This window comes from Streptomyces sp. NPDC006235 (genome assembly GCF_040613735.1).
In the GTDB taxonomy this organism is placed as follows: domain Bacteria; phylum Actinomycetota; class Actinomycetes; order Streptomycetales; family Streptomycetaceae; genus Streptomyces.
Genome location: NZ_JBEXSR010000051.1, coordinates 1 through 57,671, shown reverse-complemented (window position 1 = coordinate 57,671; position 57,671 = coordinate 1). Strand labels below are relative to the sequence as shown.

Annotated in this window: 46 protein-coding genes and 8 pseudogenes (1 of these 54 running past the window's edge); 29 read left to right on the top strand and 25 right to left on the bottom strand. The window is 69.3% G+C overall.

All coding sequences use genetic code 11. The features are described 5' to 3' along the window. The 6 genes and pseudogenes from ABZ192_RS38005 to ABZ192_RS37980 form a co-directional block, all read left to right on the top strand. On the top strand, positions 1-780 hold the 3' portion of the coding sequence (locus tag ABZ192_RS38005; RefSeq protein WP_356929021.1) for an FAD-dependent oxidoreductase. Its footprint begins 396 nt before the window's first position; the window shows 780 of its 1,176 coding nt (coding positions 397-1,176); its start codon lies beyond the left edge, outside the window; its stop codon occupies positions 778-780. After that, positions 777-1,787, top strand: coding sequence for an amidohydrolase family protein (locus tag ABZ192_RS38000; RefSeq protein ID WP_356929020.1), 1,011 nt, complete (start codon positions 777-779; stop codon positions 1,785-1,787). The genes ABZ192_RS38005 and ABZ192_RS38000 overlap by 4 nt, the downstream gene beginning before the upstream one ends. Before the next feature lie 10 nt (positions 1,788-1,797). Next, positions 1,798-2,736: a VOC family protein gene (locus tag ABZ192_RS37995; RefSeq protein WP_356929019.1), complete on the top strand. Its 939-nt coding sequence runs from the start codon at positions 1,798-1,800 to the stop codon at positions 2,734-2,736. Between the two features lie 115 nt (positions 2,737-2,851). Next, the gene (locus ABZ192_RS37990; RefSeq protein WP_356929018.1) at positions 2,852-3,823 is read left to right on the top strand and encodes a fumarylacetoacetate hydrolase family protein; all 972 of its coding nucleotides are present in this window, start codon (positions 2,852-2,854) and stop codon (positions 3,821-3,823) included. Beyond that, positions 3,820-4,682, top strand: a pseudogene (locus ABZ192_RS37985) (SDR family oxidoreductase). Before ABZ192_RS37990 ends, ABZ192_RS37985 begins: the two are co-directional and overlap by 4 nt. A 129-nt stretch (positions 4,683-4,811) precedes the next feature. Beyond that, positions 4,812-5,042 carry a glycoside hydrolase family 95-like protein gene (locus ABZ192_RS37980; RefSeq protein WP_356929026.1) on the top strand — a complete coding sequence of 77 codons (231 nt, stop codon included), beginning with the start codon at positions 4,812-4,814 and terminating at the stop codon, positions 5,040-5,042. A gap of 65 nt (positions 5,043-5,107) precedes the next feature. Here ABZ192_RS37980 and ABZ192_RS37975 read toward each other — a convergent pair whose 3' ends face one another. The 8 genes from ABZ192_RS37975 to ABZ192_RS37940 form a co-directional block, all read right to left on the bottom strand. Further along, entirely contained in the window at positions 5,108-5,752 is a 645-nt protein-coding gene (locus ABZ192_RS37975; RefSeq protein ID WP_356929017.1) for a TetR/AcrR family transcriptional regulator, read from the bottom strand. Between the two features lie 28 nt (positions 5,753-5,780). After that, a complete protein-coding gene (locus ABZ192_RS37970) occupies positions 5,781-6,185 on the bottom strand; it encodes a PaaI family thioesterase (RefSeq protein ID WP_356929016.1) in 405 nt (134 codons plus the stop codon). 41 nt (positions 6,186-6,226) lie between these two features. Further along, complete coding sequence (locus ABZ192_RS37965) at positions 6,227-7,660, bottom strand: MFS transporter (RefSeq protein WP_356929015.1); 1,434 nt, start codon at positions 7,658-7,660, stop codon at positions 6,227-6,229. A gap of 132 nt (positions 7,661-7,792) precedes the next feature. Beyond that, positions 7,793-8,668 (bottom strand): PHB depolymerase family esterase, encoded by an 876-nt coding sequence (locus ABZ192_RS37960; RefSeq protein WP_356929014.1) that lies wholly within the window; start codon positions 8,666-8,668, stop codon positions 7,793-7,795. After that, entirely contained in the window at positions 8,665-8,997 is a 333-nt protein-coding gene (locus ABZ192_RS37955; protein WP_356929013.1) for a DUF4387 domain-containing protein, read from the bottom strand. Before ABZ192_RS37955 ends, ABZ192_RS37960 begins: the two co-directional genes overlap by 4 nt. 3 nt (positions 8,998-9,000) lie before the next feature. After that, positions 9,001-10,362, bottom strand: a complete 1,362-nt coding sequence (locus ABZ192_RS37950; RefSeq protein ID WP_356929012.1) for an acyclic terpene utilization AtuA family protein — start codon at positions 10,360-10,362, stop codon at positions 9,001-9,003. A gap of 39 nt (positions 10,363-10,401) precedes the next feature. Beyond that, complete coding sequence (locus tag ABZ192_RS37945) at positions 10,402-11,709, bottom strand: MFS transporter (protein WP_356929011.1); 1,308 nt, start codon at positions 11,707-11,709, stop codon at positions 10,402-10,404. Between the two features lie 154 nt (positions 11,710-11,863). Beyond that, positions 11,864-12,583, bottom strand: coding sequence for a GntR family transcriptional regulator (locus tag ABZ192_RS37940; RefSeq protein ID WP_356929010.1), 720 nt, complete (start codon positions 12,581-12,583; stop codon positions 11,864-11,866). A 130-nt stretch (positions 12,584-12,713) separates the two neighbouring features. On the opposite strand from ABZ192_RS37940, the gene ABZ192_RS37935 reads away from it, so the two are divergent. Next, positions 12,714-13,460 carry a response regulator transcription factor gene (locus ABZ192_RS37935; RefSeq protein ID WP_356929009.1) on the top strand — a complete coding sequence of 249 codons (747 nt, stop codon included), beginning with the start codon at positions 12,714-12,716 and terminating at the stop codon, positions 13,458-13,460. A 110-nt stretch (positions 13,461-13,570) separates the two neighbouring features. Here the strand turns inward: ABZ192_RS37935 and ABZ192_RS37930 are convergent, their stop codons facing one another. From ABZ192_RS37930 to ABZ192_RS37915, 4 genes are all read right to left on the bottom strand, one after another. Further along, a complete protein-coding gene (locus tag ABZ192_RS37930) occupies positions 13,571-14,986 on the bottom strand; it encodes a HAMP domain-containing sensor histidine kinase (RefSeq protein ID WP_356929008.1) in 1,416 nt (471 codons plus the stop codon). Further along, positions 14,983-15,702, bottom strand: coding sequence for a response regulator transcription factor (locus ABZ192_RS37925; protein WP_356929007.1), 720 nt, complete (start codon positions 15,700-15,702; stop codon positions 14,983-14,985). The genes ABZ192_RS37930 and ABZ192_RS37925 overlap by 4 nt, the downstream gene beginning before the upstream one ends. A gap of 102 nt (positions 15,703-15,804) precedes the next feature. After that, positions 15,805-18,057, bottom strand: coding sequence for an MMPL family transporter (locus ABZ192_RS37920; RefSeq protein WP_356929006.1), 2,253 nt, complete (start codon positions 18,055-18,057; stop codon positions 15,805-15,807). Between the two features lie 110 nt (positions 18,058-18,167). Next, positions 18,168-19,115: a LysR family transcriptional regulator gene (locus ABZ192_RS37915; RefSeq protein ID WP_356929005.1), complete on the bottom strand. Its 948-nt coding sequence runs from the start codon at positions 19,113-19,115 to the stop codon at positions 18,168-18,170. Between the two features lie 200 nt (positions 19,116-19,315). Here ABZ192_RS37915 and ABZ192_RS37910 point away from each other — a divergent pair, with 200 nt between their 5' ends. The 8 genes from ABZ192_RS37910 (at position 19,316) to ABZ192_RS37875 (ending at position 29,794) form a co-directional block, all read left to right on the top strand. Next, positions 19,316-20,461, top strand: a complete 1,146-nt coding sequence (locus tag ABZ192_RS37910) for a tartrate dehydrogenase (protein WP_356929004.1) — start codon at positions 19,316-19,318, stop codon at positions 20,459-20,461. Continuing rightward, positions 20,458-22,137: a hydantoinase B/oxoprolinase family protein gene (locus tag ABZ192_RS37905; protein ID WP_356929003.1), complete on the top strand. Its 1,680-nt coding sequence runs from the start codon at positions 20,458-20,460 to the stop codon at positions 22,135-22,137. The genes ABZ192_RS37910 and ABZ192_RS37905 overlap by 4 nt, the downstream gene beginning before the upstream one ends. Further along, positions 22,134-24,203 carry a hydantoinase/oxoprolinase family protein gene (locus tag ABZ192_RS37900; RefSeq protein WP_356929002.1) on the top strand — a complete coding sequence of 690 codons (2,070 nt, stop codon included), beginning with the start codon at positions 22,134-22,136 and terminating at the stop codon, positions 24,201-24,203. The genes ABZ192_RS37905 and ABZ192_RS37900 overlap by 4 nt, the downstream gene beginning before the upstream one ends. Next, on the top strand, positions 24,200-25,474 hold the full coding sequence (locus tag ABZ192_RS37895) for an MFS transporter (RefSeq protein WP_356929001.1): 1,275 nt from the start codon (positions 24,200-24,202) through the stop codon (positions 25,472-25,474). The genes ABZ192_RS37900 and ABZ192_RS37895 overlap by 4 nt, the downstream gene beginning before the upstream one ends. Positions 25,475-25,535: 61 nt before the next feature. Further along, entirely contained in the window at positions 25,536-26,522 is a 987-nt protein-coding gene (locus tag ABZ192_RS37890) for a phosphoglycerate dehydrogenase (protein ID WP_356929000.1), read from the top strand. A gap of 43 nt (positions 26,523-26,565) precedes the next feature. Continuing rightward, positions 26,566-27,951, top strand: a complete 1,386-nt coding sequence (locus tag ABZ192_RS37885) for an acyclic terpene utilization AtuA family protein (protein WP_356928999.1) — start codon at positions 26,566-26,568, stop codon at positions 27,949-27,951. Next, complete coding sequence (locus ABZ192_RS37880) at positions 27,944-28,273, top strand: DUF4387 domain-containing protein (RefSeq protein ID WP_356928998.1); 330 nt, start codon at positions 27,944-27,946, stop codon at positions 28,271-28,273. The genes ABZ192_RS37885 and ABZ192_RS37880 overlap by 8 nt, the downstream gene beginning before the upstream one ends. A gap of 69 nt (positions 28,274-28,342) precedes the next feature. Beyond that, positions 28,343-29,794 (top strand): DUF6351 family protein, encoded by a 1,452-nt coding sequence (locus tag ABZ192_RS37875; protein WP_356928997.1) that lies wholly within the window; start codon positions 28,343-28,345, stop codon positions 29,792-29,794. A gap of 443 nt (positions 29,795-30,237) precedes the next feature. Here ABZ192_RS37875 and ABZ192_RS37870 read toward each other — a convergent pair whose 3' ends face one another. From ABZ192_RS37870 to ABZ192_RS37835, 8 genes and pseudogenes are all read right to left on the bottom strand, one after another. Next, the gene (locus tag ABZ192_RS37870) at positions 30,238-30,894 is read right to left on the bottom strand and encodes an HAD family phosphatase (RefSeq protein ID WP_356928996.1); all 657 of its coding nucleotides are present in this window, start codon (positions 30,892-30,894) and stop codon (positions 30,238-30,240) included. Between the two features lie 16 nt (positions 30,895-30,910). Next, positions 30,911-31,945 carry a ScbA/BarX family gamma-butyrolactone biosynthesis protein gene (locus ABZ192_RS37865; RefSeq protein ID WP_356928995.1) on the bottom strand — a complete coding sequence of 345 codons (1,035 nt, stop codon included), beginning with the start codon at positions 31,943-31,945 and terminating at the stop codon, positions 30,911-30,913. Positions 31,946-32,116: 171 nt separating this feature from the next. Continuing rightward, the gene (locus ABZ192_RS37860) at positions 32,117-32,965 is read right to left on the bottom strand and encodes a helix-turn-helix transcriptional regulator (protein WP_356928994.1); all 849 of its coding nucleotides are present in this window, start codon (positions 32,963-32,965) and stop codon (positions 32,117-32,119) included. Positions 32,966-33,076: 111 nt separating this feature from the next. Next, positions 33,077-34,264 carry an XdhC/CoxI family protein gene (locus ABZ192_RS37855; RefSeq protein ID WP_356928993.1) on the bottom strand — a complete coding sequence of 396 codons (1,188 nt, stop codon included), beginning with the start codon at positions 34,262-34,264 and terminating at the stop codon, positions 33,077-33,079. 92 nt (positions 34,265-34,356) lie between these two features. Continuing rightward, entirely contained in the window at positions 34,357-36,543 is a 2,187-nt protein-coding gene (locus ABZ192_RS37850; RefSeq protein ID WP_356928992.1) for a xanthine dehydrogenase family protein molybdopterin-binding subunit, read from the bottom strand. Then, positions 36,540-37,520: a xanthine dehydrogenase family protein subunit M gene (locus ABZ192_RS37845; RefSeq protein WP_356928991.1), complete on the bottom strand. Its 981-nt coding sequence runs from the start codon at positions 37,518-37,520 to the stop codon at positions 36,540-36,542. Before ABZ192_RS37845 ends, ABZ192_RS37850 begins: the two co-directional genes overlap by 4 nt. A 12-nt stretch (positions 37,521-37,532) precedes the next feature. Then, the gene (locus tag ABZ192_RS37840) at positions 37,533-38,183 is read right to left on the bottom strand and encodes a (2Fe-2S)-binding protein (protein WP_356928990.1); all 651 of its coding nucleotides are present in this window, start codon (positions 38,181-38,183) and stop codon (positions 37,533-37,535) included. Between the two features lie 745 nt (positions 38,184-38,928). Next, positions 38,929-39,243: pseudogene (locus tag ABZ192_RS37835) on the bottom strand (DNA cytosine methyltransferase); the annotation flags it as partial. Between the two features lie 3 nt (positions 39,244-39,246). Here ABZ192_RS37835 and ABZ192_RS37830 point away from each other — a divergent pair. After that, a pseudogene (locus ABZ192_RS37830) lies at positions 39,247-39,396 on the top strand (pirin family protein); the annotation flags it as partial. A gap of 84 nt (positions 39,397-39,480) precedes the next feature. Here the strand turns inward: ABZ192_RS37830 and ABZ192_RS37825 are convergent. From ABZ192_RS37825 to ABZ192_RS37815, 3 genes are all read right to left on the bottom strand, one after another. Further along, the gene (locus ABZ192_RS37825) at positions 39,481-41,427 is read right to left on the bottom strand and encodes an RICIN domain-containing protein (RefSeq protein WP_356928989.1); all 1,947 of its coding nucleotides are present in this window, start codon (positions 41,425-41,427) and stop codon (positions 39,481-39,483) included. Between the two features lie 274 nt (positions 41,428-41,701). Further along, a complete protein-coding gene (locus tag ABZ192_RS37820; RefSeq protein WP_356928988.1) occupies positions 41,702-44,860 on the bottom strand; it encodes a DUF1349 domain-containing protein in 3,159 nt (1,052 codons plus the stop codon). A gap of 210 nt (positions 44,861-45,070) precedes the next feature. After that, positions 45,071-45,838, bottom strand: coding sequence for a FadR/GntR family transcriptional regulator (locus tag ABZ192_RS37815; RefSeq protein ID WP_356928987.1), 768 nt, complete (start codon positions 45,836-45,838; stop codon positions 45,071-45,073). 128 nt (positions 45,839-45,966) lie between these two features. Here ABZ192_RS37815 and ABZ192_RS37810 point away from each other — a divergent pair, with 128 nt between their 5' ends. The 8 genes and pseudogenes from ABZ192_RS37810 to ABZ192_RS37775 all read left to right on the top strand — a co-directional run. Next, a complete protein-coding gene (locus tag ABZ192_RS37810) occupies positions 45,967-47,082 on the top strand; it encodes an enolase C-terminal domain-like protein (protein WP_356928986.1) in 1,116 nt (371 codons plus the stop codon). A gap of 97 nt (positions 47,083-47,179) precedes the next feature. Further along, positions 47,180-48,544, top strand: coding sequence for an ABC transporter substrate-binding protein (locus ABZ192_RS37805; protein ID WP_356928985.1), 1,365 nt, complete (start codon positions 47,180-47,182; stop codon positions 48,542-48,544). A gap of 12 nt (positions 48,545-48,556) precedes the next feature. Continuing rightward, a complete protein-coding gene (locus tag ABZ192_RS37800; protein WP_356928984.1) occupies positions 48,557-49,477 on the top strand; it encodes a sugar ABC transporter permease in 921 nt (306 codons plus the stop codon). A gap of 77 nt (positions 49,478-49,554) precedes the next feature. Beyond that, entirely contained in the window at positions 49,555-50,439 is an 885-nt protein-coding gene (locus ABZ192_RS37795; protein ID WP_356928983.1) for a carbohydrate ABC transporter permease, read from the top strand. 161 nt (positions 50,440-50,600) lie between these two features. Beyond that, positions 50,601-51,392 carry an SDR family oxidoreductase gene (locus ABZ192_RS37790; protein ID WP_356929025.1) on the top strand — a complete coding sequence of 264 codons (792 nt, stop codon included), beginning with the start codon at positions 50,601-50,603 and terminating at the stop codon, positions 51,390-51,392. Beyond that, entirely contained in the window at positions 51,389-52,456 is a 1,068-nt protein-coding gene (locus ABZ192_RS37785; protein WP_356928982.1) for an aldo/keto reductase, read from the top strand. The genes ABZ192_RS37790 and ABZ192_RS37785 overlap by 4 nt, the downstream gene beginning before the upstream one ends. Beyond that, positions 52,453-52,784: pseudogene (locus tag ABZ192_RS37780) on the top strand (amidohydrolase); the annotation flags it as partial. The gene ABZ192_RS37785 and the pseudogene ABZ192_RS37780, both read left to right, overlap by 4 nt. Before the next feature lie 57 nt (positions 52,785-52,841). Beyond that, a pseudogene (locus ABZ192_RS37775) lies at positions 52,842-52,979 on the top strand (pirin family protein); the annotation flags it as partial. 502 nt (positions 52,980-53,481) lie between these two features. On the opposite strand, the gene ABZ192_RS37770 reads toward ABZ192_RS37775, so the two are convergent. Both ABZ192_RS37770 and ABZ192_RS37765 read right to left on the bottom strand, forming a co-directional pair. Continuing rightward, complete coding sequence (locus ABZ192_RS37770) at positions 53,482-54,075, bottom strand: helix-turn-helix domain-containing protein (RefSeq protein ID WP_356928981.1); 594 nt, start codon at positions 54,073-54,075, stop codon at positions 53,482-53,484. A 34-nt stretch (positions 54,076-54,109) separates the two neighbouring features. Beyond that, complete coding sequence (locus ABZ192_RS37765; protein ID WP_356929024.1) at positions 54,110-54,610, bottom strand: cation:dicarboxylase symporter family transporter; 501 nt, start codon at positions 54,608-54,610, stop codon at positions 54,110-54,112. On the opposite strand from ABZ192_RS37765, the pseudogene ABZ192_RS37760 reads away from it, so the two are divergent. The 5 genes and pseudogenes from ABZ192_RS37760 to ABZ192_RS37740 form a co-directional block, all read left to right on the top strand. Further along, positions 54,575-54,697, top strand: a pseudogene (locus tag ABZ192_RS37760) (hypothetical protein); the annotation flags it as partial. The gene ABZ192_RS37765 and the pseudogene ABZ192_RS37760 sit on opposite strands and share 36 nt — an antisense overlap. 27 nt (positions 54,698-54,724) lie before the next feature. Then, positions 54,725-54,963 (top strand): annotated as a pseudogene (locus ABZ192_RS37755) (hypothetical protein); the annotation flags it as partial. A gap of 282 nt (positions 54,964-55,245) precedes the next feature. Then, a pseudogene (locus tag ABZ192_RS37750) lies at positions 55,246-56,175 on the top strand (TerC family protein); the annotation flags it as partial. A 952-nt stretch (positions 56,176-57,127) separates the two neighbouring features. Continuing rightward, the gene (locus ABZ192_RS37745) at positions 57,128-57,442 is read left to right on the top strand and encodes a hypothetical protein (RefSeq protein WP_356928980.1); all 315 of its coding nucleotides are present in this window, start codon (positions 57,128-57,130) and stop codon (positions 57,440-57,442) included. Positions 57,443-57,456: 14 nt separating this feature from the next. Then, positions 57,457-57,671 (top strand): SulP family inorganic anion transporter (locus tag ABZ192_RS37740; RefSeq protein ID WP_356928979.1); only part of this gene is annotated, 215 nt, incomplete at its 3' end.

Sequence of the window (57,671 nt, the reverse complement as noted above, 5' to 3'; positions counted from 1 at the left end):
GGCGCCGACGTTCGCCTTGGCACCACCGCCGAAGCGCTGGAGCAGGACGCCGACGGCGTGTCGGTGCGCTTCAGCGACGGCAGCGAGGGCCGCTACGACCTGGTGATCGGCGCCGACGGCCTCAACTCCGCCACCCGCGCCACGATCGGCATCACGGACAAACCCGAGCCGACCGGCATGGCCATCTGGCGCATCGCCGCCCCGCGGCCCGAGAGCGTGACGCGCACCGACCTCGCCTACGGCGGCCCCGCCTACATCGCCGGCTACTGCCCCACCAGCGAGGACACCATCTACGCGTACGTCGTCGAAGGGTGCCGCGACCGCGCCTCCATCGACCCGGCCACCTACGCCGACGAGATGCGCCGCCTGGCGCAGAGCTACGGCGGGGTCTGGCCGAAGATCACCGAGCACATCACCGACCCGAAGAAGGTCAACTACACCTGGTTCGACCGCCTGCTGGTCGAGGACTCCTGGCACCGGGGCCGGGTCGTGCTCATCGGCGACGCCGCCCACTGCTGCCCGCCCACCCTCGCCCAGGGCGCGGCCATGTCCCTGGAGGACGCCCTCGTCCTCGCCGAGCTGCTCAGCGGGGCCGTGGCCGACGGCCGGGACTGGGACGACGAGCTGCTCCAGGCCTACCACGACCGCCGCATTCCCCGGGTGCGCACCGTCGTCGAGGCGTCCCTGCAGATCGGCCAGTGGCAGCTGGACGGTGTGCGCGACGCCGACATGGCCGGGCTGGTCGGCCGCACCATGAACCGCCTCAAGGAGCGCCCGTGACCACCACCGCATCCTCCGCGCCGACCATCGACGTCCACGCCCACCTCCTGCTCCCGGAGGTCGATGAGGCCGTCGCCGGTCATCCCGGTCTCGCCGGGGCCCGCGCCCTCGACGCGCGCCGCAACGGCCGGGCGGCCCTGGAGGTGAACGGTCCGATGGTCGGCGCGCGCGTGCCGAAGCTGACGGACGCCGCGGTGCGCCTGACGGCCATGGACGCGCAGGGCGTGGACATTCAGCTGGTCAGCCCCTCGCCCTCCCACTACCACTACTGGGCCGAGCCCCGACTGGCCGAGACGGTCTGCCGACTGGCCAACGAGGGCACCGCCGCACACTGTGCGAAGGCTCCCGACCGCCTGCACGGCCTGGGCCTGGTCCCGCTCCACCATCCCGACCTCGTGGTCGGCCTGCTCGACCACGCCCTGGACCAGGGGCTGAGGGGCGTGGAGATCTCCTCGCACGCACCCGGCCACGAACTGTCGGACCCGGCGTACGAACCCCTCTGGACCCGTGCGGAGGAGACAGGCGCCCTGGTCTTCCTGCACCCGTTCGGCTGCTCCCTCGACGAGCGCCTGGACCAGTGGTACCTGTCCAACACCGTCGGCCAGCCCACCGAGAACGCGGTCGCCCTCTCCCACCTGATCTTCTCCGGTGTCCTGGACCGTCATCCGGGTGTGAAGCTGATCGCGTCGCACGGCGGCGGCTACCTGCCCACCCACATCGGTCGCTCCGACCACGCCTGGCGGGCCCGCCCCGACGCCCGGGGCTGTGAGCGGGAACCGAGCAGCTATCTGAAGCAGCTGTACTTCGACTCCCTGGTCCACGACCCTCAGGTGCTGCGGGAGCTGCTGCGAGCGGTCGGCCCGGAACGGGTCCTGCTCGGCTCCGACTTCCCCTTCGACATGGGCACCGACGACCCGCTCGGCGCGCTGCGCGCCGCGGACCTGCCCGACACCGACTTCCACTCCGTCCGCGGCGGAAACGCCGCCGCTCTGCTCAACCTCGTCTGAGGAGCCCCCCATGAACAACCGCCTGCTCACCCACCTCCGCCACGTCGACCTCGCCGTGCCGGACTACGAAAAGCAACTCGACTTCTACGCCGGAGTCTGGGGCCTGACCAAGGTCGCCGAGGACTCCGGCATCTCCTTCCTGGCCGCCGAGGGCAGCCCGGAGCAGTACGTCGTCCGGCTGCGCAAGGCCGAGGAGAAGCGTCTCGACCTCGTGTCCTACGGTGCCGCGAGCCCGGCCGACGTGGACACGCTCGCCGAGCAACTCCTCGCCGGGGGCGTCCAGCTGATCCACCAGCCGGGCAAGGTGGACACACCCGGCGGCGGTTATGGCTTCCGCTTCTTCGACGTCGACGGGCGCACCATCGAGGTCTCGGCCGACGTCGAGGTGCGGCAGCACCGCAAGATCGAGGAGAAGGAGTCGATCCCGGTCAAGCTGTCGCACGTCGTCCTCAACTCGCCGGATCTGGACAAGACCAAGGCGTGGTACGAGGAGCACCTCGGCTTCCGGCTGTCCGACACGCTCGGCCATCCGCACATCGGCGACGTCATGCACTTCATGCGGATCAGCAACCAGCACCACTCCATGGCCATCGCCAAGGGCCCGCACACCTCGCTGCACCACATCTCCTTCGAGATGCGCGGAATCGACGAGTACATGCGCGGCTCCGGGCGTGTCATCCGTTCCGGCGCCCGCAAGATCTGGGGGCCGGGCCGGCACATGGCGGGCGACAACACCTTCACCTACTTCCTCGACCCGCACGGCAACACGGTGGAGTACACGACGGAGTTGGAGCTGCTTGACGAGGACACCTGGCACCCGCACGTCTACGACTTCTCGAAGCCCGAGGTCACCGACCAGTGGGGCACCGCCAACCCGATGGACGAACTGGTTACCAAGGAGTCCTTCAACGACGTCGACCGCGGCGTCTTCGTCGCTCCGCCGGTCTGATCGGCGGAGCCTTCAGCCCCCGGGGGTGCGGTTGCCCTGTCAACTGCCCTGACTCCCATCCCGCGCCCCCGGCCTTCGTGCCACCCCTCACGCCGACAGCCGACAGGAAACTGCCATGCGTTTCGCCGCGTACGAGTACCGCAACCGACGCCACGTGGCCGTCGTCTCAGAGGACGGCACGCTCCACCCCCTGCCCGGCGTCAGCTCACTGACCGGCCTGCTCGCCGAGGGCGGCGGCCTGCCCGAACTGCTCGACGCGGGCTCCGCGACCCTCGACGTCCCGGCCGGCCCCCACATCTGTGACGTACGACTGCTGGCGCCGCTCCAGCCGCCCACCGTGCGGGACTTCGTCACCTTCGAGGAACACGTCGAGGGCGTCCGGCGGTCCGTGGACGGGGCTGCCGGGATACCGGAGCGGTGGTACGCGGCCCCGACGTTCTACTTCGGCAACCCCTACGCGATGTACGGGCCGCACGACGACATCCCCATGCCGCCGGGGTCGAGCGTGCTCGACTTCGAGCTGGAGGTCGCCGCCGTGATCGGAAAGGAGGGCCGCGACCTCACGCCCGAGCAGGCCCGCGACCACATCGTCGGCTACACCGTCTTCAACGACTGGTCGGCACGGGACCTGCAGTCCGCCGAGATGAAGGTCGGCCTCGGCCCCTGCAAGGGCAAGGACACCGCCACCACGCTGGGTCCTTATCTGGTCACCGCCGACGAGCTGGCCAAGTACCGCGATGCGGAAGGCTTCCTGCGCCTGGCGCTCACCGCCGAGATCAACGGCGAGGTCGTGGGCAAGGATCTGCTGTCCAACATGAGCTGGACCTTCGAGGAGATGGCCGCCTACGCCTCACGCGGTACCGTCGTCCGCCCCGGCGACGTCCTCGGTTCCGGGACCTGCGGAAACGGCGGCTGCCTCGCCGAGCTGTGGGGTGTACGGGGTGAGCAGTCCCCGCCTCCCCTGAAGCCCGGCGACAGGGTCACCCTCACCGTCGAGGGCATCGGCTCCGTCTCCAACACCGTGGTGGCCGGCCCGGACCCCATGACCGTTCCCGTCGCCCGACGCCGCACGAGGCAACGGCCGTGACCGATCTCCATCCCTGGGGGCACCTCCCGGCCGAAGGCTGGGGGAGGCTCCTCGGCCGGGTCGTCGTGGTCACGGGCGCAGCCGGTGGCCAGGGCGCCGCGGAGGCCGAGGCGCTGACCCGCGAGGGCGCCCGGGTGATCGCCACCGACGTCTCGGAGTCACCCGGCTGCCGCCGTCTCGACGTCACGAACGAGAAGGACTGGGCGGAACTCGCCGCCGACCTGCGTGAGGCGTACGGGCAGGTGCACGGCCTGGTCAACAACGCGGGCGTCACCTGGCGGGCCCGGATCGACGACGTACGCCCCGGGGACATGGCTCGGGTCCACGCGGTCAACGTCACCGGCCGCTGCTGGGCATCCAGCACCTCGCCCCGCTGACGCCACCCGGCTCCTCGATCGTGAACGTCGGCTCGTCCGCGGCGCTCACCGGCCACTACCCGGTCGCCTACACGGCCAGCAAGTGGGCGCTGCGCGGCCTGTCGCGGGCCGCCGCCATGGAACTGGGGCCCGTCGGCATCCGCGTGAACATCCGGCGTGGGGGACCGGCTCGGCTTCTGCTGATCCTGCTGCCCCGCGTACAGGGCTTCAGCCTGAGCGCGGAGTCCATTGAGGACCGTACGGTCATCCAGCCGCTTGCGGCTCCGCAACGACTCGGGCAGCAGTGGCGGGACGAACTCCCACTCCGCATCGGTGAGTTCATGGCGATGTATCACCCGACCGTGATCCACCAGCGAAGATCTTTGACGACAGGGCCTAGTGAACCCGAGGCCATGCTCAGGTCCGCCGGTCCAGCCGTGGGCGAAAGCCCAGTGGAGGTCGGTCGGTGCGGGGGAGGTAGTGGTCGAGGTAGGCAGGCGTGACATGAGGACGACTTGGCTGCGAAGTCAGATGAGCAGAGCTGTGGTTACTGGTCGGTCCCGGGTCTGCGCCGGGACCGGATGGCCATCGCAATCGAGGGAGTTGGTGGCGCACGCCTCTAGACATCCGACCTGCAGAGTCACGACGGCGTCATCCACCTGCTGCCCGCCCTGCCGGACGGCTGGAAGGCCAAGGGCTCCTTCACCGGGCTCCGCGCCCGCGGCGGCTACGAGGTCAGCTGTCAGTGGCGGAACGGGAAGGTGACGTCCTACGAGATCGTGGCCGACCGGGCACGCAACCGCAGGAAGGTCACCGTACGGGTCAACGGCGTCGACAAGAAGGTGAAACCGATCAAGCCCTGACGGCAAGCCCGATTCGCCGGGGCGCTGCGGGCCGTTCAGAACCAGAGTCCGTCTTCGAACCTGGTTCAGCCCGACCGCGTCACTGCGGACATGGAGGGTCGGGACGCGTGAGATGCGGTCAGAAGAGCGCCGTGCACGGCTGAGGACGCCGCCCGGGTGGCATAGCCAACGGTGTCCATAGGCCAGGCGTCACGTTCCTGGTGGATCAGGAGACAAACCGCGCCGTGCACGCCGGCACACAGCAGCCTGGCGGTTTCGGTGGTGCTCTCCACCGGTACTCCGGCATCGGCACAGGCTGCGACCTTGTCCCGGAAGTAGCGGAAACACGCGTCCTCGTTCCGGCGACTGGCCTCGGTGGCCTCGCCATCCATCACCAGTCGGTACTGGGAGGGATGGCGAAGTCCGAAGGCGACGTAGGCGACGCAGGTTTCGTAGAGCGCCGTCACCGGGTCCGGGACTCCCCGGGACACTGCTTCCAACTCGATGAACAGTGAACTCCACACGCGCAGGCACGTGGCGTGGACGAGTTCCCTCTTCGAGGTGAAGTGGAGGTAGACGGCCGGCGGGGTGACTCCCGCGCTTGTCGCCACCGCGCGAATCGTAAGAGCGTCGGCGCCACCGTCTTCGAGCAGCTGATCGGCGATGTCGAGAAGCTGGTCGCGGAGCAGGCCGCCCTTGCCCTTGGCGGCGCGAACGCGGGCACCGGTCACAGAAGGGGGCCTTCGGGAGAGAGCGACATCAGGGTGTCTTCGGTTTGACCGCGGTGACGACCTGGGTCACCCGGGCGCACAGTTCGCCTTCGGCATCGTGCACGTCGACCTCGACGACGGTGTTGCGCCCCACACGCAGGGGACGAGCTGTCGCGACGACGTCTGTGTGGGCCGGCCGAAGGAAGTGCGTGGTCGACTCCACGGTGGCCGGTGCGGCGCCGGCCGGACCGTTGAGGGCGGCGCACACGGCACCGCTCACATCGGCGAGTCCCATCAACGCGCCCCCATGGAGGCCACCGCCCACTGTGGAGAGCGAGAGATCGTGCGCCAGCGTGGCTCGAACGCCGGCTGCCGTCATCTCGTCGAACACGACTCCGAGGGTCTTGGCGTACGGCGCGAGCGCGTAGACGTCTTCGGCTGCGAGTGTGGGCACGGGCTGCTCCCATCTGAGTTATGGGCGATAAGTTATCGACGTTAACTCAGGCCGTCAACCCGGGACTTCGGACGGGAGCCGGGGGCCGTGTCGCCGGCTGTTGTGCCGACGCGGCCCAGCGACCGGTCGGCTGCGCACAGGATCAGGAACACGGCGGCCACACCGATGAGCAACCAGGCCATGGCATGCAGTCCCGAACTGGTGACGCCGCCGCGGAAGAACACGGCGCTGGCCGCCGCCGCGAACAGTGCGCCGATGTACATGAACGTGCGCAGCAGTCCCGCGGACGAGCCCATGCGGGCCGGGTCGGCCTGTGCGTACAGGGCATTCTGGTTGGCCAGCCCGATCAGCCCGTGAGGGATGCCGGCGACCGCGCTGAGCACGACGAGCAGCCACACCGGACTGTCGGCACGCAGGAGCAACAACGCCGCGCATCCGAGGCATTGGACGAGCGCGCCGACGACGACCCTGCCCCGCACCCGGCTACGGCGCCCCGTGAGTGCGGTGACACCGACGGCCGTCGCCGACAGCGGCAGCAGAAGCAGCCCGGCCTGCGACGCGCTGAGTCCTCGGCCCTCTTGGAGCCACTGGCTGTAGCCGTAGAAGAAGGCGTACGACGTGGTGTAGGCGAGGCACTGCCGGGTGAACGTGGCGAGCAGCGGTACGTTCCCGCCCAGGACGCGAAGATCTATGAACGGCTGGGCGATGCCCAGTTCGCGGCGGACGAACACCGCGCCCGCGGCCAGGCCGAGCACCGGCAGATACCAGTGTGCGACCGCCGGGGTCATCAGGAAGGACATGAACGGGGTCAGTGATCCCGCGAACCACAGCATGCCCGGCACATCAATACGTGCCGTCCCGCCCGAGGGCGTGGCGCGGGGCAGCCACACTGCGCCCAGGACGAGGCACATGAGGGACAGCGGCACGTTGATGCCGAAGATCAGATGCCAGCCACCCGCGCCGATCAGCAGGCCACCGAGGGCCGGGCCGACGACCGCGATGACCTGGTTGGAGATCGACAGCGCGGCGAGGACGCCACTCGGGTTCTTCCGGCCGGTGCGGTCGGACTCGGCGCGCAGCAGCGACATCGACGCCGGGAAGGCCGCCGAGGTTCCTAATCCGAGGAGGACGCGGGAGGCGACCAGTACCCACAGGTTCGGAGCGAGAGTGCCGAGCAGTCCGGCCAGGCCGGCCAGCGCGGTTCCCAGCAGATAGAGCCGACGTGGACCGAACGCGTCGACGAGTCGGCCGATCACCGGCTGGCCGACGGCCGTCGCGAGGTAGAGGCCGGAGACGAGCCATGCCGTCTGCGAGGGTGGCACGCCGAAGGCGCGGCCGATGGGAACCAACGCGACCGCGAGCATCGAGGAGTTGACGGGGTTGAGAATCGAGCCCAGGATCATCGGTGCGATCAGGCGACGGTCGAACCCGCCCTTCTCTGCCCGGCGCCGTCTGCGCGCGGCGGTCCGAGTCATGCCTGTGCCACCTTCTCGCGCAGCGCCATGGCGGTGACGACCACCCGACCTCCTCCTCGGTGCCGTGCTCTTGTCTGCCCTTTTCACGGTCGGCCATCAGCTGGGCGACCTGTGGATCGAGTCGATGGTGGGTCACGGCCGTGGGACCTCCGGTGCATGGGGGCGCGGAGAGGCGGACACCTGCGTGTCGAGGAACCGCTGGACCGCGGGGAGGACCGCGAAGTGGTTGTGGCCGGCGCCGGGCACGATGTCGAGGCGTGCGTCGATGCCGTGTTCGCGCCAGTTGGCGTGCAGAGCGTTGATGCGTTCGATGCGGTCGGTCCCCGCGGTCACGGGCCGGCGCTCGTCGTCCGGTGCGAGTTCGGTTGCGTCGGTGTCGTTCTCGCCGATGACCAGTTGCACGGGAAGGCCGTGCAGAGCTGCCGGGTCGGCGTCGGTCCGGAACTGTTCCTTCATGTCGGCCGTGCCGTGCCACCACGTCGTCGTGGGGTCGAGGAGTGTGACGCGCCCGGGGGCGCCCACCGACAGGGATGCCAGTCGGTTGGGGTGGAGGTAGGCGAAGCGGTGGGCGAACTGGCCTCCGCCGGAGAAGCCGTGGAGGTGGAAGCGGTCGGCGCGTACGTGCCAGCGGGCCGCGGCCTCGTCGACCATGTGGAGCAGGTCTTCGTCGGGGCGGAATCCGGCAGGGGAGAGGAGCTTGTAGCTGTCCACGTCGTTCGGGCCGGTGATGCCGGCGGGGAAGAGTGGGGCGAGGACGACGACGTTGTGGCGGTCGGCGAAGTCGGCGAAGGCATCGCGGAGTGCTTCGGCGCGGCGTCGTGTTCCGTGGACGGTGACCACCAGGGGAAGGGGTGGGCCGTCGGGGGTGTGGTCGTTGGGGACGTAGAGGCAGTAGGAGAAGCGGGGGTCCCGGGCGAGGGCGAAGAAGGCTGTGGGGCCGGTGAGGAAGGTGACCCCAGGGTGCCCGGCGGGAAGGTCCCAGGGAGCCAGGGGACGTTCGGCGGTCACGCCTGGTGCTCCTTGTCCACGTCGCTCACGGCGAGGTCCATCAACGGGGCGTACTGCTGGCCCGCGTAGCAGTCGCTGTCGTGGAGGCCGCCCTGAACTGTCGGGCGGGGGAGGGAGACTTTCACGGCCAGAGCCAGCGGGTGGTTGACGAGCAGGATGTCGGCGGGGTCGGTGCCGTAGAGGCCGGCGAAGAGTTCCCTGTTGAGGAAGCCGCTGGCGACGAGGGCGTCATAGGCGGCCTGGTCGTGGCACATGAAGTCGAAGGTGAGGGTGAAGGGGCCGGCGTTCTTGGAGCGCACCAGGGAGCAGTAGTCGAGCAGAGTGGTCATGGGTTACAGCTCCTCGGTGCTGGTGCGGAACAGTTCCGTGGGACTGACGCCGGTGACGACGTGGTTGAGGGTGAACCGGTAGAGGGGGCCGCGGTCCGTCTCGGGCGGGGAGTACGGGTAGGCGAGGGTGGAGACCAGCCCGTCGTATTCCGGTATGGGCAGGTGGCTGCTGGCATGCGCGACGAAGGTGGCGACCGCGTGGGCGGTTGCCTGGTCGGGTGCCGTCACCGTGATGAGGACGCCGAGTTCGCGGGGGCGCAGCGATTCCGGCTCGGCGGTGGCCAGTACGGCCCCGTCGCCGTAGAGGCGGAAGTCGATGTCGACGTCGTCGGGGTCCACGACGCCGCCGAACACGTCGAGGATCTTGTCCGCGAAGTACTTCTTGGCGAAGGGGAGCAGGTCGGGCAGGCGCCGGATGACCACCCGGTCGCGCACTCCTCCGACGATGACGGTCTGGTAGCCGACGAGTTCCGCTCCTTCGAGTTTGTTGCTGTAGCCGTCCGCGGGGACGAAGCGCGCTCCGCGTGCCCGGACGGTGCGTTCGTCGATCGCCTCGTAGGTGGCGTCGCTGGTGTCGAGGGTGCCCGACGGTTCCGCGACGCGATACGGGTCGGCGTTCTCGTACAGCGTGTGGGCCGCTACGGACCGGGGGGTGAGACGGCTGCCTTCGGCGAGCGTGGTGACATCGAAGTGGTCGTCCCGCAGGTGCACCAGCAGGCCGTTGGCGGAGGGGGGTATGGCGCAGGCGGCGCCGCACTCGATGGTCTTGGCCATGTGCCAGGTCAGGCCGGGGTCGGCGCCGAGCATGTGGGGGAGTGCGGCGAAGAGCGCGGTGTCGCTGGCGCGTCCGGCCAGGACGACCTCGCAGCCGGCTCCCAGAGCCTCCTGGATGGGCTCGGCACCCATCATGGCGACGGTGTGACTGCGAGCGAACAGCTCCCGGTCGATCTCCGGGGCGTGCGGCAGCGGCTGCACACGGCCGGCGTCGTAGAGGCGCTGGAGACGTTCGGCCGGCTGGTCGGAGTAGATCAGAGCCAGCTTGAAGTGCAGGTTCTCCGCTGCGGCGATGTCGCGTACGAGGGCGGCCACGCGGTCGACTCCCGTGTCACGGCCGCTGGTGCCGCAGGATCCGATGATCAGCGGCACGCCCAGCTCGTCGCGCGCGGCGAGCAGCAGGCGCAGATCACGGGCGACGGCCTGGTCGGAGAGCTTGGGGCTGCCCGAGCCGAGTGCGGCCGGCCCGGAGTCGGTCGATCCGGCGTCACACGCGATGACGTGCGGGCGGGCCGCGACACCGCGTCGGAAGGCGGCGGCGTCGAAGCCGGCGCCGAGGGCTCCGGTGGGAGCGAGGATGCGCAACTCCATGGGGTCTGTGTCCTTCGTGAGGGGTGAGGGATGGCTGTCTCAGTGCGCGGAAGGAGCGATACGGCGGGCCAGGCGGGTGAAGACGGCGAAGGTGACCGTGGCGAACACCGCGCCGTTCAGGAGCATGAAGCGCCATCCGGTCGCGTCGACGGTGAGGCCGAGCAGGGCGGGGCCGAGTGCGGCGCCGGTGGACGAGGCGACGGTGTACAGGCCCGTGTAGGTGCCCAGGACGTGTCTGCTGGGAGCGAGGTTCCACAACGCGACGAGGGCGTTGACGGCGAAGGCCGCGTAGCCCACGGAAGCGATCACCATGGAGATGACCGTGCCGGGAACCGTGGGGACACAGAAGCCGACGAGCAGGCCGGCGATGAACACGCCGACGCCGTAGCGCATGGCGCACACCTGGCCCAGCCGGGACGAGGCGTAGGCGAGCGGGACGACGCAGACCAGGAAGGCGACGGCGCCGGGGAGCGCGAGCCCACCAGCCGAGCCGCGGGACAGGTTCAGTGCCTCGGTGCCGTACGGGGTCAGCAGCGCGCGCAGGGCGGACCACATGCCGGCGAAGCAGAAGATGCCGAGCATGAGCAGGGCCCGGGCGCGGGACGGGTCGCGCACCATGTCCTTGATGACGGCCCAGGGTGAGGCGAAGTCGGCGGATGGTGGTTTCGCGACGGCGTGCGTCTCGGTGGCGGAAGGCCGACCGGTGTGCGACGGCGTGGCGGTGTGGTGCCGGCGGCCCAGGACGAACCAGGACGTGGTAAGCAGCAGCAGCATGAGGACGGGCGGGATGGCGAACGCCAGGGTGCTGCTGCGGTCGACGACGAGCAGGCTGATCAGGGACGAGACGACGATCGTGAGGCTGACGCCGGCCTTCACGAAACCCTGGGCCTTGCCTCGGCGGGAGGGGGCGACGTAGTCGGAGACCAGGGTCTCCGTGATGCCCTTGAACGCGTTGGCCATGGCCGCGAAGCCGACGACGCACAGCATGAGCAAGGGCAGACTGTGCGTCCAAGGGATCAGGGCGAAGGGCACCGAGGCCAGGGCGGCTCCGGTCAGGATGATCGCCCATCGACCCTTGCCGTCGCGCGCGCGACGGTCGGACAGGAATCCCGTCCAGGGCTGGATCAGGACCCCGAGGACATTGTCCATACCCATGATCAAACCGACGAGGCCGGCGGAGGCGATGTACTGCCGCAGCTCGGAGGGGACTTGGGCGTCGTAGAAGTTCCACACCGATTCCTGGGCGAAGACGGCCAGGGTCACCCACAGGACCGTCGTGGCGCTCATCCGCCGTGAGGTGACGGGTCTTTCCCCGGCTGGGGCGTCCACGGGGGTCGCCTCGAGCATGGCGGCTCCTTTGCCATATGCCATAGCAAGTACGTTGTGCGGTCGGCCGATCCGCCTATTGGGCGGGAGGTGCGGTGTGCGCGGACGGTTCTCCGGCATCGACGCTATTTGCTATAGCGCCTTCATCAGGGGAGGACGACCGCTTCGGCCGTTCTCAGTGCGAAAAACGCGCCATGAGCAGGGAGGAGCTCGACGCCTGACTGTGCGCGTTCATCAGCTCTTCCGCACGCCCGCCGTTTCCGGCGGCGATGGCGTCGTAGATGGCGCGGTGCTGGTGATAGCGCGCATCCACGGCGCTGCGCCGTTCGTCGCTGACCTCGGACAGGACGCTGTCGCGTCGTTCGTCCGCGCCGAAGGCGTCGACCATGTGCAGCATCTGCAGCAATGTGGCGTTCCCGCTGGCCTGGTCCACCAGGCTGTGGAACTGCCGCATGCAGTGCAGGATCTCCTCGATGAGCTTCCGCTCTTCGTCACTGCCGGGAGTGAGCCCGACCGCCTGGCCGCGCAGGCGGTCGGCCTTGTCGAGGACGGCACACATCTGCCGTCTCTGTTCCGCGGTCGACTTCTCCGCGGCCAGACGCGCGGCCAGGGCGCGAAGCGAGTCCCCGATCATCGAGAACTCCCGAAGCTCCTCCTCCGCGTACTTCGCGATGCGCACCGAACGTGGGCCGGTCCGCTCCACCAGTCGGTCCTGCTCCAGGCGGCGCAACGCCTCACGTACCGGTGTCGCGCTGATGTCGAGAGACTCGGCCAGCCCCCGCTCGGTCACCTTCTGACCTCGTTCGAGGACGCCCGAGACGATCGCCTCACGGATCGCCGCGTACGCCTGATCACCCAGCGTCGCCGAGATCGTGAGCTGCGGAAGCTGTCCCATGACGCAGTAGCGTATTTGCTACAGCAGAATTGTCAACCGGTTGGGGGCCGGCCGGGACGTCCAGGCCTCGCCGGGCAACCGTCAAGGAGCGCTCAGGTTCACCGCGGGCCGACCGTCAAGTGCTGCGTGAATGATGTGTCGGGTCATCCCGGAAACCGGTCCGGCGGAAGGGCTGTCGAGCCGAGAAGAAGGACCCGTGAACAAGGTAATTGTCGCAGGCGGGCCGTCCCTGGTGCGGGCCGCGCTCACCAAGGTGATCGATGCGAGCGACGCCATGAGGGTGGCCGGCGCCGCCGCGCACGGCAAGGATCTCAGAGACCTGCTCGATGCCGGCGTCGACGCGGACGTCGTCGTGCTCGACCGTTCCCTCCACGCCGGGCAACTGGACGCCTTCACCGGCCTGATCACCGAGATCTGTGCCGTGGCGCGGACCGTGGTCTTCGGCGCTCCCAGTGATCAGGAGGTCGATGCACAGGTGCGTGCCGGCGCTACGGGCGTTCTTGCCGCGGATGTCAGCGCGTCACAGCTCATCGCCGCCCTGGAAACCGTGTGCCGGGGCGGGCTTGTCGTCGCTCTGGGGACGGCCCCGGCTGTCAACAAGGCGCAAGCACGGGTCACGCCCGCACTGACCGGGGATCTCTCCCTCCGGGAACGCGAGATCCTCACCATGCTGTCGAGTGGTCAGGACAGTGCCTCCATCGCCCGCGACCTCGGCCTGAGTCCCCTCACCGTGAAGACCCACATCACACACATGCTCAGCAAGCTGGGAATCCGCCGGCGCGGGCACCTGATCGCCTTCGCCTATGAGAGCGGGCTCATCGTGCCGGGCATGACACCCACCAGTTTCATCGCCACCCGACTGCGAGCGGCGTCGTAGTCCCACGTCCGAGGTTCCGGTATTCGCGTTCGACCACCGACCGTTTCGGTTTGGTCGGGGTCCTCGTACGACTTTCCCTCCAGGCCGTTCTCCGTGCCGTGCGTGGCGCATCACGGGCGATGGCCGCGCGGGAGCCGGATGGTGACGGTGGTTCCGACTCCCACGTCCGAATGCACGTCCACCTGTCCGTGATGGGCGTGGACGATGGCCTCGACGATGGCCAGGCCGAGACCTGAACCGCCGTAGGCGCGGCTGCGGCTGGCCTCGGCGCGCCAGAACCGCTCGAAGACACGGGGCAGGTCTTCAGGGGAGATTCCGGGGCCGTCGTCGATGACACTCAGCTGTACGGTCTCACGGCTGAGGGTGACCTCGAGGCGCACGGAGGTCCGAGCCGGAGTGTGCTGGACGGCGTTGCCGACGAGATTGCGCAGGACCTGTTGCAGACGGGCGGCATCGCCGACGACGGGTGCGGGCAGGGCGGGCGCCATGGCGATGTCGCGTCGGGGGTAGATGATCTGGGCGTCCTCGATGACGCCGGCGGCCAGGACGGTGAGGTCCACGTCGTCCTGCTCGACGGGTCGGCCGGCGTCCAGGCGGGCGAGCAGCGCGAGATCCTCCACGAGCAGGCGCATACGCCCCACTTCGTTCTCGATGTGCTCGAGCGCGGTCTCCAGGCCCGGGCCGGAAAGGCCGCCTTGGCGGTGCAGATCCAGCCATCCGGAGATGGTGGACAGGGGAGTGCGCAGTTCGTGGGAGGTGTCGGCGGCCAGCGAGCGAACGGTCGCCTCCGCGCGGGCCTGGGCGTCGAACGCCCGGTTGACCGCCTTGGCCAGCAGGTCGGCCTCACTGCCGTTGCGGTGGGTGGGCAGCCGTTCGGTCAGGGAGCCCGCGGCGATGGCGTCGGCGCTGCGGGCCATGCGGGCGAGCGGGCGCATGCCGAGGCGCAGAACGATGACGGACAGGCCCAGGAGCACCAGCAACGCACCGCCGATCAAAGCCAGTTGCCGTCTGATGAGCGCGCCGGTGGTGGCGTCGTCGACGGAGGTGTCGATGGTGAGGATGACGGTCGCCGGTGCCACGGTGCCTTCGGCGGGCCCGCGGTCGATGATCAGGCCGGGACTGGGGATGCGCACGGCACTGAGGTCGCCGCCCTCCAGGGTGAGCACACGTCCCGTCGGTGCGGTCGCGCTGAGCGCGGCCACCTGGTCGGCGGCCCGGGACGCCGAGCCGGTGCTCAGCAGGACGCTGTTGTCCTCGTCGACGGCCACCGTGCCCAGGGGCGAACCGAGAAGGGCGCCGAGTTGGTCGGCATCGGCGGTCTGCGGTCCCTGGCCGATGACCCGGGTCAAACGCTCGGCGTTGGCTTCGAGGGTGTCCTGGTTGCGCTTGTCCAGGAAGTCTTCCAGGAGAAGAGCGCTGATGACGGCGCTGGCGACCAGGCCGACGACCAGGAGAACGGCCAGCCCGGCGAGCAGGCGCAGGCGGACGCTGGAGGAGGCCCAGGGAAGACGGCCGCGGAGTCTCACGTGTCGTCCTGCTCTCGGAGGGTGTAGCCGACGCCGCGGACCGTGCGCAGCAGCGGCGTACGGCCATGGTCGATCTTGCGTCGGAGGTTGGAGATGAAACGCTCGACGACGACGGAGTCCCCGCCGAAGTCGTACTGCCACACGGCCTCGAGGATCTGGGCGCGGGAGAGGACCTGCCCCTGGTGACTCAACAGGTAGTGCAGCAGACGGAATTCGGTGGGAGAGAGTTCGACGATCCGGCCGCCCCGGCGGACTTCGTGGCGGAGGTCGTCGAGCGTGAGGTCGCCACAACGCAGGCGTGTTTCCTCGGCGGTGGGGGTCCCGCTGCGGGCGCGGCGCAGCAGCGCCTGCAGGCGAGCGCCGACCTCGACGACGCTGAAGGGTTTGGTGACGTAGTCGTCGCCGCCCAGGCGCAGTCCCCGGACCCGGTCTTCGACGGCGTCGCGGGCGGTGAGGAAGAGCACGGGTACATCGATGGCGCGGGCGCGCAGCAGTTGGAGGATCTCGAAGCCGTCGGCGCCGGGGAGCATCACGTCGAGGACGATGACGTCCGGGGGACGGCGGGCGACCTGCTCGAGGGCTTCGCTCAGGTCGCCGGCCGTGTCGACTTCGAATCCGGCGAACTGCAGTGCCGAGATCAGCAGGCGTCTGATACCGGGATCATCGTCGATGACGAGGACGCGGTCGGCGGTACCCGGCGTGTTGGCGGCGTTCATATGTGCTCCTGGTGGTGGCAGGGGCCGTCCGACGTCTGCCGTTGCCGCCGGTGCGGCGGACCGGGTGGGTCTCCGGTAACGGCTCTGCTGATCATGGTCTCGTCACAGGGCTACTGGGGTGGATTCCTTGACGGGGGCGTGCGGGACCGCCGGTTCGTGAGCGTGGAGGTTCTCGCCCTCGACGTCGAGATGGGGCAGCACGCGGTCAAGGCGCCGCGGCAGCCACCAGGCCCGGTCCCCGAGGAGCGCAAGGATCGCCGGCACCAGGGTCATACGGACCACGAAGGCGTCGACCATGACTCCGAAGGCCAGGGCGAAGGCGATCGGCATGATGTCGGCGTCGTGGGAGAACAGGAAACTGACGAACACCGAGATCATGATGAGCGCGGCAGAAGTTACCACACGGGCGGCGTTGCGGGCTCCGTTGAGGATGGCCGTGCGGGCGTCGCGGTGGCGGTTGTAGTCCTCGCGCATGGCGGAGACGAGGAACACCTCGTAGTCCATGGCCAGCCCGAAGAGCACGGACATCACGATGATGGGCACGAAGCTGGCCACCGGTCCCTCGCTGGGCACGCCCAGCGGGCCGGCCAGCCATCCCCACTGGAAGACCGCGACGGTGGCTCCGAAGGCGGCACCCACGGACAGCAGGAACCCGATGGTCGCCTTGACCGGGATGGCGATCGACCGGAACGCGATCATCAGCAGGAGCAGTGAGAGGCCGACGACGACGATCACGAAGGGCACGAGTGCGCGGCTGAGCTTGTCGGAGACGTCGATGCTGACCGCGGTCATACCGGTGACGGCCACGAAAGAGCCGCTGGACTGTGCCAACGGCTGCATCCGGGTACGCAGCCGGGAGACGAGGTCGCTGGTCTCCTCGGACCGCGGTCCGGTGCCGGGGATGATCTGGATCCGTGCCGCCGTCTCGTCCTCGGCCAGGTCGACACCGCTGACGTCCGCGACGCCCTGGACCCCTCGCAGCTCGTCCTCGACGGCGGCGGCCGTGGAGGAGACGGTGGCCGGGTCCTTGTCCTCGACGAGCACGACGAGGGGGCCGTTGGCGCCGGGACCGAAGGCGTCACTGATCACGTCGTAGGCCTGACGGCTGGAGTTGCTCGTGGCACTGGAACCCTCGTCGGTGAGTGCCAGCTTCAGCTCCATGCCGGGAACGGCCACGGCGATCAGCGCGACCGTGCCCAGGATCAGGTTGCGTACGGGGTGGCGCAGGACGCCCTGGGTCCAGCGCACACCCATCGTGGCCGTCCGGCCGCTGTGCGCCGCCTGCCGGACGGCGCGCTCACGGCCCATGGGCAGGAACCTGCGGCGCCGGGGCGCGGACCGGGGTGCCTTGGGCGTGAGCCGGTGACCGGCCATCCCCATCAGCGCGGGCAGTAACGTCACCGCCGTGATGACGGCGACCGCGACCGCTCCGGCCGAGGCCAGACCCATGGAGGTCAGCATCGGCACACCGGCCACCGACAGACCGGACAGTGCGATGAGGACGGTGGCGCCGGCGAAGATCACGGCGCTGCCCGCGGTGGCGGTGGCCGTGGCGATGGACTCCCGCACCGGCATACCGGTACCGAGCTGGGCACGGTGCCGGGAGACGATGAACAGGGCGTAGTCGATACCGACGGCGAGCCCCAGCATGATCGTCAGGGTAGGTGCGTTGTCGGAGACGTCGAACGCCGTGGCCAGACCGATCATCGCGGCCATCGTGCCCGCGATCCCGAGCACCGCGGTGATCAGCGGCAGACCCGCCGCGAGCAGCGACCCGAAGGTGATCACCAGGATGACCAGGGCCACGCCCAGCCCGATCAGCTCACTGGGTCCCACGGGCGGATGCGAGGACTCGTACGGCTCACCGCCGTAGATGGTCCTCAGACCCTCCTGCCGGGCTTCGTCGCCCGCGGCCTTCACCGCGTCCAACGTGCCTTCCGGCACGTCGTCCTCCTCCTTGGTGGTGAAGGTGACTTGAGCCGCCGCGGTGCGTCCGTCCTCGGAGACGGTGCCGCTCTCGGACGGGTCACTGACCTCGCTCACCCCGGGGATACGGCCCGTGGCCTCCAGCGTCGCCTCCAGGGACTTACGCAGATCCGCCTCGCTCACCGTGCGGCCGGCCGGCGCCTGAAACACGATCTGCGCCGACTGCACATCCGGCTCGGGGAAGTGCCGTTCCATCTTGGTCAGGGCCGTCTGGGCCGGTGAGCCGGGTATGGAGCTGCTGTCCGTGAAGGACCCGGCGAAGGAAAGCCCGAGCCCGACCACCGCACCGAGGGCGAGGAGCCAGCCGATCAACATCCTTGGCCACCGGCGAGCACTCCACGCGCCCAGCCGGTACAAGAGCGTAGCCATCAAAGATTCCCTCACTGTTAGGAAGACGACCCGCCACATCCTTCGCAGTGGACTTGACGGCCGCCTCACGGGGAACCTGAGGGTTTTCTGACGGTTCGACTCCGGCACCGTCAGGTACGTGCGTTGCCGGGCCGGTCGGCGCTCCGCGGGACTGCGGAGGGTGCCTTCGCCTGGTCCAGCCGCAGCGGGAGCCGCGCGGCGAGGTGGTCGATGAGCGCGCTGACACGTCGCGGGACATGGCCGTCCTCTGCGAGGAGGGCATAGATGTCGGCGGCCGGTGTCGGCAGGTGCGGCAGGACCCGGACGAGCTCGCCGCGCTCCAGATGCGGCCTGACGTGCCACTCCGAGCGCATGATCACACCGCGGCCCTCCAGTGCCCAGCCGGTCACCACGTCACCGTCATTGCTGGACAGGCTGCCGTGCACCCGCACATGCCGGGGACGGTCCGCGTCCCCGAAGCGCCAGAGCGCGAAATCGCTCTCGTTCTCCCGCAGCACGATGCAATTGTGGTGGGCCAGATCCTCGACGCCGGCCGGCGTGCCGTGTTGGGCGAGGTAGGACGGCGCCGCGCAGGGCACGCGCCGGTTCGTGGCCAAACGCCGCATGCGCAACGATGAGTCGGGCGGCATGCCCACGTGGACGGCCACGTCGAACTCACGCTGATGAGGCCGTAGAGGCAGCGCGGACGTCTGCATCCGGACGTGCAAGTCCGGGTGGGCCGCGGCGAACTCGCCGAGCAGCGGCGCGATATGCGCGCGGCCGAGACCGAGCGTGGCTTCGACGACCACGGACCCGCGCAACCTCCCGGCCGTGTCGGTGATCGTGTCCTCCAGCTCGCGTACCTGGTCGAGAATCGCCTCGACGCGCCCCGCGTACAGCTCGCCTTCCGAAGTCAGCACGAGTCGGCGGGCGCCGCGCTGCACGAGCCGGACATCCAGGCGGCGCTCCAGCGCGCTGAGGCGTTTGCTGACGACGGGCAGAGAGCAGCCGAGTTCCCGCGACGCGGCCGTCAGCGTCTCGCTCGACGCGACCACGTGGAAGAACTGCAGGTCGTCCACGACTGAACGGCTCTTGTACCAGGGGCGGCCAGAACGCCGAGAGCTTTCCACAGGGGAAAACGTACCTTGCCGGTTACGGCCTTGTAACGGCTGTCACCGCTGGCCAAGGTAGGACCCAGTCGCGCCGTGAGCGGAACACCTCTGGACAGAGTGCTCGCCACCGGACCTGCGCATCGACCACATGGACTGGGAGCCAATTCGTGCCGCACAGCTACCGCATCGCAGCGATTCCCGGCGACGGGATCGGCCGCGAGGTCGTCCCGGAGGGCCTGAGGTGCCTGCGGGCCGCCGCCGAGGCGCACGGGTTCGAACTCGACGTCACCGAGTTCGACTTCGCCAGCGCCGACTACTGGCTGAACCACGGCGCGATGCTGCCCGGGAACTGGCGGGACGTGCTCGGCGACTTCGACGCGATCTTCTTCGGCGCGGTCGGATGGCCGGAGGTGGTCCCGGACCATGTCTCGCTGTGGGGCAGCCTGCTCCAGCTGCGGCGGGGCTTCGACCAGTACGTCAATCTGCGCCCCGTCCGGCTGCTGCGCGGCGTACGCAGTCCCCTGCGCGACCACCGGCCGGGCGACATCGACTTCTACGTCGTGCGGGAGAACACCGAGGGCGAGTACTCCAGCATCGGCGGCCGGATCTTCGAGGGCACCGATCGCGAGACGGTGGTCCAGGAGACGGTCATGACACGGACCGGAGTCGACAGAGTCCTGCGCTATGCCTTCGAACTCGCCTCGTCCCGCCCGGGCAAGCACCTGACCTGGGCGACGAAGAGCAACGGGATCTCGATCTCCATGCCCTACTGGGACGAGCGCGCGACCGAGATGGCCGCCCGGTACCCCGACGTGACCGCCGACAAGGACCACATCGACATCCTCACCGCGAGGTTCGTCCTCCAGCCCGACCGGTACGACGTGGTCGTCGCCAGCAACCTGTTCGGTGACATCCTCTCGGACCTCGGCCCGGCCTGCACCGGAACCATCGGCATCGCCCCCAGCGCCAACATCAACCCCGACCGCTCCTTCCCCAGCCTCTTCGAGCCGGTGCACGGGTCGGCGCCGGACATCGCCGGTCTCGGTGTCGCCAACCCCGTCGGCCAGATCTGGAGCGGCGCCATGATGCTCACCCACCTCGGCGAGCACGACGCGGCCGCGCACGTCGTGGCCGCGATCGAGAGCGTTCTGGACGAGCAGCCCGATGTGGTCACACCCGACCTCGGGGGCACGGGGACCACGGTGGGCCTGGGCAAGGCCATCGCGGCCCGGATCGCCGCGAGTTCACTCGTCGGCCACGACGGGGGAGCGGCGGCCGGCCACGCGGTCGACGAGGGGGTCGCGGCGTCATGATCAGACCTGTCTCCGACCCGGTCGGCCTCGAAGTGCGCTGGGACCGGCTCGCCGCCGCCACCGACGAGGCGGCCTCCACCATGCTGCGCACGGCCTTCTCCACGATCATCCGCGAGTCGAACGACTACACCGTCGTCCTGATGGACCGCTCGGGCCGCACGATGGCCGAGTCACGGGCCGGCATCCCCGCCTTCGCCGCCCTGATGAGTTCGCTGACCGCGCTGGTCCTCGAACGGTTCCCGGCGGACGCGTGGCAGGACGGCGACAGCGTCATCACGAACGACCCGTGGATCGCCACCGGGCACCTGCCCGACATCGCCATGATCTCCCCGGTCTTCCACCGAGGACGGCTCGTCGCGTTCGCCGGCACCGTGGCGCACTCACCGGACATCGGTGGCACACCCTCGATGAGCGCCACCGAGCTGCTCTCCGAGGGCATCCTGATTCCTCCGCTGCGCCTGTTCCGGGGCGGGCGGGTCGAGCAGGGGGTCAAGGACCTGCTGCTGGCGAACGTACGACTGGCGGACCAGGTGTGGGGTGACCTGGAGGCGCAGGCCGCGGCACACGCCGTGTGCCGCCGACGCGCCAAGGAGTTCCTCACCGACTTCCGTGAGCCGGACTTCGAGGCGTTCGCGGACCAGGTCCACGCGGTGACCGACGCAGCGATGCGGGCGGGCGTCCGCGACCTGCCCGACGGCGTCCACCGCGCCGCCCTGGACGCGGACGGCGTCGAAGGCCACCCCACGCACATCGAGTGCGCGGTGACCGTGCGCGGCGAGGAGGTGGAGATCGACTACACCGGCAGCTCCCCCCAAGTGCCCTTCGCGACGAACTCGACGCTGAACTACACCCGCGCCTACTCCATGTATCCGCTGAAGATCCTGCTGGATCCGTCCACGCGGACCAACTGGGGCTCCTACCGCTCCATCCAGGTCACCGCGCCGGAGGGCACGATCGTCAACCCGACATTTCCCGCGCCCGTCGTGGCACGCCACCTCACCGGCCACCTCCTGTCCTGCGCGGTGTACCAGGCACTGGCTCCGGTGCTGCCCGACCGTGTCATCGCCGACAGCGGCGGTGCCCCCGCCCTGCGGGTCCGCTTCGCGGGGATCGACGGCTCCGGCCGGCCCTTCAGCCTCATGCTCTTCGCCAACGCGGGCATGGGCGCGTCCAAGGAGTCGGACGGGCTGTCCACCACCGCCTTCCCGACCAACTCCGGCGGCGGCAGCATCGAGGCCCTGGAGGCCGCGTCTCCGCTGCACTTCCTCCGCAAGGAATTACGTGCCGGATCGGGCGGACGGGGCCGGCGCCGCGGAGGACTGGGCCAGACCATCGAGGTCCGCAACCCGACGAGCCGACCGGTGCAGATGGTGCTGCTCGGAGACCGCCAGCGGCATCCGGCGCTCGGACTGGCCGGCGGTGAACCCGGCGCCACCGCACAGGTCGTCCTGGACTCCGGCGAGCGTGTCCCACTGAAATCGATCTCGCAGCTGGCCCCCGGCTCGTCGGTGGTCATCTCCTTCGCCGGCGGCGGCGGGTTCGGCCGCCCCGAGGAGCGTGAGCCCGAGCTCCTGGTCGCCGACGAGATCGCCGGCTACACCGTCCCAGCCAGTCAGCACAGCCCGCGCACAGTTCCGGCGGCGGGCGACAGTGCACATGAGGAGGCGGGCCGATGAGCCGCACGGTCCGGATCGGCGTCGACGTCGGCGGAACGTTCACCGATCTGCTGCTGCACGACTCGCGCCGGGGACTGATCCGGTCCGGGAAGCTGCCCACCACACCCCACGCCCCCAACGAGGCCATCACCGCGGGGATCGCCCGCCTGCTGGAGGAGACGTCCACGGCCCCCTCAGACGTCGCGGGCATCGTGCACGGCACCACGCTGGTGACGAACACCCTGCTGGAGCGCACCGGAGCGGTCGTCGGTCTGCTGACCACCAGCGGATTCAGCGACTCCCTCGAAATGGGACGGGAGACGAGGTTCGACACCACCGACCTGCTCGCCCGGCCGGCTCGGCCACTGGTGCCGCGCCAGCTGCGCCGCGGGGTACCCGGCAGGATCGCCGCGGACGGCAGTGAACTAGAACCGCTCGACGAGCGTGCCGTCCTCGCGGCTGTGCGGGATCTGGTGGACCAGGGCATCGAGGCACTGGCCGTGGCCCTGATGCACTCCTACCGCGACGCCGGGCACGAGCACCGGGTGCGGGAGCTGGTCGCGCGGGCCCACCCCGACCTCCCCGTCACGCTCTCCAGCGCCGTGGCCCCGGTCATCGGCGAGTACGAGCGTGCCGGCACCGCCTGCCTGAACGCGTACGTGCAGCCCCTGATGTCGCGCTACCTCGACGACCTGCGTGACGACCTGACCGCCATGGGGGTCGACGCGCCCCTGCGCATCATGCTCTCCGGCGGTGGTGTCACGACCCTCGAGGACGCCGAGCGGTTCCCCGTACGGCTGCTGGAGTCGGGCCCCGCGGCCGGTGCCATCGCCGCTGCCGCGGTCGCCAGGACGCTTGGGGAGCAGGACGTCGTCTCCTTCGACATGGGCGGTACGACGGCGAAGATCGCTGTCGTCCAGGGGGGCAGGCCCAGGCTCAAGCACGACTTCGAGGCGGGGCGGGTCGACAAGTTCAAGCCCGGCTCGGGGCTGCCGGTGCGCCTGACCGTCGTCGACATGATCGAGATCGGTTCGGGAGGCGGCTCGATCGCGGCACCCGACGCACTCGGGCTGCTCAAGGTGGGACCGCGCAGCGCCGGTTCGGTGCCCGGCCCCGTCGCCTACGGGCGTGGAGGCGAGCGACCCACCGTGACGGACGCCGACCTCCTGCTCGGCCATCTCGACGCGGAGAACTTCCTCGGCGGCGAGATGAGGCTGCGCACGCGCGAGGCCCACAAGGCGCTGACCCGTGAGGTGGCCGGGCCCCTGGGACTCGACACCGCCGACGCTGCCGCCGGGATCGTCGAGGTGGTCACCGAAAGCATGGCCGCCGCCGCCCGCATGCACCTGTCCGAGCAGGGCAAGGACCCCGCCGACTTCGCGCTGCTGGCCTTCGGCGGAGCCGGACCCGCCCATGCCTACGGGCTGGCGAAGTCGCTGAAGATGTCACGAGTGATCGTGCCGATGCGGGCCGGTGTGCTGTCCGCCTGCGGGCTCCTTGCCGCCGCTCCCACGGTCGACGAGGTCCGCAGTCTTCCGTCGCCTCTGGCCGACGTCGACTGGGACCAAGTAGCAGCGCTGTACGACGAGATGACGGCCCGCGCCACCGAAACACTCCAGCCGGGAGACCCGGAGCTCGTGCGGGTCCGCCGTTCGGCCGACATGCGTTACCTCGGCCAGGGCTTCGAGATCGAGGTCGGCGTGCCCGAGCAGGACTTCGGACCGGCAGGTCTCGGACGCATCCGGACCGCCTTCGACTCCACGTACCGCGCCGTGTTCGGCCGTTCCCTCGACGGGGCCGTGGAAGTCGTGAACTGGCGGCTTTCCATGCAGCTGCCCGGTCATGAGGTGTCGGCGGACGGCAGCCATGCGCGAGGAGGTGAGGCAAGCCGCGGTGTCCGGCCGGTGTACTTCCCGGGACACGGGCTGCTCGAAGCCACCGTATGGAGCCGCTACGAGCTCACGCCGGGAACCGAGCTGACAGGTCCGGCGCTCTTCGAGGAACGCGAATCCTCCTGCTCCTTCGGGCCGGACTGCCGGATCCGGGTCACCGACGACCTGACCCTCGTGGTCGAGGTGGAGTCATGACGACGGTGTCAGCAGGGCAGCACACACCCACCCGGCGCATCACGCTCCTGGTCGCCCTGGCGGTCTTCGCCCAGGAGTCGACCTGGAACTTCTACGAATCCCAGGTACCGCCGCTCCTGCGGGAGCACCTCACCAGCGCGGCCGTCGTGGGTCTGCTGATGGGCATGGACAACCTGTTGGGCATCTTCATCCAGCCGTGGATCGGCAACCGGTCCGACCGGACGAGGACCTCCTGGGGCCGGCGGATGCCCTACCTGGTGGTCGGGATGCCGATCGCCGCCGCCCTGTTCATCCTCATCCCGCACAGCGCGGCGTCCTTGCCGCTGCTGATCGTGGTGCTGTTCTCGTACGCGCTCGTCGCCAACACCTTCAAGCCGATCGCCGAGGCGCTCGTACCGGACTTCATCCCACCCGAGCGACGAAGCCGGGCCAACGCCGCAGTCAAGATCGCCTCGAGCATCACGGCCATCGTCGCCGCGGTCATCAGCATCTTCCTGGTCGACAACCATCTGAACCTCGCGTTCGCGATCCCCTCGATCATCATGCTGATCTCGATCGGAGTGCTCGCGGCCACCGTGCGCGACAACCGGTCCCCGGCCTACCAGGCAGCGGTGGCCGAGAGCGATGAGGAGCACTGTGGCGAGCGCACCGAGCCACGGGTCCGGGACACCTTCATCGAGATCCTCAAGGACACCGATCGCAGCCGGCTCCTGCTGCTCCTGGCGATTCTCCTCTTCGGCAGCGCATGGGCCGCGTCCCGGTCGTTGATGACGCCGTACGGGACGGAAGCCCTGGACATGTCACGGGGAGCCGCCGGCGGTCTCACCCTGCCCAGCGGTGTCGCCTTCATCCTGGCGGCCTACCCGGCGGCCGTGCTCGCCGAGCGTTACGGGCGGCTCCGGGTCATGGCCGTGGGCATGTCGGTCTTCGCCGCCGCCATGGTGCTCGGGACGATCGTCCAGACCCCGACGGGGGCCACCGTGGCCCTGTGTCTCGCGGCGGCCGGCGCGACCTGCTTCCTGGTCAACGCTGTGGTCGTCCTGTGGAACCTCGCACCCTCGGCACGGGTCTTCGGGACCTACGCCGGTATGTACACCGTCGGATGGGCCGGCGGCGGCTTCCTGGGCCCGGCGGTGGTCGGCGGGATGGTCGACATCACCGGATGGCCCCTGATGCTCGTCGACGTCGCCGTGGTCGCCTCGCTGTCGATCATCGTCGTAGCCAGGATCGGTGTGCTGCAGCGGCGCACCGCCCTGGCCCTCGCCAAGTGACCAGCCCATCCCCGCGGCGCGGCGCGAGGCCGGCGCCGGACGCAGCCAGAGACGAGGAACCGTGCCCCGCATTCTGATCACCACGGACTACCTACGGCCCGGCGACGAGGTCGATCACTATCTCCGGGCGCACGGCCACACAGCGGTATACGCCCCGCTGGTCGGCCGACGCGGTCCCGGGCAACTCGTCGCCGCCCTCGACGGGATCGACGCGGCGCTGGTCGGACATGACCTCCTGACCGCCCAGGTCCTCTCCGAAGTTCCGGGCCTGCGCGCCATCGTGCGCACCGGCGTCGGCTACGACTCGATCGACATCGTCGCCGCGGGCAAGCTCGGCATCACGGTGAGCAACCTGCCGGGAATCAACGCGAACGCCGTGGCCGAGTACACCCTCGGTCTGCTGCTGGCGGCCGCGCGGCGACTGGTGCAGAGCGCGGCGGGCGTCGCTGCCGGCCGGTGGCCGAGGGAGGACGGTCACGAGTTGCGTGGGTCGACGCTCGGGCTGATCGGATACGGGGCGGCAGCGCGCGCAGTGGTGCCGCTGGCGCGGGCCTTCGGCATGGAGGTGCTCTGCACGACCGGTGTGCCGGAGGACGAGCGGTCGGACCCGTCGGTGCGGTTCGTCGCGCTCCCCGAGCTGCTGGCGGCGTCCGACTACGTATCGGTGCACACCGCGCTGACGGACCGCACACGCGGTCTCCTGGACGCCGCCGCCTTCCGGCGGATGAAGCCGACGGCGGTACTGGTCAACACCGCGCGGGGAGCCGTCGTCGACGAACAGGCCCTCGCCGACGCCGTGCGCACCGGCCAGATCGCCGCGGCGGCCCTCGACGTGGTGAGCGAGGAGCCGCTCCCGGCCGACAGCCCGCTGCGGGACGTCGAGGGAATCGTCGTCTACTCCCACCTCGCGGGCCAGACCGCCGAAGCCCGCGCCGCCGCGGGCCTCGAGGGGGCGGCCGAGGTGGTGGCCGCCCTGGCGGGCCGCCCCCGGTTCGTGGTGAACGCCCACCTGCTGCCCCACACCCCCGCTGCCCGGACTGACGGGTGACACCCACCCGCCACATGCCCGGTAACCAACAAGGAAGAGGAACATGGAAAACAAACGGGTCGACCAGGTCAAGGTCCTGGCACCGACCGGCATGCTGGGAGCCGGCTTCCCCGAGGCCACGATCGTGCGCGGTCTGGCACTGGGCGCCGACGTCATCTCCGTCGACGGGGGCAGCACCGACTCAGGTCCCTACTATCTCGGCGCGTCGCAGCCCAAGACCACCCGCGCGGCGGTCGCCCGTGACCTGCGCATGCTGCTCAAGGCCGCGGCAGGCGCCGGTATCCCACTGATCGTGGGCTCATGCGGCACCAGCGGAACCGACTTTGGTGTCGACTGGGTCGCCGGCATCGTCGCCGACATCCTGGCGGCCGAGGGACTCCGGCTGCGGGTGGCGCGCATCTACAGCGAGCAGTCGACCGGCGCGCTCCTGAAGTGCCTGGACGAGGGCCGGATCCATGCTCTGCCTCCGCTGGGCGCACTGGAGGCGGAGACGCTGCAGAGCTGTACGCACATCGTGGGCGCGATGGGGCACGAGCCGATCGTCGCCGCCCTTGAGGCCGGTGCGCAGGTCGTGCTCGCCGGCCGCGCCACCGATACCGCCATCGCCGCCGCCTACCCGCTGATGAAGGGCATGCCGGCCGGACCGACCTGGCACGCCTCCAAGATCATCGAGTGCGGTGGGCAATGCACCAGCAACCCGCGCGCGGGTGGAGTGCTGGCCACCATCGACGCCGACGGCTTCACCATCGAGCCGCTCGATCCGACGGCCGCCTGCACACCGGTCCTGGTCGCCGCCCACATGCTCTACGAGACGGTGGACCCGTTCCGGATGCGCGAGCCGGACGGCACCCTGGACGTCCGTGAGGCCGTCTACACCGCCCTGGACGACCGCACAGTGCGGGTCGAGGGTTCGCGGTTCCATGTCGCCGACCAGCACACCATCAAGCTCGAAGGCGCCCGGATCACCGGCTACGAGACCATGTCGTTCAGCGCGATCCGAGACCCGCACATCCTTGCGAACATCGACGACTGGGCCGATCTCATGCGCACGGTGATCAGGCAGCGGGTGGAGCAGACGATCGGCATCGGCGACGACAAGTACGCCTTCGACCTGCGCCTCTACGGGCACAACGCCATCCTCGGGGACCTGGATCCGGCAGTGGGTCCGCCTCGCGAGGTGGGAGTCATGCTCCTCGTCAACGCACCGGACCAGAGCACCGCCACCGCCGTCGCGAAGATCGCCAACCCCTTGATGCTCCATCTGCCGACGGCCGACATGGACTACCTGCCGAGCCTGGCGTTCGCCACCTCACCGGCCGAGGTCGAGCGCGGTCCGGCGTACGAGTTCGTGCTCAACCACGTGGTCGACACCCTCAGCCCCACCGACATGTTCCGCACCGAGTTCGAGGAGGCCTCCCACCATGGCTGAGACCGCCCCCACCACCCTGGGCGACCTGGCGTACGAGGTCCGGTCCAAGAACGCCGGGCCGTTCTGGGTCACCATGGAGCTGTTCATGCGTGACGCGGACGGTTATCGCATCGCCGCCGACGAGACGTTCCTCAACGAGGGCGCGGTCGCCCGGCTCTACGGACTCGACGAGGCCGACGTGCTGATGTTCCGCATCCCGTCGCTGAACGTCGTCAAGATCTCGTTCCCGCGTCCCGTCAGCCAGGCGTCGCTGCGTGACCGTGACGTCCACTCCGGTCAGCACCACGTGCCGCTGGCGGTTCTGCCCGTGCCCGCGACCTGACCCTGAACGCACCCGCCGGACACGGTCGTTCACCCACTCACCCCCGAAAGCGCATGAAGGAGCAGCTCCTTGATCACACCTGCCGTGCCCGGATCGGGTACCCGTCACCAGGCCCGCGGACGCCGTTCGGCGTTGACGGCACTGCTCGCGGCCGCGGTCGTCGGCACGCTCGGCACCGCACCGGCCGCCCCGGCCGACACCACGCGCCCCAGCGCCGCCACCTGCCCGGGCCACCTGGCGGAGAAGGCAGACTGCTTCACCGGCCGGGATGCCAACGGCGCCTACTACACCATGGCCGTCCCCGAAGACTGGAACGGCTCCCTCGTCGTCCACGCCCACGGCGGTCCCGACTTCTCCTACGACGAGTCCACCACCACCGAGGACCTGGAACGCTGGGCGGTGATGGTCGACGAGGGCTATGCCTGGGTGGGCTCCTCGTACCGGCGCGGCGGTTACGGGGTCAGGATGGCCGCCGCCGACACGGAGAACGTACGCCGCCTGTTCGTCAGCCACTTCGGCCGCCCCGACCGCACCTACCTGCATGGCCAGTCCTGGGGCGGCAACGTCGCGGCCAAGGTCACCGAGACCTACGGCGGGAAGCGTGGCGCCTACGACGGAGTCCTGCTGACCAACGGCTTCCTGGCCGGCGGCTCGCGTGGCTACGACACGCGCGTGGACCTGCGGACGGTCTACCAGTACTACTGCCGCAACCTGCCCCGTCCCACCGAACCGCAGTACCCGCTGTGGCAAGGCCTGCCCGCGGACTCCCCGATGACACCCGACGAGGTCCACGGCCGACTCCAGGAGTGCACCGGCATCGACTCCGACCCGGCCGACCGGACCGCGGAGCAGCAGCGCGACCTCGACGACATCCTGGCCGTCACCCGCATCCCGGAACGCTCCCTGGCCACGAACATGCAGTACGCGGCCTTCCTCGTCCGGGACATCGTGTCCCACCGGCTCGACGGCCGTAACCCGTTCAGCAACCGTGGGGTCCGCTACGACGGTTCGCACGACGACAAGGCGCTCAACGCCGGCGTGGCGCGCTTCTCGGCCGACCCCGCCGCGCGCCGCGACCTCTCCTACGACAGCGACCTCACCGGACGGATCGTACTCCCGGTCCTCACGCTGCACGCGATCGACGACCCACAGGTCTTCGTCGAGCACGAGGCGGCCTATCGCGCCACCGTCCAGGCCGCCGACCGCAGCGAGAACCTCGTCCAGACTTTCACGAGGGAGAGCGACCACAGCGCGCTCAGCAACGCCGAGTACGCCAACTCCCTGGCTGCTCTGGACACATGGGCACGCACCGGCCGGAAGCCCACCCCCACCTCGATCGCGCGTTCCTGCAGCGCGTTCGACACCACCTACGGTGGCGGCTGCTTCTACGATCCGGCGTTCCGTCCCGCTCCGTTCGCCACCCAGGTCCGCCCCCGGCCCGGCGGCCTCCACTGGCCCGCCATGTCCGCCGCGCAGGAACAGGCGTGGAGCCGTATCGAGGGCGTGGGCATCGCACCCTGAAGCCGGCCCGCAGCCCTTTCTCTCCGCCCAACCACTCGGGAGAGTCCCATGTCCCTGGCCGAAGAACTCAGTTCGTACGCCGTGTCCCTGCGCACCGGTATGAAGGTGCTGGGCTGGGCGACTCCATCGCGGGCGCCGAGGCTGCTGCCCTGGGCGCGGCCCTGAGAGACAGTGGGGTGGTGTTCAAACGGATGCGGCGAGTCCACGCCGACCGGCAGGACGGTACGGCGTTCGCGCGACGGCCGGCCCTCCGCGTCCGGCAGATGCTCGTCCTCAGGCCGACCGTGAGGGCGGACCGGGGACAACCGGTTGACGGCCGCATCCAAGGAGGACCGGTCGGAAAGGTCCGCCTTCACCAACTCGGCGCCCAGACGGTCATGGCATGTCTGCATGTGTGACGCGCACGGGGGATGGGCGTCGGCGTGTGGGTGCCGCGAGCAGCTTCAGAGGATGCTGGGCAAGCCTGTCAGATGTCGCAATTCGGCGAGGACTTGGTGGTTGTCGCGGAAGTGGACGGCGTGCCAGCCCTGGCGTCGGGCCGCGGCGCAGTTGCCTGCGAGGTCGTCGACGAGCACACAGTCCTCGGGGGTGACACCGGCCGTCTTGGCCGCCAGATCGAAGATCTTCGGGTCGGGTTTGCGGACGCCGACCTTGCATGAGTCGATGAGACAGTCGACCTCGCCGGCCGGGGCGACGATCGCCCGCCAGTACGGCTCCCACTCGACGACGTTGTTCGACAGGATGCCCACTCGGAACCCGTTGTCGCGGGCGTTCCGCAGGGCGCCCACCATCACCGGGTTGGCCGTGACGCCGTCGAACCACTGCTCGCCGAAGCCCTCCAGGCGGGCACGGCTCAGATCAAGCCCTGGGTGACGGCTCGTCAGGACACGGCGGAGGCGGCGCCCCCACTCGGCCTCGGTGAGGGCGGCGATCTCGATGGGCGCCAGGGTCGGCATGCCCATCTCGTCCGCGACCTCCTTCATGGCGGCCTGAAGTTGCGCGGGCAGAATGCCGGTCTTGCGGTGGTAGGCGTCGTACAACTCGTCCAGAGGTGGCGAGAGTACGCCGCCGAAGTCGAACCAGACCATGGGCAGGGGCATGCAGAGAGCCCTCCTGTCAGGGCGTTGTGGGGTGAAGCAGCAAGGAGGCCTGCGCTGAGGCAGGGATGAGGAACTGGCCGATGGGGCTGGTGCACCGCAGGGCAACCTCGGCTGTGGAGATCACGCTCTTCTCCTGGAGCATCTCCATACGGAAAACGGCCGCGCCCGGCGTCGCCCGGTCCTCGACCAACTCGGCGTGGCACACGGTGGGCAGTTCGAACTCACCGAACCGTGTGAAGGTGGCCGCGCAGTGCGTCAGCGTCAGCCGCCGGGGCGACAGGCCCAGCAGTTCGTGGGCCGCGTGCAGGGCGGTCTGCCGGTATGCCTCGAAGAACAGCGCACCGGGGATGTGGTCGAGTGGGTGGTCGAACAGAGCCGGATGCGCCTGGTCGACGATGACCTGAGCCACGACCTGGCGTCCGACGGCCGCCGCCTCCGCCAGGACGACGTTGTCGGGCGAGCGCCGCCCGACCGCGGCAGGGCTGAGCCGGCGGCCATGGGGGTGCGGGCGCGGAGTCTCCAGGTCGAGGGCGGCGCGTCCGCGTTCACGCAGCTTGTCCCACGCATCGCCGGGCATCCACTGGATGGTCATGGTCATGGATGCGGCGTCGTGGCCGTCGACAGCCAGCCGCATCTCCAGGGTGACGCCGACGAGCTCGGCGCCGCGGTGCTTCTCGCCCGTGAGGGTGACGGTCAGCAGCCCCCGCCCAGGCAGCCGCCCGATCTCCAGCGCTTTGGTGTCGAGGACGGTGAACTCGCCGGAGTTGAAGCTGAACTTGCGGTCCAGCGGGACGGCGCAGTGTTCGTGGGCGACCAGGATGGAGGTCTGTCGGAACACTTCGAGTAACAGGAGCGGGTCGTAGGCGGCCGGAGTCACCAGGTGGTCGCTGTAGTAGCTGTGGACGCGTGGCAGCTGCGCCGCGACGAGGAATTCGCTGTCGGAATGGCGCTGAGTATCGGTCAGAAACACCTCGCAGATGGCGGCGCGGTGGACGAGCTGCCGGGAGACGGTTACCGCGTAGGACAGGCCATGGTTTCCCGAAACGGACATGTCTTGACACTCCTCGAACCAGGAATGGTGAAAGGAACAGTGGTTCATCTGCGGACCATCATTACGCGTGCCAGGGCGGCGCAACCAGGGGATGAAAACCCCCGCCATTGGCGCCCATGCCGCTGATCACGGAAGGTCGCCAACAGCATCGACGACTCACAGAACGTCTGCTCAGGTCTCCTGCTGGTCGAATACCTGTGTGCCGAGCACGGCGAGTAGTTCCAGTTTGGCGACCGAGTCGGTTCCGACAGCGGGGGTGAACCAGAGCAGTCGCTGCCGTCCGTCCTCGCTGAACAGATTCAGGCAATTGACTTCAAGCAGTCCGAGCTCTCGATGTATCAGTCGTTTCCTGTCGTGGCGTCGGAACGAAACATCGTGCCGGGCCCAGTGTTCGGAGAACTCGGGACTACACGCGCTCAAGGCCGTGATCATCGCACGGACATCGGGGTCAGCGCCGCGCCGGGCCGAGGCCGCACGCAGGTCGGCCACGAAGGAGCGGGTGTGCTCGGCATGGTCCTCGGGCGGGTAGAGCGCCCGTGCTTCCGGATCGGTGAACCACCGGTACAGGAAGCTCGCGGTCCATCCGGTCGTGGACGGCGGTGGACCGAGCAGCGCACGGGCCGCCGGGTTCTGTACGAGCATGACGCGCAGGTCGGTGACCACCTGGGCCGGTGTGCCCCCCAGGCGATGCATCAAATCCAGCATCCCCGGGTGGACGTGGTCGGCCGGACTGCCGGACGGGGGCAGCGGACGGCCCGCCAGGGCGAAGAGGTAGTCGCGCTCGTCCCGGCTCAGTCGGAGTGCCCGGGCGAGCGCGGCGAGCATCTGCTCCGAGGGTTGGACGCCCGCCCCGCGCTCCAGCTCGATGTAGTAGTCGACCGAGACACCGGCCAGCTGAGCGACCTCTTCACGGCGAAGACCCGGTACACGGCGGCGCGGCCCGGTCGGTAGGCCGACATCCGCGGGTCGGATGCGATCACGGCGTGACCTCAAGAAGCCGCCCAGTTCCGAAAGATTCACACCGACACCTTGACCTGAACGCACTCGGCTTTCCAGGGGTTGCCGACCCCTGAGTAAGCGACCCCAGGTAGCCCGGAGAGGGGGTTGTGGACCCATCGAGGACCAGACCGTTCAAAGGAGCAACCCGTGAGTGGGCGTACCCCTTGGGTCGCCACCGCGATCCTGGGGGGCGCCCGGGCCGGGCAGAGGCTGTGCGGGAGGGTGAATCCGGCCCCTGCCCTGCGACAGGGGCAGGCCCGTGCCGCGGTTGGTGTGGGCGATGATCTCCGCGGTGATGGAGATGGCGGTCTCCTCGGGAGTTCGGGCACCGAGGTCCAGGCCGATCGGTGAGTGCAGACGGGCCAGTTGCTCCTCGGGCACGCCGGCTTCCCGGAGCAGGGCGACGCGGTGGCCGTGTGTGCGTCGGGAGCCCATGGCGCCGACGTAGCCGACGGGGAGGGCGAGCGCCGACCGCAGCAGGGGGATGTCGAACTTGGCGTCGTGGGTCAGGACGCAGACGGCCGTGCGGGCGTCGGTCTCGGTGGCCGCGAGGTAGCGGTGGGGCCAGTCGGTGACGATCTCGTCGGCGTGCGGGAAGCGGGCCCGCGTGGTGAAGACGGGGCGGGCGTCGCAGACGGTGACGTGGTAGCCGAGGAAGCGGCCGGCCTGACTGAGGGCGGCGGCGAAGTCGACGGCGCCGAAGATCAGCATGCGGGGACGGTGTGCGTGGGTGTGGACGAGGACGGTCAACCTCGTGGGACACGTGCCGGCTTCGCCGCCGACCTCGATGCGTGCGGTGCGTCCCGCACGGAGGAGCGCGCGGGCGTGCGCCACGACCACCTTGTCCTCGTTCTCACCGCCGAGGGTGCCGTCGTGGGGACCGCCGTCGGGGACGTGGAGGGTGCGGCCGAGGCATTCGCCGGGGCCGTCGATGACTCGGGCCACGGCGCAGGAGCGGCCCGCGAGCACGGCCTCCAGGGCGGCGGCGACGTGCGCCTCGGCGGCGGGCTCCACGCGCTGGACCAGGACCTCGATCTCGCCACCACAGGTCAGGCCGACGGCGAAGGCGTCGTCGTCGGAGTAGCCGAAGCGGGTGCGAACCGGTGGCCCGCCGTGTGCCAGGACCTGTTGGCACAGTTCGTAGACCGCCGCTTCGACACAGCCGCCGGAGATATTCCCGACCGCGGTGCCCTCCATGTCGACGGCGAGGGCGGTGCCGACGGGCAGGGGTGCACTGCCACTGACGTGGGTGACGGTGGCGAGGGCGAAGGGGCGGGCCCTGCCGTACCACTGGTGCAATGTGTCCGCGATGTTCAGCATGACCGGCCCTCCGTGAGGTAGGTGCGCCTCCAAGGGACCGCCGCCGAGCCTCGGGGATGCGGCTGCGGCGGCGGCCCTGGTGTCCGGAGGGCTCAGAGCAGCGCTTCGGCGGTGATGGGCAGTTGGCGGATGCGGCGGCCGGTGGCGTTGAACACGGCGTTCGCGATCGCGGGCGCCACGCCGACGATGACGATCTCGCCCAGACCCTTGACTCCGATCGGGTCGGCCTCGTAGTCCTCCCCCTCGATGTAGATGGCCTTCATCTCGGGCATGTCGGCGTGGGTCGGGACGAGGTAGTCGGCGAGGTTCGCGTTGACGATCCGGCCGTCGCGGTGGTCGGTGACCGTGTGTTCGAGGAGGGCCTGGCCGATACCGCCGGTCATGGCTCCGATGGCCTGGCTGTCGGCGAGTCTCGGGTTGATGATCCGGGCGGCGTCGTACACGCCGACCATGCGCCGGACCCGCACCAGGCCGAGGCGGGCGTCGACGGCCACTTCGGCGAAGGTCGCGGCGTAGGCGTAGAAGGAGAACTTCTCCGATTCCGGCGCCCCGGCGTACGTGCCGAGTGCTTCGAGGTGGGTGCGGTCGTTGCGGGTCAGCAGCCGCCGGTACGTCTCCCCGCGCACGGGGGCGTCCTTCACATACAGCCGGCCGCCGCGTACCACCACATCGGCGGGGTCGACGCCGTACAGCGGTGAGTCCTCGTCCTCGACCGCCAGCGTGACGGCCTGCTTGCGCAGCTGGTCGCAGCCGTCCTGGACGGCGGATCCGACACTGGCCATGGTCCGCGAGCCGTGGTGGCCGGGAGCCAGGGGCAGGTCGGAGTCGCCGAGCCGAAAGGTGACCTGGCGCATGGTCAGGCCGAGGGCGTCGGCGGCGACCTGGGTCATCGACGTGGCCGTGCCGGGGCCCATGTCGCTGGTCGCGGACTGCACCAGGGCGGTGCCGTCGGCGTCGAGCCGGACCGAGGCCCGGGCCTCGCTGCGCGCGGTGTCGTAGACACCGGCGGCCATCCCCATGCCGATGAGCCAGTCGCCGTCACGCGTCGAGCGGGGCTTGGGGTTGCGCCGGTGCCAACCGAACTCGCGGGCGCCCGTTCGGTAGCAGTCGCGCAGGCGGCGGGTGGAGAACGGCAGGTTGCTGGACTCGTCGGCGGTGGGTTCGTTGCGCAGGCGCAGCTCGATCGGGTCCAGGCCCAGTTCGTGGGCGAGTTCGTCCATCGCCGTCTCGACACAGAAGGCGCCGCTGGAGTAGCCGGGACCACGCATCCACGTGGGCGTGTTCACGTCCAGCGGTACATGCCCGTACACCTGGCGGACGTGGGGCGTGCTGTAGAGCATCCGGCCGGCCGCGAGAACGTCTTCGCTGTGCCTTTCGTAGCGGGAGGACTCGGTGCGGACGTCGTGCGTCGACGCGGTCAGACGGCCCCGCCGGTCGCTGCCCAGCCGCAGGTCGTACTCGTACGCGGGCCGGTATCCCACGCCGAAGTACGTCTGCCTGCGGGTGAGGACGAGTTTCACGGGGCGTTTCACCTCGCGGGCGGCCAGGGCCGCGATGGAGGTGTGCACCCAGGTCCGGCCGCCGCTGCCGAAGGCGCCGCCGACGGCCGGCGAGATGACGCGGATGCTGTCCGGCGGCATGCCGAACTCGGCGGCCATGGTCTCCACGGTGCCCTGCACATGCTGGGTCTTCTCCCAGAGCGTGAGTCTGTCGCCCTCCCAGTGGGCGACGGTACCGGCCGGCTCCATCGGGTTGTGGTGGTTGCGGGCCATCCGGTACGACAGGTCCAGTGTGACGTCGGCGGCCTCCAGGGCACGGTCCGCGTCTCCGCGCGCATAGGTCTCGGGATCGTCCGCGGGGTCGGCGGCGCCGAGGTCGGTCGAGGGAGGCTGGGTGTCGTAGGAGACCTTGACCAGGCTCGCCGCGTGCTGTGCCACCTCCAGTGTGGCCGCCACCACGACCGCGACGGGCTGTCCGAAGAAGCGGACGCGGTCGTCCTGGAAGGGGCGCAGCGCCTCCCCCGGCGGGAATCCCGGTTCCCGGTGCGGCAGTTTGGGCGCGTTGAGGTGGCTGATCACCTTCACGACGCCGGTCTGGGCTTCGGCGGCACGGGCGTCGATGCCGGTGACACGACCGCGTCCGACACTGCTGTCGACGATGACCGCGTGCACGACCCCGTCGGGGTTGTTGTCTCCGGCGTACTTCGTTCTGCCGGTGACCCTCAGTCGTGCGTCGACCCGCGGCACCGCCGCACCGACCGCTGCCTGTGGCTGGCTCATTCGGTGCCTCCTACGGTGCGCAGCTGACGTTCGACGGTGCGTTTGAGCAGCTCGGCCTTGAAGCCGTTGTGCTTGAGGGGACGCGCCCCGTCGGTCGCCTGCTCGGCGGCCTCGGCCCACAGCCCGTCGGAGGGGCGTTCGCCGATGAGGTGGCGCTCGACGGCGGGCAGTCTCCAGGGCACGGTGCCCACGCCTCCGGCGGCCACCTTGGCCTCGCGGATCGCTCCGCCGCCGATGTGCAGGGCGACGGCCGCCGAGGTCAGCGCGAACTCGTAGGACTGCCGGTCGCGCACTTTCAGATACCCGGATTTCAAGGGACGCGCGTGGGCCGGGATCTCCACGGCCGTGATCAATTCGCCTGGGTGGATGGCCTGTTCGCGGTTCGGGGTGCTGCCCGGCCGGAGCAGGAAGTCGGCGAAGGGCAGGCTGCGTGCACCGTCCGGGCCCAGCAGGTGCACGGTCGCCTCCAGCGCCGTGAAGGCTACGGCGACGTCGGAAGGGTGGGTGGCCACGCAACTGTCGGAGGTGCCCAGGATCGCGTGGCTGCGGTTGTAGCCGCGCAGCGCGGCGCATCCGGCGCCGGGCTCACGTTTGTTGCAGTCGGCGGTCACGTCACGGAAGTAGGTGCACCGGGTGCGCTGCATGATGTTGCCGCCGATGGTGGCCATGTTCCGCAACTGGGCCGAGGCGCTCAGTCCCAGCGCCTGCGAGATGACGGGGTACAGGGCGCGTACGCCCCGGTGGGCGGCGGCCTCGGACATTCTCACCAGTGCGCCGATGCGCAGACCCCCGCTCTTGGTGACGATGATCTCGCCCAGCGGCAGGGAGCTGATGTCGACCAGCGAACCCGGGTGTTCGACGGTCTCCCGCATCAGGTCGACGAGGGTGGTGCCGCCGGCGATGTAACGCCCGCCGCGCCGACCGGCATGGAGAGCTTCGCGCGTGTCCGCGGCCTTGGTGTAGGTGAAGGGATGCATGGGAATCGGTCCTCACTTCCTGCCCGCGGCCTGCTCGATCGCGCGCTCGATCTTCACGTAGCAACCGCAGCGGCACAGGTTGCCGCTCATCCACTCCCGGATCTCCTCCGGCGAGCCGGTGTGCCCCTCCTGGATGCACCCGACGCCCGACACGATCTGCCCCGGCGTGCAGAAGCCGCACTGGAAGGCGTCCTGGTCGATGAACGCCTGCTGCAGCGGGTGCAACCGGTCGCCCTTCTCCAGACCCTCGATCGTGGTGACCTCGGCGCCCTCCAGCCGCACCGCCAGCGTCAGGCAGGAGTTGACCCGGCGTCCGTCGACCAGCACCGTGCAGGCGCCGCAGGCCCCGGCGTTGCAGCCCTTCTTGGAACCGGTCAGCCCCAGGCGCTCACGCAGCAGGTCGAGGAGCGAGGTGCGGTTGTCGATCGTGACGGTGTGCCGGACGCCGTTCACCGTCAAGGAGACGCGGCTGCCGGGAGCCGCCTCGGCAGCCACCGCCGCCTCGGCGCCGAGCGGAGGCGGCCCGGCGACCAGGCCGCCGGCCACGACCGTTCCGCCGATGGCCGTGCTCGTGGCGATGAAGGTACGTCGCGAGGGTGCGGAGGGGGACGCAGGGGGGTCGGCGGGGGAAGTCAAGGCAGGGTCGGGACGTTCGGTGGGCATGTCACGCTCCCTCGGTGTGGGTACGGGTGATCGTGAAGGGGGTGGCGGTGGTCGCGTCGATCGCGAGGGTGCACCGGTTGCTCAGACGGGCTGGTCCAGGTAACGGGAGGCGGACGAGGGGGCGTGGCGTCGGCCACCAGGGCGGAATCGGCGACCGGAGGGCGTCGCTGGTCCGGCCAGCAGGACGAAGTCGCGGTCGGCGACGGGGGTAAGGGTTCGGGGCACCCACCCAGCCTTCACCACTCGACTCACCGTTATCCAGCGGCTGTTGTACCAACCATGTTCATAGCCGCCCCGACCGGCATGCGGTGGCGTCCGCACGCGGGTCACGGCCCGGGGCCTCCACTGGGCCGCCGGACCAGCCGGGCGGTGTCAGTGTCCCGGCGGCTCGGGCTGCGTGCCGCTCGTTGAGCTATGCCTCCGAGCCAGGCCGGCCACGTCGTCGAACCCGCGAGAGTCCTCACTCCCTCGCTGCGCCGCCCTCCAGCGTGACGCCGATGGAGGCGCCATGTGGGCAATGATCACCGGGCAGCTGCGCAGACAGTCCGTGCGGACGTTGACGTTGCTGGTCGGTGTGCTGGTGGCCACGGCCGGGTTCACTCTGCTGACGGGGTCCGTGGAGACCTCCTCGCGCCCTTACGCCCGGCATGGTGGTCTGACCAGGCGTCCTCTTCGTGTTCGGCCGTGCTCTCCCGCGACGGCGGGTGGCCTTCTCGGCCCTGGAGCTCTTTCGGGCGGGCGCAGATCACGACGCTCGGGGTTTGAGGGGCACGCGCAGGTACGGGGCGATGAGGTGGCCGGCGAGGAGCGGGGGCACGGCGTTGCCGATCTGGGAGAACTGCTGGCCTTTGTTGCCCTGGCATGGGTAGTCGGCGGGGAAGGTCTGGAGGATGCCGGCCTCGCGTGCGGTGATCCGGATTGGCTCCGGCGCGGGTTCGGTTCCGTTCTCCGGCGGGGTGCCGACGGGTTCGGCGATCCAGGTGCATTCGTTCGCGCGGTGCCCGAAGAAGAGCGTGCCTGCGGGCTCGTCCGCGCGTCGGACGGTGGCGTTGGCCTGGTTGGGATCGGACGGTCCCAGGAGGAGATCGAGCAGGCGCGTCGGAACTGGATGGAAGGGTCGCGGTTCAGCGAGGTGAAGGGGTACGACGGGGATCCGCTGCCCGCACCGGAGCTGCCGCCGGTGTCGTTGAAACCGCGGGGAAGGGTGCGCTGAGGGGCGCGAGGTGCCCGGGCACCTCGCGCCCGCGGGGGACCGTCGCCGCTGCTCCACAACAGCAGGTCTCAGAGGAGCGGCAGGTCAGGAGGGGATGATCTGCCATTGCTGCCGCGTCTGTGACGCATACGGCTGCTGCTCGACGTTGGCTCCGTCGGCGGTGCTGCCCTCGTCGACGCCGAGGGCAAGCCCGCTGTAGCGGTTGATGAGGAAGTAGTTCCCGTCACCGGTGGGCGTAACGGCCCAGTGCTGCTGGGGGGCGTTGGCGTCTGCCCAGATGCCTACGTTGCCGCCGTCCGCGCGGGAGAGACCAGCGACCTCCAGAAGCTTGCCGCTGCCCACACCCTTGATCTTGTAGTAGCCGTCACCGGTGCTGGTGAAGGTCCACTTCTGGTTCGCCCGGTTGAGCCATGGCCACTGATCGACGTTGGTGCCGTTGGCGGTGCGCGCACCCTCCACGTCGGCGACCTTGCCGCTGTGCCGGGCGACCAGTCGGTAGACGGTGCCGTCGCCGGGCAGTGTGGTGGACAGCAGCGTGGGCTTGACCGAGCGGCCGCCGATCCTGAGGCCGCTGATGTTGGCGTAGTCGCCGGTGGCCGCGTTGACCTGGATCCGTACGAAGCCCACGTTCCGGTTGGGCCACTCCACCAGCTTGTACTTGCCGTTGCCGGCCCAGGTGCCGGTGGCGACCTGGGTGAAGGTGACGCCGTCGGTGCTGGTCAGGATGGTGTACGAGGTGATGTCGCCGTCGGTGGAGTCGGTGCGGTTCCACTGCTTGGGCAGGTACTCCAGGGTGGAGACGTTGCTCCATACTCCGCCGAGGTCGATGGTGATCGACTGTGCCAGCGGCAGACTCCAGGTCGACCAGCAGGTTTCGTAGCGGACGTCGCTGAGTCCGTCGATGGCGTTGAGCGGTCCCTCACCGGTGTGGAAGGCGGTGGCATACGCGTTGACCGGGGTGACCGGGTGCTCGGCGCGCAGTGGCTGGGTGGGCAGCGGTGGCCGGGAGGTGTTCGGCCTCCAGGCGGCACCCACTTCGGCGAGCCGGCTGACGACGTTGGTGTCGAGCAGGCCGTTGCGGTTGGGCGGGCAGTTGAGGATGAAGGAGGTGTACTTCGGCTCCAGGTCGGCCAGGTGCGACAGGATCGCGGACCTGCTCATGAGGCCCTCGGTCGGGGTGGAGGGGTGCCAGAACCAGCCGTTGCTGATGGTCTGTCCCTGCATTCCGGCGTAGGTGTTGCCCGCCGGCGCCGTGATGCCCAGCGGCTCCTCGAAGAAGATCGCGTCGCTGAGGAAGGGCTCCACCAGCCCCCCGATGTCGATCATGACGCAGTCCGGCTGCAGCTCCTTCACCAGTGAACGGATCCGCTGGTAGGAGACGGCCTGCTGCCCCATCTGCCATGCGTAACCATCGGTCATGAACATGTCGATAGTGCCGTAGTTCGTGAGCAGCTCGCGAATCTGACCGAGGATGAAGGTCATGTCGCCGGGCTGGATGGCATCGGTGATTTCCAGCCCGCTCACCTTGTGCCGGCTCTCCCATGCCTCGACGCCGAAGGTACGGTCCCAGATCGAGTAGTAGAACCCGACCTTGAGCCCCTTCGCCCGGAACGCGTCGCAGTACGTCCGCACCACGTCCTGCTTGTAGGAGCTGTTCGCGACGTTCTGAGTGCCATAGGCGCTCGGCCACAGGGCGAAGCCGTCATGGTGCTTGGTGGTCAGGATGCCGTAACTCATCTTCGCGGCGACCGCCGCTTCGGCCCACTGTGCGCAGTTGACGCTCGGGGGAGCGAAGAGGGTGGGGCTCTGGTTGGGTTCGGCCCACTCCTGGTTCGTGAACGTGCCCAGGCTGAAGTGGTTGAACATGCCGAACCGCATGTCGACCATCTTGCTCAGATTGGTCTGCGTGTCAGCGGCGGCCGCCTGCGACACAAGACCGGAGAAGCCGGGGACGACCGGCAGGGCGGTCGCGGCGGTCACCGCACCCGCCGCGCCGAGAAACGTACGGCGAGACGTTCCTGATGAGGACATGACTCACTCCTGTGGATTGATGGCGTTGATTGCGAAACGGTGCTCCACCGGAACCTGCCGGCCGAGCGGGCGCCAAACGGAAGATGACCGCCCGAGGTTGGTGGCCGGGCTGTCGTGGGAGGCGCAATCGGCTCCGCACTGAGCGGTGAATGAGCAGAGCAGGGCCAGGACATTCCAGGCGACGAGCGGGGGCGCGGCGTGGCTCGCGCGGTGCCATGCCGCACGCAGGTCGGCCCGGACATGACGGCGCAGATCGTGACCCGAACCCGCTGCGTCAACTGACGGAGAACTGGCTGAAGGTCGCGGTGCCGATACTTCCGGCGTGGGCCGTGGAGAACATGCCCGCGTCCAGGGTGCCGCCCGCCCCGGTCAGTGTCGCAGCGCCGACAGTGGTCCAGGTGGTGCCGTCGGCGGAGTAGGAGCCGGTGACCGACGCGCCGCTCCTGACCAGGCGGAGCCAGACCGGGGCGACGGTGGCGCTTCCGGTCTTGAGGGTGTTGCTGTCGAGGTAGCCGTCACCGTTGGAGTCCGACGACAGGGCGATTCCGTTGCCGGGGGTGGTGGCGAGGACGAGGTACCCGGTGGACGAGCCGGCGGAGGCGATGTCGTTTCGCAGCATCAGGCCGGCTTTGGCCCAGCTGTTGGTCTTGTCCTGACTGGCGACGCGGACGGTGACCGTCGTGGACGTGCCGGCGGCCCCCGTCCGGTAGGCGGCGGAATACTCGTCGTCGTATGCCGTGCCGGAGCGCCATACGTCGATGCCCGCGCCGGTCAGGGAGGTCACTCCGCCGCTCTGGCTGACGGCGGCCGGAATCGAACTGTGTGCCTCGTAGGGGGAGGTGACGATGCGCAGGTTGCTGAAGGTGGCGCTGCCGGCGGTGGTGCTGTGGGCTGTGTGGATGACACCGGCATCCTGGGTGGTCGCCATGGACGGCAGGGTCACCGTCGAGCCGACCTGGGTGAAGGTGGATCCGTCGGTGGAGTAGGAGGCGGACACCTGGGTGGCAGTGCGGGTGAGCCGCAACCAGACCGGCGCCTTGACGGTGGCAGCGGTGGACGTGAGCTTGTCGAGGTGGCCGTCGGCGTCGGAGTCCCGCTGGAAGCTGACGCCGTTGTTCGGGGTCACCACCACAGCCGCGTATCCGGCGGAGGAGCCGTCGTCCGTGAGGTCGTTGCGCAGGACGACGCCGGCCTTGGCCCAGCTGTTGGTCTTGTCCAGGCTGTCGACCCGGGCGGTCACCGACGTGCCGTCGACAGCCGCCCCGTTTCGGAAGACGGTGCCGTACTCGTCGTCGTGCTGTCCGCCGGCACCCCAGATGTCCTTGCCCGCGTCAGTGATCGTGAAGTGGCCGCCGCTCTGGCCGGTGTTGGCGGGGATGGATGAGTGGGCGCTGTAGGGGGAGCTGACGGGGTCGGTGGTCAGCGGGCGGTACCGGGGCTGGATACCGGCGTTGTTCATGACCGTCTTGGCTGCTGACGGCCAGTTGCCGTCGCTGACGACGACGGTGCCGCTGACCACGTCACCGCGGCCGTTGGTGTTGGTGATGTTCGCGTGACTGTTGTTCGTCCAGTTGTCGATCAGGGTCAGGGCACCGGTGTTGTTGGTCGCACTACTGTTTTCGTGGCCCCATTCGCCAGTGTTCCGGAAGACGTTGTTGGTGTCCGTGAAGTCGCGGGAGCCCTCGTCGTGGTAGAAGCCGAACCAACCATTGTTGCTGTGGCAGTAGTTGCGTTCGAAGGTGCTGCCCGGTGACGCCGACAGGGTGTACAGGCAGCCGCCGTCGGTCATCTGCTGCATGAGGTCGTGGATGTAGTTGTCGGTGACGTGGTTGTTCGCGGCGGTGGTCGCGGTCGTGTAGACGGGCTGGTAGTTGTACAGGCCCCGGTTGGTGTAGTCCTGGCTGCCGCCGATGTCGTTGGCGCCCCAGCCGTAGCCGATGGTGAGGCCGGAGTAGGGGAGGTTGTACACCTCGTTGTGCGAGATGGTCGCGCCGTTCACGTAGGTGACGAGGATGGCCGACATGTCTCGGTATTCCAGCGCCACGTCGTGGATGAGGTTGTTGCTCAGCGTGATGTCCCGGTTGGTCATCCGCCTGTCACTGGGGTGGTGCGCGTCCGCCCGAACGCCGCCGACGGCGATGCCCCCGCCCGCGTTCTGGGTGAAGACGTTGCCGGTCGCTGTGATATTGCGGGCGCCGAGTCCGACGCCGGTGGTGTGGGCGTTGGCGTCGTTGCCGATGCCGAGGCCGTTCTGTCCGAGTTGGGTGAACCGGTTGCCGGTGAACGTGATGTGGTCGGCGGCCGAGACCTGGACGGCGGAGGGCATCTGCTTCCAGTGAGGGCGTGCCGCCTCGAAGAGCCGGCAGCCGCTCTGACACGAGGTCAGGGCGTCCGACGGGCGATCCCAGGTACCGGAGAGGTATGCGCCGGTCTGCTGGCTGGCGTAGCCGTGGGCGGTGGGGTCCAGCCAACTGGTGCCCGAGAACTGCAGCCCTGAGAAGGAGATGTGGGTGGCGGGGGAGGAGTACGTCCCTCCGACGCTGATGAGCGACTCCAGCCTCGGCACCTCGACGTCGGCCTCACTCATGTCCTGCCCGGTGAGCGGCTTGTAGTACAGGGTGCCGGCAGCGGTGTCGAGGTACCACTCGCCGGCCGTGTCGAGGAACTCGTAGGCGTTCTCGATGTAGAGGGGGCCGGCCCGGAAGGGGCTCGTCAGGGTGTCGTAGCCGAACGTGTTGTTGTTCCACGAAGGCTGAGCCATGGTGATGGTGCCGTTGCTGATGCCGGTCACCGGGGCGTAGCGGTCGGTGAAGGATCCGATGCCGTGGATCTCGGTCCGGCCGGGCTGCGCGAGGCTGTTGAGGTAGCTCAGTGAACTGTTGGTGAACGTGTAGCCGCTGGTGGTCGCGGTCAGGTCCGAGCGGCGAATCTCGGTACGGGCCCTGGTGGCCATGACGCCGTCGACGGACAGATGGCGCGTGTCGAAGCCGGTGCCGACGTTGCTCTTCCAGATGTTCTTGGCCGAGTCCTGCACGGTCCAGTCGGTGGCCTTCCGCGCTCCGGTGATGACGGGGTGGGCGCCCAGCGCGGCCTTCCAGTTCACCGTGTGGCCGCCTGTGCCGGAGTCCGCCGAGGTGAAGGCGAGCGGCGCGGAGAGCCGGTAGGTGCCGTCGGCGAGCTCGACGGTGATGTCGCGTGTCATGGAGTTGTTGATCGCCCGCACCTTGGTCTTGGCCTGGGTGACGGAGCACGGGCGGCCCAACGAGCAGGCGGTGCCGGAGCCGTCGGGTGCGGCGTAGAGCGTCGTGCCGGCCGCGAAGGCGGGGTCGGCCTGGGTGAGGGCTGCCGCGGTGGAGGCAGTGAGGACGGCGGCCGTGGCCAGCCATGACCTGAGACGGCCAGGAACCGTGGGACGTATGCGGGTTGTTCGCATGTGACACCTTCCGGGAGGTTCAGGGGGCCCGTGGTGTGCGTGGGCGGGCAGGGGACAGCCCAGCGGCAAGAGGGGGAAGGGGTAAGAGCGATGTAACATTAGACGTCATATGAATTTCGTCAATAGGTCGCGCGCTGCGGCTCGGCGGGACCTGGACATGCGAACGCCCCCGGGCCTGTTTGGCTCGGGGGCGAGTCGGTGGGAGTGCTCTCAGGAGGCGGGCGAGCCGACGTTCGGCACGCGGCGGCGGCTCCAAGCGGTCGTGATGTGTGCCGCCATGGCTTGCGCGGCCCCCTCGGAGTCCCGGGCCAGCAGCCGCTCGGCGACTGCGCGGTGCTCCGCGTTGGCCCGCTCGCACGCGGTCGCGTCCGGAGTGCCGTTGTACAGGTACGTCGTGCGTGCCTGGGCGTGGAGGATCCGGATGATGGAACGCCCGAGCCTGTTGTGGGATGCCTGCATGATCCGGTCGTGGAAGGCCACGTCGGTCTCGATGAAGCGTGCCGGGACGGCGGTCTCCTCGTCGAGCCGGACGAGCAGCCGCTCGACGTCTCTCAGGTCGTCGTCCGTTGCCAGCTCCGCGGCCTGGGCTGTCATCTGGGCTTCCAGCGTCGAGCGGATGTCGACCAACTGGTCGAGGACGACGAGCTCGTCGTCGTGCTGGACGGTGGCGGCGAGCACGACGGGGTCGAGGAGGTTCCATTCCTCGGGCGGGGTGACGGTGGTGCCGTAGCCCTGCCGGGCGAGGACCAGCCCCTTGGCCTCCAGGGACTTGACCGCCTCGCGGACGGTGATGCGGCTGACGCCGAACGTCTCGCAGAGCTCGGGTTCGACCGGCAGGGTCGATCCTGGAGGAATGGCACCCGACACGATCGAGTCGGTGAGGCTCTCCGTGACGGCTTGCGCCAGTCGGGCCGGACGCTTGGGCCAGGGCTTGAGAACGGGAGGCTCTCCTGTCCTGCCGGTGCTGTCCTTGGCCATGCGGGTCCCCTTTGCTGATGCGGATGGCGGCGAGTCTACTGCGCGGGACTTCTTGACAGCATTCGTATGACGACTTACGTTACACGAAAATTTCGCCGCAGTACTTTCCCGTGCAAGGGGTGCAAGCCGTGCGCATTGCCGAGGTCGAGTGCCATCCGGTCCGGGTGCCGGGAGCCAGTCCGCCCTTCGTCTGGCGGGACGGACTCCTGGGCAGCCCGTCCGAGGGTGAGGCCGCGGTGCTGCGCATCCGCACGGACGAAGGGGCCGAGGGGGTGGCGCTGTCCCCTCGGCGGGGCAGTGGTGTCATCCTGGCGGACCTGCTGGACCGCGTACTGCGCAAGGAGCTGGTGGGACAGGATCCCCTGCAGCGGGAATGGCTCTGGCACCGCATGTGGGAGCTGGACCGCACGGAGGAGCTACCGCTCTACCTGCTGGGTCTGGTCGACACCGCGCTGTGGGACCTGGCCGGACGACTCGCCGACCGGCCCACCTGGCAGGTGCTCGGTGGTTACCGCACCTCGATACCCGCCTACGCCTCCACTGTCACCTACTCCTCGGTCGAGGAGTACCTGGACATCGCCGACCAGGCCTTGGAGCTCGGCTACCCGGCCATCAAGCTCCACGCCTGGGGTGACGCCCGCCGCGACGCCCGCCTGTCGGTGGCGTTGCGCGAGCACGTGGGGGACGACGTCCCACTGATGTTCGACGGGTCGGCGGGCTTCGACCTCCCCGACGCGATCCATCTCGGGCACGCTCTCTCGGACGCCGGCTACCTCTGGTACGAGGAGCCGATGAGGGAGTTCAGTGTCACCGCGTACAAGCGCCTCGCCGACGCGGTGGCCGTTCCCCTCCTCGTGGCCGAGACCTCCGACGGGGCGCACATGAACTCGGCCGATTTCATCCAGGCCGGCGCCGCCACCTTCGGAGTCCGCGCCTCCACCCAACTGCGCGGCGGCTTCACCGGCGCGATGCGCACCGCCCACCTCGCCGACGCCTACCGGCTGCGCGCCGAGGTGCACGGGCCGGAGATCCCCAACCGGCACCTGTGCATGGCCATCTCGAACACCACCTACTACGAGTCGCTGGTCATGGGCAATCCCATCAGCCGTGAGAGCGGCATCGACTCTCGCGGCCTCGTTCGTGCCCCCACCGGTCCGGGCGTCGCCCTTCCGGCGGGCCTGGACTACCCTCCTGCGCTTCAGGCATTTGTCGACAAGGAGACCGTCACCCCGCCTCGGGCCTGATGACGGGAGCCCCAGGCCGCCCGACGGCCTGTCTCGAACACCCCGAGCGCGGCGCCTCTCCCCGCTGTGCGTCATTTCCCAAGATCTGAGGTCAGTCATGAACGACGACGTTCCGGTTTCCTCCCGCCGCCGGCTCAGGCGCACGGCCGTCGCTGTCCTGGGCGCCGTCTCCCTGCTCGTGCTCGCTGCCTGTGGCAGCGCGGACCCCACGCCGACGACGGCTTCCTCCCCGGCCGTCTTCAAACCTGTCGCTCAGAAGGAAGGCAGCGAGATCACGGTCTGGGCGGACGCCACCCGCGTGCCTGGCGTGCAGGCGTACCAGAAGGCGCACCCGAACGTGAAGATCAAGATCGTCACGTACAGCGGGGACGCCAACGGCGCCAACGACCTGCAGACCAAGGTCCAGCTGTTCGACCGGGCCGGCAGCGGGTGGCCCGACGTCGCGTTCAGCGCCAATGTCAACGACGGCAGCTGGGCATCTCAGGGCAAGAGCCCGTATGCCGCGCCCGTCAACCAGGGCGTGGTCTCGCAGTCCACGTTGAAGGGCTTCGCGGACGGTGCGCTGAATCCCTGCACCTTCAACGGCAACACCTACTGCCTCCGGAACGACCTGGCCCAGAACGTGCTCTGGTACAACAAGTCCCTCATGGGGAAGTTCGGGTACTCCGTCCCGACCACCTGGGAGGAGTACCAGGCACTCGGCGAGAAGGTCGCCGAGGAGCACCCCGGCTACCTGGTCGGCACCGCCGGGGACGCCTGGAGCCCTGAGGTGTACTTCTGGGCGAGCCAGTGCCCTGCCAGCACGGCGACCGGTGCCAAGAAGGTGAAGGTGGACCTGCAGGACGCCAAGTGCATCCGGATGGCCAAGCTGCTCGACACCCTGATCGCCAAGGGCTCGGTCTCCAAGGACACCGTCTTCAGCGCCGGCTTCATCAAGAACCAGGCGAGCAAGGTCCTGATGCTCCCCGGCCCCTCCTGGTTCGGCCAGGTGCTCTTCAACTCCACCTTCAAGACCCCCAAGGGACAGATCGCCGCCGCATCCCCGCTGAAGTTCGAGGGCGACGCCAAGAACTACACCGGCAACGTCGGCGGCGGACTGTGGTTCGTCTCCTCCCACAGCAAGAACCTCAAGGCGTCCGCAGACCTGGTCACCTGGATGACGACCTCCGACGCCTACCAGGGCACCGCCGGCACCTACCCCGCGTACAAGAAGGCCGCGGTCACCTGGCTCGCCAACCAGAAGAAGACCGGTTACTTCGCCGAGGACGTCGGTCCCGTCTTCACGGAATCCGCGGAACTGATCTGGCCCGGCTGGTCCGCCACCCAGTACAGCCAGGAAGCCATCTACTCCTCCACGGTGGTCCCCGCCCTGAACTCCGGCAAGACCCTCACCGACACCCTGGACACGTGGCAGACGGCCATCACCAACAAGGCCAAGTCCCTCGGCTACACCGTCAACTAGCGAAGCGGACCCATGACCACCCACCTGGCGACGGAGCGCAGCGGCCGCCGACGCGGCCGCTCCGCCCGCAACCCCGCCGGACGAGCCGGCTACGTCTTCGTCTCGGGCTACGTCCTCCTCCTGCTCGCCTTCGGCGTCCTGCCCACCGGTTACGCGGTGTGGCTGGCGCTGTCCAACTCCCGCAACCAGCTCGTCGGACTCGGCAACTTCACCCGGACGTTCACCGACTACCGCTTCGGACCGGCCTTCCTCCACATCGGCCTGTACCTGGTGGTGTGGCTGGCCAGCCTGATGATCCTGGTGGTGCTGCTCTCCCTGATGCTGCACGGCCGCATGCGCAGGGCCTCCACCACCTTGCGGTTCCTGTTCTACCTGCCGGGAGCCCTCGCCGGGGTGGCGAGCGTGCTTCTCTTCCTGATCCTCCTCGACCCGGCTGCCAGCCCCGTCGGCTGGCTGCTGAAGGGCTTCGGCTGGAACACCCTCGCCGAGGTCAACGCCCCCGGTCACCTGCCGGTGCTCTTCACCGTCATCGCCTTCTGGACCGGGGCCGGCGGCTGGATCGTGGTCATGTACGGCGCGCTCAACAGCATCCCCGACGAAATCCTGGAGGCCGCCCGCATCGACGGCGCCAGCACGCTCCAGATCGCCCTGCGCATCCAGATCCCGATGATCACCAAGTGGATCGCGTACATGCTGATCCTGGCCTTCGCGGCCGGCACCCAGCTCTTCGTCGAGCCGCAACTGGTCTCCCTCGCCAGCTGGGGCATGATCCCCGACAGCTGGTCACCGAACCAGCTCTCCTACCAGTACGCCTTCCAGGCAGGCGACTTCAACGGCGCGGCGGCGCTCTCCGTCGACCTCCTCATCCTGGGCCTCGCCTGCGCGGCGCTCGTCGTCTTCCGTACCGGCCTGTTCGACAGGGACGAAGGATGACCACAGCTCCCACGACAACAGCCCGCCGAACCCCGCCGCCTCGTACCGCCGGCGCCCGCACCAGCCCGAGGAAGCCCATGCGCCGGAAGCGCCGCCCAAGCTCACTGGCCGCCCGGCTGGCCTGGATCGTCGTCATGGGCCTGTCCGCGCTGTTCTTCTGTGTGCCGGTGGTGTGGCTCCTGCTGGCCCCGGCCAAGACCGACAGTCAGATCGTGCGGGACAACCCGTTCTCCTTCGGCTCTCTCGGCGCGGTCGCTGACACCTGGCAGCACCTCTACGCGTTCCAGGACGGCGCCATCCTCACCTGGCTGCTGAACTCGGCGCTGTACACATTCGGCGCGCTGGCCGTGACCCTGGTGACGTCGATCCCCGCCGGGTACGCCCTGGCCCTCACCCAGTTCATCGGGCGACGGCTGCTGCTGACCATCACCATGCTCGTGATGCTCATGCCGACAGCAGCGATGGTGCTGCCCCTGTACCTGGGGATGAACGCCGTGCACCTGGACGGCACGATCTGGTCGGTGATCCTGCCCTTCTCCTTCTTCCCGTTCGGGGTCTACCTCACCTACATCTACTTCTCCTCCAACGTCCCCTCCGACCTGCTGTCCGCAGCGCGCATCGACGGCTGCTCGGAGTGGCAGGTCTTCCGTCTCATCGCGATGCCGCTGGCCAAGCCCGTGATCGCACTGGTCGGCTTCTTCAACTTCGTCGGCAACTGGAACAACTTCTTCCTGCCGTTCGTGATGCTGCCCGACAGCTCCCAGTATCCGGCGCAGGTGGGGCTGAACAACCTGCTCGCCGCATCGCCGCTGTTCAACACCTCCAGCGGCGTGGGCAACCAGATCTTGCGGCCCGAACTGGCCCTGGCCACCCTGGTGACCATCGTCCCCGTGCTGATCGTGTTCCTCTTCTCCCAACGCGCCCTCGTCTCCGGCATGCTCGCCGGCGCGACGAAGGAGTGAGGGGGGCTGCGGACATCCGCAACTGCAGCATCTTTCTGCGCGAGGACACGCTGTTCGGCTCCTTCGAGTACCACGGCGACACCGGCGAGCTCGCCATCGACGGCCTCGGCGCCCCAGCGCCAGACCTTCGCCCAAGCGTGAAAGGCACCCCTTTGAGCAGCATGAACGGCCTGTCAGGACTCCAGGCCGTCGTCACCGGCGGCGCGTCCGGGATCGGGCTGGCCACGTCCCGGATGCCGGCCGACCACGGCGCCACGGTGGCCGTCATCGACCTCGACCCCTCCGGTGCCCCGGAGCCGCGGATCGCCCTCCAGGCCGATCCCGCCGACGACGCCTCGGTACGTGTCGCCGTGGACGGCGCCGCCGAGCAGCTCGGTGGCCTGGACATCCTGGTCAACAACGCGGGCATCGGCGCCGTCGGTACCGTCGAGGACAACCCCGACGACGAGTGGCACCGCGTCCTCGACGTCAACGTCCTCGGAACGGTGCGCACCACCCGCGCCGCCCTGCCGTATCTGCGGCGCTCGTCGCACGCAGCGGTCGTCATCACATGCTCCATCGCGGCCACTGCGGGCCTCCCCCAGCGCGCCCTGTACTTCGCGAGCAAGGGTGCGGTGCTGTCGCTGCCCCTGGCGATGGCCGCGGACCACGTCCGTGAGGGCATCCGCGTCAACTGCGTCAACCCCGGCACCGCCGACACCCCCTCGGTGACCCGACTCCTGGACGTCGCAGACGACTCGAAGGCGGAACGCGCCGCCCTCGACGCACGCCAGCCCCTGGGCCGCCTGGTGACCGCTGACGAGGTGGCGGCGGCCGTGGTCTACCTGGCGAGCCCCGCCGCGGCGTCCGTGGTCTACCTGGCGAGCCCCGCCGCGGCGTCCGTCACCGGCATCGCCCTGGCCGTCGACGGTGGCATGCAGGGGCTCCGGCCGCGCCCGGCGGTCGGCTCATGAGAGCGACGACGCTGGGCGGCACCGGTGTCAGGGTCACTGAGCTGTCGTTCGGGGCCGCCGGCATCGGCAACCTCTTCCGCCCGGTCTCCGACGAGGCCGCGTCCGCCGCGGTGGAGGCCGCCTGGGACGCGGGCGTACGCACCTTCGACACTGCCCCGCACTACGGACTCGGGTTGTCCGAGCGACGCTTGGGCGCCGCGCTGCGCGGCCGCGACCGCGACACGTACACCGTCTCCACCAAGGTCGGGCGGCTGCTCGAACCCGCCCCGGAGGGTGGCCGCGGCGACGATCTCGACCACGGCTTCGCCGTGCCCGACACCCACCGCCGCGTCTGGGACTTCAGCTCCGACGGAGTCCTGCGCTCTCTGGAAGAGAGCCTGGACCGCCTCGGCATGGATCGTGTGGACATCGCCTTGCTGCACGACCCGGACCACCACGCCGAGCAGGCTCTCACCGAGGCGTACCCGGCGCTGGAACGGCTGCGCGGTGAAGGCGTCGTCAAAGCGATCGGCATCGGGGTGAACCAGTGCGCGCTCCCGGCCCGCTTTCTGCGCGAGACCGACATCGACGTGGTGCTGCTCGCCGGCCGCTACACCCTGCTGGAGCAGGAGGGGCTTGCCGAGGTACTGCCGGAGGCCGCCGCCCGTGGCAGGAGTGTCATCGTCGGCGGGGTGTTCAACTCAGGTCTGCTCACCGACCCGAAATGCGGGTCCACGTTCGACTACGCGCCCACCCCACCCCATGTGCTTGACCGGGCGCTGCACATGAAGGCGGTTACCGAACGCCATGGCGTGCCGCTGCGCGCAGCCGCTCTGCGCCTCCCGTTCGGACATCCGGCGGTAGCGAGCGTCCTGTCCGGTGCGCGTTCCGCCGAGGAGGTCCGCGACACGGTGGACCAGCTGGGGCGAACGGTACCGGCCGCGGTCTGGGACGGACTGCGCGCCGAGGGGCTGCTGCCCCCGCACGTCCCCGTCCCTGCTGCGATGCCGGTCGACGAAGCCAATCGGCGGCAGAAGGAGTCGACGAGTCGTGGGGGAGACCGCGATGGAGGGGAACACCGCTGAGGGCGTCATCGACGCGCACCACCACGTGGGGGACCTCTCCGGAACTCGCCCCGCTGCGCCGCGACTTCCTGCTCGCCGACCTGGAGTCCGAGGCCCAAGCCGCCGGTGTCACCGCGACGGTCCTGGTGCAGACGATCGACGTGCCGGAGGAAACGCCCGAGTTCCTGGCGTTGGCCCAGGACAGCGACCTGGTGGCCGACGTCGTGGGCTGGACCGACCTGACCACCAGGTGCAGGGCGAAACTGATCCTCGCCGGCTGGTGCGGCCGGACGTGCTGAGTGGGCTCGCCGCGGTGGCCGCAGCGGGGCTCGTGTACGGCCGCCTCGTACGCCGAAGTCACCGGAATCGCACGGGGGTTGACGGCCGCACTCAATACCGCCGAATGCACTGGATCGGATGGTCCCAGGAGGAGATCGAGCAGGCGCGTCGGGAGCGGATGGAAGGGTCGCGGTTCGGGGAAGTGAAGGGGTACGACGGGTCCGCTGCCGCACTGGAGCTGCCGCCGGGGCCGTTGAGAAGGTGATCGGGTAATTCCCACTGCCTTCCGCCTGCCTGTCAGAGGTTCGGCGGTGTCCGGACCACTGCCGAAGTGGCTGATGGCCGAGTCGGGCGTTACGGGAGGGCGGCGTCGCTCACGCTGCCGTCTTGTGGATCCACACACTTCTGGTGGCGCGCTGCCGGTTGAGCTTGACCAGTCCCCGAGGCGAACGCGGGTGAACCGGCTCAGCCGCGGGGTCCCGCCCCGGGCAGAAGTGTGTCGATGACGAGCGTGGCAAGCGCGTCCGGGTCCTGCTTGGCAGGGTCCTGGTCCGCACCGGGCCTGTCGAGGGCTTCGCTGAGGAGCGCGTGGTAGACCTGCCGCGTCCACTCCAGGTCCGCGTCCGCGGCGAGGAGCCCCTCGCTCTGTGCCCGGCTCAGGAGTTCGACGGTGTGGGTGTCGATCTCCTCCTGAGGGCAGCCCGATGTGATGGCCGCGTGGTGGTCCCACCTGGCGTTGCGGGGGTCGGGGCGGGGTGCCTGACGTTTTACGCCTGGGTGTCCTGCCGGCGGTAGCCGCTCGCGATGAGCATGCGGAGCCGGTCGAGCGACTCCTCCTCGGTGCCGGTGCCCTTGATCCAGGCAAGGGAACAGGCCGCGAGGAACAGGTCGTGCCCGCGCACCGACGCGCGCACGCGCCCCGCGAGCTGCGCGGCTCGCACGTACTGATCGGTGGCGGAGATGAGGATGTCGCAGGGAATCGTGAGCGGGTTCTCCGGCTCCTGCGCCCGGGCCGCGGCCATGAGCGGGTCCGGCAGCCCGCTGAAGGCGCTGAAGTACTCCTCCATCGCCCGCAGCCACTGCTCCAGCGCCTCGGCCGGGTCGCCGAGCTGATCGATGTCTGCCTGGCGGGCCACCAGCTCCTCGGAGCGGGTCTGCAGTACGGCCGCCAGCAGCGCCTCCCGGGTGGGGAAGTGCCGGTACAGGGTGCCGGGCCCAACGCCCGCCTCCTTGGCCACCGCCTCGAGGGAGGTACCGACCCCGTGCTGCAGGAAGTGACGCTGCGCGGTCTCCAGGAGGGCAGCGCGGTTGCGCTGGACGTCCGCGCGGGGCTTGCGTCCCCGCTGTTCACCGGCGCTCATGCGCCCTCCTGCCTGCCGTGATACCGCGGCCGCATCAAAACGGATGCTGCCTCCGTACGTAGTCGAGAGTAAAACGGAGGCAGCATCCGGTCAAACCGGCGGTCCGACCCCCGGCGGTGCCCTTGCTGGTGAGCATCATGACGCCGACCATGATCAGCTGCTGCTGCTGCTGCTGCCAGGACAGGTCGATGCCCATGGCCTGGGCCAGGAAGAGGGAGGCCATCGTGAGGTAGACCGCGGAGCCGTCCAGGTTGAAGGAGAACCCGGAGGGGATGACGATGCCGACAACGGGCCGGCCGATGCCGAGGATCTCCAGTTTGCGTACCAGCTGGGGCAGGACGGCCTCGCTGGAACAGGTGCTGAGGGCGACGAGCAGTTCGGCCTTGAGGGAGCGGATGAGGCCGAACAGGCTCAGGCGGCAGGCCCGCATGATGGCGCCGAGGACGACCAGGACGTAGACGATGCAGGTCGCGGTGAACAGGATGATGAGGTAGCCGAGCTGTTTGAGGCTCTCGGCGCCGTAGGTGGCGACCACGGTGGCCAGGGCGCCGAAGGTACTAGCGATCCCGCGCGCCGGGAGGTCACACCGCTGGAGCTGTTCTTCGACCTGGTCTACGTCTTCGCGATCGGCCAGCTGTCGCACCGGCTCCCCGAGCGTTCCGCGACGCTGCTCTCACCGCCCTTCCGGGCCATGGTGAAGGCCGTACGGCCGTTGATCCGGCTGCTCGACGCGATCAGCAGCTTGGCCGCGGACCGCGACCGTATTCGGCTCCCGATCCGCGAGCGGGACGCCGTCCTCGGTTCGGTGCATGCCCTTGATGCCGTGGTGGCCCGTGCCCGGGGCGGACGACCACCGCTCGTGCCCCGGCACGCCCGATACCCGAGTTGACCGAGGACTGCCACGGTGACCGCCGCGATCGACGTCTCCTGCAGCCACAGGGGCGTCGGGTACTGCCTGCGATCTCGGGGTGGGGCTGATCCGGCGGAGGGCTCCAAGCTGCGGTGTGATGGCGCGCGTGCGCTACGGCCGGAACGCGTCCTGGTGACGCCGTCCGGATCACATGGCCTCCGGCCGGCCTCACCCGCTCCGCATGCCTCGGAGGGCGCAATGCCGGACACTCCTGTATAGGGCCGGCGTATTTCGCGCGGGCCATAGTGAGGGTGTTCGGCGTGCTTGAGGTCCCGCTCTGGCTGTGGGGGGCGTTCGCCGCGACGGTGGTCGTGTCGTTGGCGGTGGACCTGCTGTCCCACCGCACCGCGCACGTCATCGGCTTCAAGGAGGCCGCCGCATGGAGCGGCCTGTGGGTGAGCCTCGCCCTGATCTTCGGCGCGGTCGTCTTCCTCGTCCTCGGCACGACGGCGGGCACCGAGTACACGACGGCGTGGCTGCTGGAGAAGAGCCTGTCGGTCGACAACCTGTTCGTCTTCGCCGTGATCTTCGCGTACTTCAAGGTGCCCCGCGCCTACCAGCACCGCGTGCTGTTCTTCGGCGTCATCGGCGCGCTCGTCTTCCGCGGGATCTTCCTCTCCCTCGGCGTGGCCGTGGTCAGCCGGTTCACCGCCGTGCTGTTCGCTTTCGCCGCGGTCCTCTTCTACAGCACCTACAAGCTCCTCAAGGACGAAGAGGAGAGCTTCGACCCGGGCAAGAGCTTCGCCGTGCGGATGCTCCGCAAGATCATCCCGGTGCGCGACGATTACGCCGGGGCGAAGTTCTTCGTCAAGGAAGCCGGCACACGGATGGCGACCCCGCTGCTCGCGGTGGTCGCCGCGATCGAGGCCGCCGACCTGATCTTCGCCGTCGACAGTGTGCCCGCCGTCCTCGCGGTCAGCGACGACGCCTTCATCGTCTACACCAGCAACGCCTTCGCCATCCTCGGCCTGCGGGCCCTCTACTTCATGCTCGCCGGCCTGCTGGACCGCTTCCACTACCTGAACAAGGGCCTGGCGATCATCCTCGCCTTCATCGGGGTCAAGCTCATCCTCCAGGCGTCCCACAAGCTGATCAGCCCCGGCATCCCGGAGATCCCCTCACCGATCAGCCTCGCGGTCATCGTCGTCGTCCTGACAGGTTCCGTGGTGCTCAGCCTGAAAAGGCCCGCCCCGATAGGCGCTCTGGAACACACCGGCGAACAGGACGCCTCCGCGGCCACCGAGCGGCCCGAGACGCCCAGCGCACTGCCCGTGACGGATGCCCCTGAGCCTCCAGCCGGCGCATCGGGCGGGGAGGGTGGAGCCAGCTCGCGCTCGGGTCGGCGACGAAGCAGGGCACTTCCCGAAGCGTCAGGGCGGGCATATCGTAAAAAAATGGTCAAAATGAAGCGCAAACCCGAAGCGTACGCCTGTCCGACGTGCAAGAAGTCCGTGCCGGCCGCAGTCCACCGCCACAAGACCCTCGGCGTGTTCGTTCCCGTGTGGGGTCCGGGCCCCTGTCAAAACCGCGAATGCCCCGACTACCGGTTGGACCCCAGTCGAAAGCACTCTGCGACCCGGTAACGAAACCGGCGGCGCGGTGATGCGAAACCCGCGTGCCCCTACTTTGGGGCAGTGACAGCTTCGCGCCAATTCCACTTCTGTTTTCAGGCTCTCTTGACGTGTAAACGCTCAGTTACCCCCGCAAACAACTTTGCCAAGCTAACGTGTTCTTGACCGACCTTTGACCGATCATTGGTGTACACAAGAGGTTGCGGGCTGCTTTGAGGGGGTTCATGTTCCGAGGTGCGAGGTTCCGGACGGACCGCGGTTTCTCATTGCCGTTCTGGTCGCTCTCCAGTGCTTCGAATCAACCCCGCCTTTCGTATCGCACCGGCGACCGGCACCGCGCCGTCGGCTGCGTATGTGAAGCGCCGGACCACCCGCTGATGGAGGCGTGCGTGTCGACCGCGTCCAAGCCGACCACGCCCCGCCTCGCGGACCACGGTAGATCCAGATGGACGGCAGCCCACTCGTCGGCCGCTCTGCAGGTCTTCCGCTGCTGAGCCGAAGAGCACCCACACCACCCCGTGCCCGGTAAGTCCGACGCGCACCCCACGGCGCGCCAGGAGGTCCCCACACCATGCAACCCGTCAACGACAACGCCTGCTTATTCGGACCCCGCCCTGAGGAGTCCGCTCGCCTCGCCGAGGGTCAGTCCCTCCGGGTCCTGCGCATCACCTGCGCCTGCGCGATCCCCGCCGGCGGCAACCCGGTGGACGTCGAGGCCGTGCAGAGGAACCACGTGCTGACGCGGCTGGAGCGGCTGTGCGCCTACCCGTGCCACGAGCAGAGCCTGGAGGCGGGGCGACTCCAGCTGCACGGCTGGCGCCCCGAGGTCTCCACCGGAAACGTGCGGGAGCACCGCATGGAGCCCAGCTCCTCCGAGACCCTGTAAGGGAGTTGTTGACCATGCTGTCCAAGTTCCCTTACCTGCGACAGGACTTCCTCGCGTCCATCGTCGTCTTCCTCGTCGCCGTGCCGCTCTGCATCGGCGTGGCCGTCGCCTCCGGCGTCCCGGCCGAACTCGGCCTGATCACCGGCATCGTGGGCGGTCTCGTCACCGGGTTGCTGCCCGGCAGCAGCCTCCAGGTGTCCGGGCCCGCCGCGGGTATGACCGTGCTGGT

Bases quoted from the DNA above. Each gene is read 5' to 3' on its own strand.
- ABZ192_RS37995 (WP_356929019.1), top strand. From the start codon at position 1,798: ATGAACAACCGCCTGCTCACCCACCTCCGCCACGTCGACCTCGCCGTG.
- ABZ192_RS37990 (WP_356929018.1), top strand. From the start codon at position 2,852: ATGCGTTTCGCCGCGTACGAGTACCGCAACCGACGCCACGTGGCCGTC.
- ABZ192_RS37965 (WP_356929015.1), bottom strand. From the start codon at position 7,660: ATGACTCGGACCGCCGCGCGCAGACGGCGCCGGGCAGAGAAGGGCGGG.
- ABZ192_RS37955 (WP_356929013.1), bottom strand. From the start codon at position 8,997: ATGACCACTCTGCTCGACTACTGCTCCCTGGTGCGCTCCAAGAACGCC.
- ABZ192_RS37950 (WP_356929012.1), bottom strand. From the start codon at position 10,362: ATGGAGTTGCGCATCCTCGCTCCCACCGGAGCCCTCGGCGCCGGCTTC.
- ABZ192_RS37945 (WP_356929011.1), bottom strand. From the start codon at position 11,709: ATGCTCGAGGCGACCCCCGTGGACGCCCCAGCCGGGGAAAGACCCGTC.
- ABZ192_RS37940 (WP_356929010.1), bottom strand. From the start codon at position 12,583: ATGGGACAGCTTCCGCAGCTCACGATCTCGGCGACGCTGGGTGATCAG.
- ABZ192_RS37935 (WP_356929009.1), top strand. From the start codon at position 12,714: ATGATGTGTCGGGTCATCCCGGAAACCGGTCCGGCGGAAGGGCTGTCG.
- ABZ192_RS37925 (WP_356929007.1), bottom strand. From the start codon at position 15,702: ATGAACGCCGCCAACACGCCGGGTACCGCCGACCGCGTCCTCGTCATC.
- ABZ192_RS37920 (WP_356929006.1), bottom strand. From the start codon at position 18,057: ATGGCTACGCTCTTGTACCGGCTGGGCGCGTGGAGTGCTCGCCGGTGG.
- ABZ192_RS37905 (WP_356929003.1), top strand. From the start codon at position 20,458: ATGATCAGACCTGTCTCCGACCCGGTCGGCCTCGAAGTGCGCTGGGAC.
- ABZ192_RS37900 (WP_356929002.1), top strand. From the start codon at position 22,134: ATGAGCCGCACGGTCCGGATCGGCGTCGACGTCGGCGGAACGTTCACC.
- ABZ192_RS37895 (WP_356929001.1), top strand. From the start codon at position 24,200: ATGACGACGGTGTCAGCAGGGCAGCACACACCCACCCGGCGCATCACG.
- ABZ192_RS37885 (WP_356928999.1), top strand. From the start codon at position 26,566: ATGGAAAACAAACGGGTCGACCAGGTCAAGGTCCTGGCACCGACCGGC.
- ABZ192_RS37880 (WP_356928998.1), top strand. From the start codon at position 27,944: ATGGCTGAGACCGCCCCCACCACCCTGGGCGACCTGGCGTACGAGGTC.
- ABZ192_RS37870 (WP_356928996.1), bottom strand. From the start codon at position 30,894: ATGCCCCTGCCCATGGTCTGGTTCGACTTCGGCGGCGTACTCTCGCCA.
- ABZ192_RS37865 (WP_356928995.1), bottom strand. From the start codon at position 31,945: ATGTCCGTTTCGGGAAACCATGGCCTGTCCTACGCGGTAACCGTCTCC.
- ABZ192_RS37855 (WP_356928993.1), bottom strand. From the start codon at position 34,264: ATGCTGAACATCGCGGACACATTGCACCAGTGGTACGGCAGGGCCCGC.
- ABZ192_RS37850 (WP_356928992.1), bottom strand. From the start codon at position 36,543: ATGAGCCAGCCACAGGCAGCGGTCGGTGCGGCGGTGCCGCGGGTCGAC.
- ABZ192_RS37845 (WP_356928991.1), bottom strand. From the start codon at position 37,520: ATGCATCCCTTCACCTACACCAAGGCCGCGGACACGCGCGAAGCTCTC.
- ABZ192_RS37840 (WP_356928990.1), bottom strand. From the start codon at position 38,183: ATGCCCACCGAACGTCCCGACCCTGCCTTGACTTCCCCCGCCGACCCC.
- ABZ192_RS37825 (WP_356928989.1), bottom strand. From the start codon at position 41,427: ATGTCCTCATCAGGAACGTCTCGCCGTACGTTTCTCGGCGCGGCGGGT.
- ABZ192_RS37820 (WP_356928988.1), bottom strand. From the start codon at position 44,860: ATGCGAACAACCCGCATACGTCCCACGGTTCCTGGCCGTCTCAGGTCA.
- ABZ192_RS37815 (WP_356928987.1), bottom strand. From the start codon at position 45,838: ATGGCCAAGGACAGCACCGGCAGGACAGGAGAGCCTCCCGTTCTCAAG.
- ABZ192_RS37805 (WP_356928985.1), top strand. From the start codon at position 47,180: ATGAACGACGACGTTCCGGTTTCCTCCCGCCGCCGGCTCAGGCGCACG.
- ABZ192_RS37800 (WP_356928984.1), top strand. From the start codon at position 48,557: ATGACCACCCACCTGGCGACGGAGCGCAGCGGCCGCCGACGCGGCCGC.
- ABZ192_RS37795 (WP_356928983.1), top strand. From the start codon at position 49,555: ATGCGCCGGAAGCGCCGCCCAAGCTCACTGGCCGCCCGGCTGGCCTGG.
- ABZ192_RS37790 (WP_356929025.1), top strand. From the start codon at position 50,601: ATGAACGGCCTGTCAGGACTCCAGGCCGTCGTCACCGGCGGCGCGTCC.
- ABZ192_RS37785 (WP_356928982.1), top strand. From the start codon at position 51,389: ATGAGAGCGACGACGCTGGGCGGCACCGGTGTCAGGGTCACTGAGCTG.
- ABZ192_RS37770 (WP_356928981.1), bottom strand. From the start codon at position 54,075: ATGAGCGCCGGTGAACAGCGGGGACGCAAGCCCCGCGCGGACGTCCAG.
- ABZ192_RS37745 (WP_356928980.1), top strand. From the start codon at position 57,128: ATGCAACCCGTCAACGACAACGCCTGCTTATTCGGACCCCGCCCTGAG.